Origin of the sequence: Paenibacillus sp. FSL F4-0097 (assembly GCF_038593125.1) — a bacterium.
Taxonomy (GTDB): domain Bacteria; phylum Bacillota; class Bacilli; order Paenibacillales; family Paenibacillaceae; genus Paenibacillus_AQ; species Paenibacillus_AQ odorifer.
Window position 1 is genome coordinate 6858021 of the sequence record NZ_CP151965.1, and the last position, 57671, is coordinate 6915691.

The 57671-nt window shown below is 44.6% G+C and carries 44 protein-coding genes and 1 pseudogene (2 of these 45 cut by a window edge); 13 read left to right on the top strand and 32 right to left on the bottom strand.

From position 1 onward, the window contains the following. Positions 1-644, top strand: partial view of a response regulator gene (locus MHH86_RS30770; RefSeq protein WP_038573904.1) — the final stretch only. It extends 928 nt beyond the left edge of the window; only the last 644 of its 1572 coding nucleotides appear in the window; its start codon lies beyond the left edge, outside the window; it ends in the stop codon at positions 642-644. A gap of 136 nt (positions 645-780) precedes the next feature. After that, entirely contained in the window at positions 781-3402 is a 2622-nt protein-coding gene (locus MHH86_RS30775) for a family 16 glycosylhydrolase (RefSeq protein WP_076099765.1), read from the top strand. Between the two features lie 187 nt (positions 3403-3589). Here MHH86_RS30775 and MHH86_RS30780 read toward each other — a convergent pair whose 3' ends face one another. The 4 genes from MHH86_RS30780 to MHH86_RS30795 all read right to left on the bottom strand — a co-directional run bounded on the left by MHH86_RS30780 (position 3590) and on the right by MHH86_RS30795 (position 6765). After that, on the bottom strand, positions 3590-3970 hold the full coding sequence (locus MHH86_RS30780; protein ID WP_038573907.1) for a FlxA-like family protein: 381 nt from the start codon (positions 3968-3970) through the stop codon (positions 3590-3592). 202 nt (positions 3971-4172) lie between these two features. Next, positions 4173-4883, bottom strand: a complete 711-nt coding sequence (locus tag MHH86_RS30785; protein ID WP_038573909.1) for an ABC transporter permease — start codon at positions 4881-4883, stop codon at positions 4173-4175. Continuing rightward, on the bottom strand, positions 4880-5725 hold the full coding sequence (locus MHH86_RS30790; protein WP_038573911.1) for an ABC transporter ATP-binding protein: 846 nt from the start codon (positions 5723-5725) through the stop codon (positions 4880-4882). The genes MHH86_RS30785 and MHH86_RS30790 overlap by 4 nt, the downstream gene beginning before the upstream one ends. 104 nt (positions 5726-5829) lie before the next feature. Beyond that, positions 5830-6765 carry a LytTR family transcriptional regulator DNA-binding domain-containing protein gene (locus MHH86_RS30795; RefSeq protein ID WP_076316121.1) on the bottom strand — a complete coding sequence of 312 codons (936 nt, stop codon included), beginning with the start codon at positions 6763-6765 and terminating at the stop codon, positions 5830-5832. A 673-nt stretch (positions 6766-7438) separates the two neighbouring features. Here MHH86_RS30795 and MHH86_RS30800 point away from each other — a divergent pair. Genes MHH86_RS30800 through MHH86_RS30820 form a run of 5 tightly spaced genes read left to right on the top strand, consistent with a single transcriptional unit; the run spans position 7439 to position 14780 of the window. Then, on the top strand, positions 7439-8836 hold the full coding sequence (locus MHH86_RS30800) for a radical SAM protein (RefSeq protein WP_036682396.1): 1398 nt from the start codon (positions 7439-7441) through the stop codon (positions 8834-8836). Continuing rightward, complete coding sequence (locus MHH86_RS30805; RefSeq protein ID WP_036682397.1) at positions 8833-10293, top strand: radical SAM protein; 1461 nt, start codon at positions 8833-8835, stop codon at positions 10291-10293. Before MHH86_RS30800 ends, MHH86_RS30805 begins: the two co-directional genes overlap by 4 nt. A gap of 18 nt (positions 10294-10311) precedes the next feature. Continuing rightward, the gene (locus tag MHH86_RS30810) at positions 10312-11544 is read left to right on the top strand and encodes a hypothetical protein (RefSeq protein ID WP_052097394.1); all 1233 of its coding nucleotides are present in this window, start codon (positions 10312-10314) and stop codon (positions 11542-11544) included. Beyond that, entirely contained in the window at positions 11504-12217 is a 714-nt protein-coding gene (locus MHH86_RS30815) for an ABC transporter ATP-binding protein (RefSeq protein ID WP_036682398.1), read from the top strand. The genes MHH86_RS30810 and MHH86_RS30815 overlap by 41 nt, the downstream gene beginning before the upstream one ends. A 7-nt stretch (positions 12218-12224) precedes the next feature. Further along, the gene (locus MHH86_RS30820; RefSeq protein ID WP_051491238.1) at positions 12225-14780 is read left to right on the top strand and encodes an FtsX-like permease family protein; all 2556 of its coding nucleotides are present in this window, start codon (positions 12225-12227) and stop codon (positions 14778-14780) included. 126 nt (positions 14781-14906) lie between these two features. On the opposite strand, the gene MHH86_RS30825 is transcribed toward MHH86_RS30820, so the two are convergent. The 4 genes from MHH86_RS30825 to MHH86_RS30840 all read right to left on the bottom strand — a co-directional run bounded on the left by MHH86_RS30825 (position 14907) and on the right by MHH86_RS30840 (position 20111). Then, a complete protein-coding gene (locus MHH86_RS30825; RefSeq protein WP_036682399.1) occupies positions 14907-15440 on the bottom strand; it encodes a YceI family protein in 534 nt (177 codons plus the stop codon). A 251-nt stretch (positions 15441-15691) separates the two neighbouring features. Next, positions 15692-16126 (bottom strand): MarR family winged helix-turn-helix transcriptional regulator, encoded by a 435-nt coding sequence (locus tag MHH86_RS30830; RefSeq protein WP_036682401.1) that lies wholly within the window; start codon positions 16124-16126, stop codon positions 15692-15694. A gap of 1 nt (position 16127) precedes the next feature. Then, positions 16128-17084 carry a zinc-binding alcohol dehydrogenase family protein gene (locus MHH86_RS30835; protein WP_036682403.1) on the bottom strand — a complete coding sequence of 319 codons (957 nt, stop codon included), beginning with the start codon at positions 17082-17084 and terminating at the stop codon, positions 16128-16130. Between the two features lie 135 nt (positions 17085-17219). Then, on the bottom strand, positions 17220-20111 hold the full coding sequence (locus tag MHH86_RS30840; protein ID WP_076140584.1) for an S-layer homology domain-containing protein: 2892 nt from the start codon (positions 20109-20111) through the stop codon (positions 17220-17222). Positions 20112-20427: 316 nt separating this feature from the next. Between MHH86_RS30840 and MHH86_RS30845 the strand changes: the two genes are divergently transcribed. After that, positions 20428-20898 (top strand): pyridoxamine 5'-phosphate oxidase family protein, encoded by a 471-nt coding sequence (locus tag MHH86_RS30845; RefSeq protein WP_036682406.1) that lies wholly within the window; start codon positions 20428-20430, stop codon positions 20896-20898. A gap of 147 nt (positions 20899-21045) precedes the next feature. Here MHH86_RS30845 and MHH86_RS30850 read toward each other — a convergent pair. The 3 genes and pseudogenes from MHH86_RS30850 to MHH86_RS30860 form a co-directional block, all read right to left on the bottom strand. Next, a pseudogene (locus MHH86_RS30850) lies at positions 21046-21378 on the bottom strand (ATP-binding cassette domain-containing protein); the annotation flags it as partial. Between the two features lie 230 nt (positions 21379-21608). After that, on the bottom strand, positions 21609-23852 hold the full coding sequence (locus MHH86_RS30855; protein ID WP_076140582.1) for a U32 family peptidase: 2244 nt from the start codon (positions 23850-23852) through the stop codon (positions 21609-21611). 292 nt (positions 23853-24144) lie between these two features. Beyond that, on the bottom strand, positions 24145-24468 hold the full coding sequence (locus MHH86_RS30860; protein WP_036682419.1) for a DUF2834 domain-containing protein: 324 nt from the start codon (positions 24466-24468) through the stop codon (positions 24145-24147). Positions 24469-24664: 196 nt separating this feature from the next. Here MHH86_RS30860 and MHH86_RS30865 point away from each other — a divergent pair, with 196 nt between their 5' ends. Next, positions 24665-24796, top strand: a complete 132-nt coding sequence (locus tag MHH86_RS30865; protein WP_256715920.1) for a hypothetical protein — start codon at positions 24665-24667, stop codon at positions 24794-24796. 97 nt (positions 24797-24893) lie between these two features. Beyond that, positions 24894-26288, top strand: coding sequence for an S-layer homology domain-containing protein (locus MHH86_RS30870; RefSeq protein ID WP_342479581.1), 1395 nt, complete (start codon positions 24894-24896; stop codon positions 26286-26288). Positions 26289-26611: 323 nt separating this feature from the next. On the opposite strand, the gene MHH86_RS30875 is transcribed toward MHH86_RS30870, so the two are convergent. Further along, positions 26612-27736: a serine hydrolase gene (locus tag MHH86_RS30875; protein WP_081383629.1), complete on the bottom strand. Its 1125-nt coding sequence runs from the start codon at positions 27734-27736 to the stop codon at positions 26612-26614. A gap of 145 nt (positions 27737-27881) precedes the next feature. Between MHH86_RS30875 and MHH86_RS30880 the strand changes: the two genes are divergently transcribed. Then, positions 27882-28799 carry an AraC family transcriptional regulator gene (locus tag MHH86_RS30880; protein ID WP_036681034.1) on the top strand — a complete coding sequence of 306 codons (918 nt, stop codon included), beginning with the start codon at positions 27882-27884 and terminating at the stop codon, positions 28797-28799. A 329-nt stretch (positions 28800-29128) separates the two neighbouring features. Here the strand turns inward: MHH86_RS30880 and MHH86_RS30885 are convergent, their stop codons facing one another. The 6 genes from MHH86_RS30885 to MHH86_RS30910 all read right to left on the bottom strand — a co-directional run bounded on the left by MHH86_RS30885 (position 29129) and on the right by MHH86_RS30910 (position 40157). Next, a complete protein-coding gene (locus MHH86_RS30885; protein WP_179088372.1) occupies positions 29129-33487 on the bottom strand; it encodes an AAA family ATPase in 4359 nt (1452 codons plus the stop codon). 304 nt (positions 33488-33791) lie between these two features. Then, complete coding sequence (locus MHH86_RS30890; protein WP_076140575.1) at positions 33792-34190, bottom strand: hypothetical protein; 399 nt, start codon at positions 34188-34190, stop codon at positions 33792-33794. A gap of 111 nt (positions 34191-34301) precedes the next feature. Then, positions 34302-37967: a stalk domain-containing protein gene (locus tag MHH86_RS30895; RefSeq protein WP_342479582.1), complete on the bottom strand. Its 3666-nt coding sequence runs from the start codon at positions 37965-37967 to the stop codon at positions 34302-34304. A 152-nt stretch (positions 37968-38119) separates the two neighbouring features. Next, positions 38120-38668 (bottom strand): cupin domain-containing protein, encoded by a 549-nt coding sequence (locus tag MHH86_RS30900; protein WP_036677840.1) that lies wholly within the window; start codon positions 38666-38668, stop codon positions 38120-38122. A 401-nt stretch (positions 38669-39069) separates the two neighbouring features. Continuing rightward, on the bottom strand, positions 39070-39549 hold the full coding sequence (rlmH, locus tag MHH86_RS30905) for a 23S rRNA (pseudouridine(1915)-N(3))-methyltransferase RlmH (RefSeq protein WP_036677839.1): 480 nt from the start codon (positions 39547-39549) through the stop codon (positions 39070-39072). 257 nt (positions 39550-39806) lie between these two features. Further along, positions 39807-40157 carry a helix-turn-helix transcriptional regulator gene (locus tag MHH86_RS30910; protein ID WP_038573939.1) on the bottom strand — a complete coding sequence of 117 codons (351 nt, stop codon included), beginning with the start codon at positions 40155-40157 and terminating at the stop codon, positions 39807-39809. 142 nt (positions 40158-40299) lie between these two features. Here MHH86_RS30910 and MHH86_RS30915 point away from each other — a divergent pair, with 142 nt between their 5' ends. Further along, complete coding sequence (locus MHH86_RS30915; RefSeq protein WP_076140574.1) at positions 40300-41712, top strand: MFS transporter; 1413 nt, start codon at positions 40300-40302, stop codon at positions 41710-41712. A gap of 98 nt (positions 41713-41810) precedes the next feature. Here the strand turns inward: MHH86_RS30915 and MHH86_RS30920 are convergent, their stop codons facing one another. The 8 genes from MHH86_RS30920 to MHH86_RS30955 form a co-directional block, all read right to left on the bottom strand. Further along, positions 41811-41978 (bottom strand): CxxH/CxxC protein, encoded by a 168-nt coding sequence (locus tag MHH86_RS30920; protein WP_063829780.1) that lies wholly within the window; start codon positions 41976-41978, stop codon positions 41811-41813. Positions 41979-42208: 230 nt separating this feature from the next. Beyond that, positions 42209-43960, bottom strand: coding sequence for a thiol reductant ABC exporter subunit CydC (cydC, locus tag MHH86_RS30925; RefSeq protein ID WP_076140572.1), 1752 nt, complete (start codon positions 43958-43960; stop codon positions 42209-42211). Beyond that, positions 43957-45723 carry a thiol reductant ABC exporter subunit CydD gene (gene cydD, locus MHH86_RS30930; RefSeq protein ID WP_076143950.1) on the bottom strand — a complete coding sequence of 589 codons (1767 nt, stop codon included), beginning with the start codon at positions 45721-45723 and terminating at the stop codon, positions 43957-43959. Before cydD ends, cydC begins: the two co-directional genes overlap by 4 nt. Then, positions 45723-46739 (bottom strand): cytochrome d ubiquinol oxidase subunit II, encoded by a 1017-nt coding sequence (cydB, locus tag MHH86_RS30935; protein ID WP_038573947.1) that lies wholly within the window; start codon positions 46737-46739, stop codon positions 45723-45725. The genes cydD and cydB overlap by 1 nt, the downstream gene beginning before the upstream one ends. Next, a complete protein-coding gene (locus MHH86_RS30940; protein ID WP_036677831.1) occupies positions 46726-48129 on the bottom strand; it encodes a cytochrome ubiquinol oxidase subunit I in 1404 nt (467 codons plus the stop codon). Before MHH86_RS30940 ends, cydB begins: the two co-directional genes overlap by 14 nt. A 222-nt stretch (positions 48130-48351) precedes the next feature. Further along, entirely contained in the window at positions 48352-48579 is a 228-nt protein-coding gene (locus MHH86_RS30945) for a cold-shock protein (RefSeq protein ID WP_036677829.1), read from the bottom strand. 92 nt (positions 48580-48671) lie between these two features. Continuing rightward, entirely contained in the window at positions 48672-48872 is a 201-nt protein-coding gene (locus tag MHH86_RS30950) for a cold-shock protein (protein ID WP_019914582.1), read from the bottom strand. Between the two features lie 419 nt (positions 48873-49291). After that, the gene (locus MHH86_RS30955; RefSeq protein WP_036677827.1) at positions 49292-50539 is read right to left on the bottom strand and encodes a trypsin-like peptidase domain-containing protein; all 1248 of its coding nucleotides are present in this window, start codon (positions 50537-50539) and stop codon (positions 49292-49294) included. 388 nt (positions 50540-50927) lie between these two features. Here MHH86_RS30955 and MHH86_RS30960 point away from each other — a divergent pair, with 388 nt between their 5' ends. Beyond that, the gene (locus MHH86_RS30960; protein ID WP_036677826.1) at positions 50928-51134 is read left to right on the top strand and encodes a hypothetical protein; all 207 of its coding nucleotides are present in this window, start codon (positions 50928-50930) and stop codon (positions 51132-51134) included. Here MHH86_RS30960 and MHH86_RS30965 read toward each other — a convergent pair. The 6 genes from MHH86_RS30965 to MHH86_RS30990 all read right to left on the bottom strand — a co-directional run. Next, the gene (locus tag MHH86_RS30965) at positions 51103-51909 is read right to left on the bottom strand and encodes an MBL fold metallo-hydrolase (protein WP_036677825.1); all 807 of its coding nucleotides are present in this window, start codon (positions 51907-51909) and stop codon (positions 51103-51105) included. The two genes, MHH86_RS30960 and MHH86_RS30965, sit on opposite strands and share 32 nt — an antisense overlap. A gap of 14 nt (positions 51910-51923) precedes the next feature. Beyond that, positions 51924-52664, bottom strand: coding sequence for a two-component system regulatory protein YycI (gene yycI / locus MHH86_RS30970; protein ID WP_036677823.1), 741 nt, complete (start codon positions 52662-52664; stop codon positions 51924-51926). Positions 52665-52702: 38 nt separating this feature from the next. After that, positions 52703-53995, bottom strand: coding sequence for a two-component system activity regulator YycH (gene yycH / locus MHH86_RS30975; RefSeq protein ID WP_036677820.1), 1293 nt, complete (start codon positions 53993-53995; stop codon positions 52703-52705). Continuing rightward, positions 53992-55821, bottom strand: a complete 1830-nt coding sequence (gene walK / locus MHH86_RS30980; protein ID WP_076222430.1) for a cell wall metabolism sensor histidine kinase WalK — start codon at positions 55819-55821, stop codon at positions 53992-53994. Before walK ends, yycH begins: the two co-directional genes overlap by 4 nt. Then, on the bottom strand, positions 55821-56552 hold the full coding sequence (gene yycF, locus MHH86_RS30985; protein ID WP_076124308.1) for a response regulator YycF: 732 nt from the start codon (positions 56550-56552) through the stop codon (positions 55821-55823). The genes walK and yycF overlap by 1 nt, the downstream gene beginning before the upstream one ends. A gap of 190 nt (positions 56553-56742) precedes the next feature. Beyond that, positions 56743-57671 carry the 3' portion of a M23 family metallopeptidase gene (locus MHH86_RS30990; protein ID WP_076222431.1) on the bottom strand. 619 nt of this gene lie beyond the right edge of the window, so 929 of the gene's 1548 nt are visible here — the last part of the coding sequence; its start codon lies off the right edge, out of view; the stop codon is at positions 56743-56745.

Genomic DNA, 57671 nt, shown 5'->3' on the forward strand with positions numbered 1-57671 from the left:
AAAACAGCGGTACAATCACCCAAGGCATTTCTATGATATTTCACAAAGATACATTGCAACGTTATCACATCCAATACACACAGCAGCTATGCCGTGCCATTGTACAGATGCTGGAGGAATCTGTGCGTGTAATCCGCCCGTACATGGGGGAAGAAGCGCTGGACAGCGAATGTTTACGTAATCTATTCGATTATCCGGGTATTCGCGATTATATTCAGGCGCTGCAACAACAGCTGCTTCGGCTGAACCAATTTTATTATGAATATAAGTGCAGCTATCGCAACTCGCAAGATTTGAATGAAGCCATACGCTTTATACACGAAAGCTATCATAAACCCCTGGATCTCGCGATGGTATCGAACCACGTGTCGCTTAATTATGCCTATTTTTCTAACCTGTTCAAAAAAAATATCGGCAAAGGCTTTGCAGAATACTTGCGCGATGTGCGCCTGGATAAAGCCCGGCGGCTGCTGGCCGAAACCGATCATAAAATTGTAGAGGTAGCCACCATGGTAGGGTATGAAAGCTACAAAAGTTTTACACGATCATTTCGGGATGTCATGGACATGCAGCCCACAGAATACCGGCAAATGATGCGCCGGAAGCACGACAGCGAGGAAAAGTTCCGTGACACAGCGCTATAAATAATCAAAAGCCAAAAAATTGGGTTATAACAAAAATAATTGTACCTTTTAGCTGATTATTATATTCGATAGAATAGAGATGACCCTAAATGTAAGCGGTTTCGTTTCTTCATTATTTTATTAAAGGAGGGCAAGTATGAAACGACTTTACAATACGGAAAGTGGTTTTAAGCAGAAGGTATTTAGTTTGTTCTTAGCAGTAGTACTGTTGGCTGGGGTTGGTCTATTGCCGACTTCTAAGGTGCAGGCAGCAGGAACCACAGTTACCTCTATGTCTTACTTTTCAGCGGCAGACGGTCCTGTCATCTCAAAATCAGGGGTTGGGCAAGCTAGCTATGGTTTCGTCATGCCCACATTCAATGGGGGCTCTGCCACCTGGAATGATGTTTCCGATGACGTCGGTGTAAAAGTAAAAGTTGCTGGAAACTGGGTGGATATTGACCATGCAGGCGGCTATACCTACAACCAAAACTGGGGACACTGGAGCGACGGTGGCTTGAATGGCTATTGGTTCACTCTCTCCGCAACAACGGAGATTCAGCTGTTCTCCAAGGCTAATGGAGTTACACTTGATTACACCCTGGTATTTCAAAACATAAACAAAACGACCATTACTGCTATGGCCCCTACACAAGGGCCGCAGATTTCAGCAGGATTTACAGGAAGTGCAGGCTTTACTTATCCTACCTTCAACAATGATCCGGCCGTTACCTATGAAGCCGTAGCTGAAGATCTGAAGGTATATGTAAAACCTGTAAGCAGCAGTACATGGATTGATATTGACAATAATGCAGCCAGCGGCTGGATCTATGATAACAACTTCGGACAATTCACCGAAGGCGGCGGTGGCTACTGGTTCACCGTAACAGAGTCTATCAACGTCAAGTTAGAATCGAAAACCTCAACGGCTAACGTCGTTTATACCCTCACCTTTAATAAACCTGTAAGAAATTCATATGTCTTAACTCCTTATGAGGGAACGACCTTTACCGCAGATGCAAAAGGTGTAATAGGTGTACCGCTACCTAAGATTGATGGGGGCGCTCCAATAGGCACTGAACTAGGAAATTACGTATACCAAATTAACATCAACGGACAATGGGTTGCTATGAGTGATTCCAGCCAGAGCGGATTTGTATACGCCGGCAATGGCTATAACAACATGTCCGATGCCAACCAGTGGGGATATTGGGCTGACTACATCTATGGGCTTTGGTTCCAGCCTGTCCAAGAGGATGTGCAAATCCGTATTGGCTATCCATTAAATGGACAGGCGGGCGGAAGTGTCGGCAACAATTACGTCAACTATACCTTTATTGGTAATCCAGATGCCCCACGTCCGGATGTATCCGATCATGATGACATTGCCATCGGAACACCAAACGACCCGGCGATAGAGGGCATGAATCTCATTTGGCAGGATGAATTTAACGGAACAGCACTCGATACGAGCAAATGGAGCTACGAACAAGGTTATTATATTACTGACGATCCGAATAGCTGGGGCTGGGGCAACGCGGAACTGCAGCACTATACAGACAGTACACAAAATGTATTTGTACAGGACGGAAAGCTGAATATCAGAGCTTTGAACGATTCAAAATCCTTTCCACAGGACCCAAGCCGGTATGCCCAGTACTCATCCGGCAAGATTAACACCAAAGATCAGCTGTCCTTCCAGTACGGCAGAGTAGATATTCGTGCTAAGCTGCCTACAGGTAACGGCGTTTGGCCAGCACTTTGGATGCTTCCGGAAGATGCCGCTTATGGAGCGTGGGCCGCATCCGGGGAAATTGATATTATGGAAGCCAAAGGACGCTTGCCCGGCACGACCAGCGGGGCCATACACTTTGGCGGACAATGGCCTGTAAACAGATATATTGCTGGTGAATATCACTTCCCTGAAGGTCAGACCTTCGCCAATGATTATCATGTGTACTCCATGATCTGGGAAGAAGATAATATGAAATGGTATGTGGACGGCAAGTTCTTCTTTAAAGTCAGTAGAGATCAATGGTATTCCGTAGCTGCACCTAACAATCCGAACGCCCCATTCGATCAACCCTTCTACATCATTATGAATCTGGCGATCGGCGGTCACTTCGACAGCGGTCATACCCCAGATCCGTCGGATATTCCTGCAACAATGCAAGTGGATTATGTTCGTGTCTATAAAGAAGGCAACAGCGAGAATCCGGTAAACGTGCCGGTTACCGGTATTTCTCTGAATCAAACCACTGCGCAGGTGGAGGTCGGACAGACTGTGCAGTTGAACGCCAATGTTGCCCCGTCTAATGCAACCAATAAGCAGGTCACTTGGACCGTATCAGGTACCAACGTCGCTTCCGTGAATCCGAACGGTCTCGTGACGGGACTCACTCCAGGCACAACAACCGTAACGGCTACAACAGCCGACGGTAATAAAACAGCCCTCTCCACCATCACTGTTGTACCGGCAGCATCATCCGGTGTTATCATTGTCGGCGATGAGGTGCGGGGCCTGAAGAAAATAGGTGACGACCTGCTGTTCTATGTGAACGGCGCAACCTTTGCCGACTTACACTATAAGTTGAATAACGGTGGGCAGCTAAACGTAGCCATGACCCCGGCAGGGAACGGTAGCTATACCTACCCTGTAAATCACCTGCAACACGGGGATACCATCGAGTACTCCTTCACCTATAATCCGGGACAAGGGGCCGTCGATTCCCCGACGCTCTCGTATATCCATGGGGTAACCCAAGGAACACCAGAATAAAATAGTTGAACCCTAAGCAACTGCATGAACACAAATAGGCGAGGAGGAAGTGTTGAAGCTTCCCTCTCGCCTATTTTGTTGTTTTTACCGTGCTGCGGGTCTTCTCGGGGGAAGCTCGGCTAGCTAGCCTCATGATTATGGAGTGTCAGTTTATCACCTGACGCTTTCCGCACCTTCGCTCGCTTGCCTAAATTAACGCGTCGAAATGACCCTCCGCGTCCACCGTCGCCGTCCGGGGATCAGTCAGGCCGATGCCCTTGAGGCCTCCCTTTCCTTCATTTCCCCAAAGGGGGAGGTGATCTTGAAGCGGAGAAGCAGGCACAAAATTTACGGAGGTACTGCTCCCGCTTTTCTGTACCAGTTGGGACTCCAGCAGCCGGATTTGCCGCTGCAGCTGCTCCCTGCGATAAGGAGTCTGCATCTCACTTCCTTGTGCCGCATTCACTTTATCCAGTTCCATCATCAGCCGGTTTCGCTGTTTCTCCAGAGAACTGACATCACTCTGTGTACCGCCGTAGGCCGCAATGGTCTGTACGGAGCTGATGCCTGATACTGTCTGTGCCGCCATGATCTTTCCCCCGTTTCCTTGGCTCCCAATCCAAAATCAGCCAAATTTGAAAGTTCTAATCATCTTTATTACCCGGCAGGCCCCGTCATGACAACATCACAGCCTCAATTGGAAAATAATCGTCGTATAGTCTCAGTCGGCCGCTTGTTTCAACCCTACCAAAGACCCACCGAAGGCTGGCTAAAGTCCCTTCAGAGCTCCCTTACTCGTCCTTCAACCGCCGCTGATATAAAATGACAGACACTACTGTTAGCACAACCGTCCATGCCAAATTAATGAGGAGTGGTTTCACTACATCGCCCGTCGTATAACCTGTATTGCTTAGACCCAGCAGATGCACAAGCTGACTGCTTGGCATGTAATCCAGCACTTTGAAGACCGGATAATCCTTCACTAGTACTTCTCCCCACGGTGCCCCCATAAATATGAACGCCACAGGGAGTATAGATAATGAGGATTCAAGCAACGTCTTGGAGAATAAACCGCAGATCGTCCCGGCTGCAGTGTACAGAATAATCGAAAGAATGATTACTGCCACAAACGCCCATATATTAGCTGGCTCATAGCCAAATAATAATGTAGAAATAGCGAGAACAACAGCAGACATGACAAAGACCAAACTGCTTTTACCGATTAGTACATCCATGGTTGTAGCCGGTGTCATCATTAATGACCGTAAAGTGTTACGCTCCTTCTCTTCCGCAATCAAGCAGGCTTGTGCGAAACATGTTAGCAATACAAACGAACTATTAAAAAGAAAACCGCTGGCTCCAGGTAAAGACGCACCTGCCCTCTTGAAAATCAGAGCGATAATAATAGGAAAAATCAGCATAATGGACAGTGCGTAGTTACGTGAAAACTCTTTGTAATCCTTCACAAATATCGCCCGGGCACGTTTGTATGAGATACTCATAGTAGCTCACTTCCTGTCATTTTAATAAAAATATCACCAAGACTTGGCTCTTTCGTCTCTAACCGGTCAATTAGCCCCCGCTTCATCCAATCCGCGATTTGGTCAGCCGCCCCCTCATCGATCGGGAGCTCGTAGGTTTCCCCATTGATTAAGTCCACACTAATTACGTTCTCCCGGTGCTGCCGTTTAAGTTCCTTCGGTGAACCGATGGTTTGGATTTGACCCTGATACAGAATCGCTACACGGTTGCATATCAATTCTGCTTCAGACATATCATGCGTAGTCAGAAAAATCGTAGTTCCTTTCTCATTTAAGTAGCGTAAGCCTTTATAGATATGTGCTGTGTTTACCGGATCTAGAGCCGAAGTTGGTTCATCCAGGAATAATAATTCCGGCTCATGGATAATCGCGCATGCCAGCATGACACGCTGACGCATCCCTTTGGATAAGAGGTTAGCTTTCTTTTTGCGCTCCCCGCTTAAGTTTACAAACTGCAGCACCTTGTCGACCGCAGATTTGGGAAGATCATATAACTTACGATACAGCTCCAGATTTTCCTCAATACTTAACCTCTCATATAGACCACTGTTATCCGTCAAAATGCCAAAACGCATCTTCTGAGCAGACTGCTGCATCATCTCCGCCGGCTGGTCAAATACACTTGCCTGTCCACTTGTCGGATTTAACTGTGCCGTTAGAATCTTAATTAATGTTGTTTTGCCTGAGCCACTCGGGCCAAGGAAACCAAAAATTTCACCCTTAGGAATTGAAAAAGAAACATCTGCTAACGCATCCTTTTCTCCAAATCTCTTATGGATACGTTCTACCCGGATAACATTCATTAACTCCACATCCTTAGTGTTGATGGCTTAAACATATACAGATTACATGCTTCCTGCCATCAAAACGCGCCGAAATGTAGCTGTAAGCGCCTGAATGGTACCATTTAAATGTTAAGAAGTGCTTTTAATTCAGGCAATTTTGAACGGGATAACGGAACCACGGCATCTTGACCTGTATTTAATCGCAAGCTGTAGCTATTTTTCGTCCATGTAATAATCTCTCTTACTTTTTGCAGATTAACAATGTAAGATCGGTGACACCTAAAAAAACCGAAATTTAATAATTGCTGCTCGAGCTCGGTCAGCGTCAACGCACAGTCATAATTTTCACCGCCCACATGAACAAGGATTGACCCCTCTACACTTTCTATAAAATCAATTTCAGGCGGATTAAATAAAATCACTTTATCATTTCTTTTGGTAGAGATCTTCTGCAAGGTTATATTGGCCTCGTCTTGTTTCTGTACTTCCTGCTTATCCTCGTCGAAGTCCCGAATATCCAATGGATGAAATCCCGATTCGTTCAACCGATAAATGGCATCACAGGAAATAAGGGCATCCTCTAAATTCGAAGTTAAAATTAAAATCTGCTTTTCTTGAGAAAGATCATCCAGAATCCGTTTGAGTTGACGACAATCTTGCTCTTCCAAGTAAAAATAGGGTTCCTCCAGTACAAGTGTAGGCTGATGCGCAAAAAAGACACGCAGCAATGTCACATACATCCTTTTCGATGAGCTTAGATCCTTGATCTTTACCTTCCGTTCTTCTTTTAAAGCAAAATAATCTATCAACGAAGCGGTACGCTCATTCCTCTCTGTTACTCTGATTAGAAAAGTGATTAGTTCCTCCACCGTTAAACGCATATACTCGTTTTGCCCAGCCCGAAATAAATAATATTGGGAATGATCCCCTAATTGATTCATTAAAAGCTGCTTTCGCTTCAAGTCCGTTATGATGCCAACCGATTGGTTCGGTGTCATATTTAATTCGATCTTCGGTAGAAATAATTCCCCATTATAATAAATTGGTTGAAATTGCATGCCATCCTCCCGGTCAGTGCTGCTATAGGGTATACTTTTTCAATTTTGTTCCTGTTATTTCCTCCTCGATAAATACGATTTAGGTAATATTTAATGCAAATATTAGTAGTCAAGGCATCTAGTTTACCGCATCTCTAGTGAGCAGGAATTCCCTCAACTTAAATTCCTCACTGAGATTTAATACATTTATTTCGAAAATTTTGGAAGAGTTTTGATTTTGTGACTAAATTCACATAATAAGTAGATTTAAAATTATAGAATAACATTGTAAATAAATGGGTTATTAGGGTATCTAAAGAATCAATGGATGTCATTAGGTTTGGGTTAACAATTTTATCTAAAAGCATCTTTCTTCTAGATAAAAATAATATAAAGGAGGTTTACATATGTCGAATGAAAATCAATTCAAAACTCGCTCCGTGAACGACGACAAGGATCTATGGACAGAATTATTTGATCAGGTAGAAACATTGGAAAATCGTGACGAAATGGCCTGCATTAATCTTTGTTGCTGGAATTGTTGTTTCCAAATTTGAGTCGATGAAAAAAGCCGTTCTCTGCGGCTTTTTTTTACGAATAATTCTTTAATACCCAATATAAGTGATTCACAATAAATTATACAATTAAACAATATTTTTTAATAATTCCAAAATTGTATAGAGGTGAAAATATCATGATAGTAAATAAATACCATTTAAGATATGAGTTTGATGAAAAAAACCTTGTTATCAATACTTTGACAGGTGCTGTAGATTTTTTCTCTGCAGAAATGCTTGATTTACTGGATTCAGCAGAGAGTTGGGAACTATCTAATTACCCGCCTGAGCTTAAAGAAGACGATATCGAGTTCTTATTGAGGAGAGGCTACATTTTTGAGAATAATGAAGATAAGGAGCGACGATTAAACCAAGCATCACAAATCATGAATTATGATCAATTCATGCATTATATTATTTGTCCGACTTATGCCTGCAATTTTCGTTGTACATATTGCTTTGAAGATCATTTGCTTCATGAGAGTACACGCTTCATTACCGAAGAACAAATAGAGCATGCGTTTTCCGCAATTGATATTCTGCATAAAGAAAGCGGAATGGACAAAGGATTAATTAACCTATTCGGAGGTGAGCCCCTCTTACCTCCCGCCAAGAACATGGTAGAAAAAATCTGCGAAGAAGCGGAAAAACGAAATTTTATAATCGGTTGTAATACAAATGGTTATCACTTGAAAGCTTACGCCGACATTTTAGAACGCTTTCGCGATTGTTTAAGTGTTATGGTTTCTGTCGATGGCCCTGAGGAAATACATGATAGTCGGCGCTTTTTATCTGGAGGACAGGGTACATTTCAACGGATACACCAAGGCGTTAATGAATTATTAAACCGTAACATCCCTGTTATGATCCGGATTAATATAGATCAAACTAATATTAAAACTGTACCTGAGTTAATAAAGTACTATCATCAATGCGGCTTCTTCGGGCATCCTTCCTTCTCAATAACCTTTGCTCCTGTAACAGATCATACTTGTCTAGGTCTGAGTTCTACTTTGATGAAAGGTTATGAGATTGCAAAGTCTTTAATCCGACACGTCCCTAACTTTACAGAACTTGAAAAACAAAAGAAGATCGGCCTTAGTCCTGAAATGTTCCGTTTCTTCCGGACAGGCATGTTACTTGATCCTGAATTACAAGATAGAGTTGGGATTATTTCGCCACAACTTGTCTACTGTGAGGCTACTGAAGGAAAAACCTATGCTTTTGGACCTGATAATAATATGTATGCATGTCCGGATTTAGTGGGAAAATCAGAATATCGCATCGGCCAGTTCTCCCCTGTTTTTACGAAGGAACCCGTTTTTGACCAATGGAGAAATTTTAATGTTCTACAAATACCCAAATGCAAAGACTGCTCTGCAGCAATGATTTGCGGCGGCGGCTGCGCTGCACAGGCTTTATCAACATACGGAGATCTGGACCTTCCTTGTTGTCCGGATGCAAAGAACATGCTTGGTCAATATCTACACGAATTGCAGGAGGAAGCTGCACAATACGAGGAGGTTAAATCATGATCAAAAGCACATATAATTCTATTCATCCTATTAACAATGGGAATTATATCTTGATTAATTCTCTTAGTGGAGCAGTAGATGTAGTGGATGGTCTAGTAAAGGAACGGCTAGATCGGATTGAACAGACTAATCTGCAACGAGATAATCAAGATGAGGTTGAACTACTTACTTTTTTCAAAAAAAGAGGGTATATCTTTCATAGCCTTGCAGAAGAACAACAAATACTTTTTAAAGTTAAAGATGCAATGGAAAAAATGACGGCAAAGAGTAAATGGGGTATGACCTTCAATGTTTGTACAACATATGCTTGTAATCTAAGGTGCCCCTATTGCTATCAAGGCCATCAAATTCATGACCATAATCATGCATTAGACTCAGATGAAATAACCAAAATGTTCGAAGCTATTACTCAAATTATTAAAATGGAAGAAAATCGTGGCCGCTTCATAGGAGCACAACATCGTATGGTTTTATATGGAGGAGAACCACTTCTTCCGCAGACTAAAAATACAGTTAAAGAAGTGGTAGAACGTGCTGTTAATGAATATGGTTTCCGTATGTGCGCTATTACTAACGGGACATTCTTGCATCAATTTTTAGATATTTTTCAACCTTACCGTGACCAATGGGATTTCTTTCAAATTTCACTTGACGGCCCCAAAGCTGTTCACGATAAACGGCGTATCATGGCTGGTGGACAAGGAACATTTGATCGTATAGTCCAAAATATTGATATGGCCCTGGAACGAGGCTTTGCCGTTGCTACTAGGACAAATGTTAACAAAGAAAATCTGGGTCATCTGGTCGAACTGGCTAATTTCATTGAACAAAAGGGCTGGAATAAGTTCCCCCACTTTGGTTGGCAAGTCACGCCTGTTACTAATCACTTCAGTGAACCAATGCCCGACCACTTACCTGAACATGAACTGTTGATAGCCCTATATGAAATGTTCGGCGACTTGGATTCTTTTATTGATAAATACAACGCAAGACTGGGATCAGTGATAAACATGCGCACCTCACGAATTAGAAACACGATCCGATCTTTTGATTGGAGCAGGATGGACGATATGGATGCTTGTACTTCCTCGGGGGTCACTAGTGTTCCACATTTTAAAGAATGCAGCGCGCGCGAACAACGTTTCTATTCATTTGGGACAGAAGGACTTATCTATGCCTGTCCCGACTCTGTAGGCCGTGCAGAGACCGCCGTTGGATCATTTTTTCCAAAATATGAGCTGAATTCTGAAGCTCATCAGCAATGGGACCGGGGAATTACAGATTCCAAGGAATGCACGGAATGCTCTATCTCTCTCTTTTGTGGTGGTGGTTGTGCTTATGCCAATTTAATGAGGAATGGAGATATTACAAAGCCCTATTGTAATTATGCCAATGAAACAATAGATGTTTATATCAAACATAATAAACACCTTTTCGAAGAATTGGGTACCGTCTAAAGAAAGAGGGGGATAATTATGAATGCGATAGCAGCAACAAAATATCCCCAATTGATACCCTATATTATCCATGAAATGGATGTTTGGGAAGAGGGGGCTCGCTATTTAGTTCACTTTGACAATGGTCTACAAATGAAAGTAACAGAAAAGATTTTAACCATTTTTAACTGTATGGACGGAAAAAAGTCGCTTTTAGAGATTTCTGAGCAATTATTAGAGAAATATGAAGTTGCCCCACGCTTAGAAGAGCTACAATATTTATTAGAACATCTTCTAACTGAGAAGGGTATCGTTGTAGGGAGCGAAAAAATAGCAGAACATTCCTCGGCCATCCGTTTTCGTACTCCACTATTAAATGCAAGCCGACTGGAAGGCTGTTCCCAACCCTTTCAGCATCTTTTTTCTTTAAAAGGTATTTGTATTTTTGGAGTTCTTATGAGTATTGCCCTCTACAACTACATAATAAATTTAAGTCTTTCTGCAAATAAAGCAGATTTAGGTTCTTATCTTTTTTGGATTATTACTTTTTTCATGATTTTGTTTTCGGCTATATTCCATGAATTTGGGCATACAGTGGCGGCTTTTAAATATAATGTTAAACCAAGAGATATGGGGATCGGATTGTTTTTTTTAGCCCCTGTTCTTTTCGTGGATTTGAGTGATGCTTGGAAAGCAAGTAGAAAAGAGCGAGTAGTGATCGACCTTGGAGGTATATATTTTCAATTATGGATATTTATTATATATGAATTATCATCTATAATAACAGGGAGCAATATACTATTTACTGCCAACCATTTTATTTTGCTTTCCATTATTAGCAATCTAAATCCATTATTACGTCTTGATGGTTTCTGGGTACTTACAGATATCCTCGGAATTCCCAACCTGCATACTAGAACTTTTACATTGGTAAAACAAGGATTATTGGGATATGTATGTAGGAAACGACTTTTCCGCGAGAAATTTAGATTAAATATTATCAATATGAGCAGTACTTACAAGAAAGTGTTTTTAGCGTATTCCTCTTTATACTTAATTGTTTTCAGCATTGCTTTAATGTATATGTTACGTTTTATTTTTTCATTTACTTCCCTCTTTCATTCTTGGAACTGGACAAACTTCAAAGGCCTTTTGATAGTGATTGTGATATTAATTCTTCATTTCACCATATTACTTATTAAAAAAATTAACAGAAAGAAGGAAAATTCAGTTGATTGTAGAACAACCGATTCTGGCCATCCAAAATCTTAACAAAGAGTACGAATCCGAAGCCGGCATAATATCTGTTCTTAAGGGAATAAATCTGAAGTTTTACAAAAGTGAGATTGTAAGCATTATGGGACCCAGCGGCAGCGGAAAATCAACCCTGCTTGGGATTATGGGATCCCTAGATAAGCCTAGTACAGGGAAAATCGCACTTGAGGGTAAGTCAATCGAATCTTTATCTGAAGAAAAACTTTCTGATTATCGCGCACAAAAAATTGGGTTTGTTTTTCAATCCTTCAATCTAATCTCTACAATGACCGCTCTTGAAAATGTAATGCTTCCCATGTTCTGCATCAAAGGCACCCGACATAGTGAAATACGTAAAAAAGCAGAAGAAATGTTGAAGCTTGTGGGGATGGGCGATCGGATGAAGCACCTGCCTAATCAACTATCCGGCGGACAACAGCAACGTGTCGCTATTGCAAGAGCTCTGATTAATAAGCCCTCTCTAGTCATTGCTGACGAGCCAACCGGCAATTTAGATCGTGATTCCGGACAGAAAGTTCTTGACCTTATCTTCCGCTTAAAACAGCAAATGAGAATGACCTTCATTATTGCTACCCATGATCCAGAGGTTGCTTCAAAATCCGACCGAGTGATTTACATTAGAGATGGAAGGGTTGAAACTGAGGATCCTTGTCTGAGTAAAGGAAGGTGAATATCTGATGATATGGCTGAGCTCTGCCGGGAGAAGTTTATTACGTAACAAATTAAGAACAATTTTCACTATATTGTCTCTCATTATTGGAAGTGCAAGTTTCTTTAGTATGTTCCTATTATCTGAATTGGCGCCACGTTCTATTGAGAATTCTGCCAAACTGCTATTAGGTGGGGATGTATTAGTCCAGTCCTACCTTAAGCCACTACAGAGCAATATAGTGAATGATATATTCCAAGACATGGGAGAAATCGACAGCCATTCATCTTCATATGTCGGACAGAGCATGGTGCAATCCAAAAATAAAACAACAAGCGTGATCTTGAAGGGAATTGATACGAAGACTTACCCTTATTATGGGGAAAATCAATATCCTGGCATCCGTTCACTTCAAGCAAATGAGGTCCTTCTTGCTGATAATGCAGCAGATCGCCTACAGGTAAAGGTTGGAGAAAAAATTTGGTTGCCGAGCGCGTCTGATGGAAGTCTGCATGAGTACAAGGTAAAAGGATTAGTACTTAATGTTCAAGAGTCTTACGGAGATGCGGATATTTTTGGAGCTGCTTATCTTCCGTTGAATGAAGCAGCTAATCTGCTAAACGCTCCAGCCGGAAGCACAAATGAAATTCTTATCCATTGGAAAGCGGGCACACCAAAGACTTCTTGGCAAGCAGAACTTGAGAAGCATCTGCCAAGTGCTACACTAACGGACACGAAAGAGCGGACAGACGAAAGCTTGGCTCAAGCCAAGACCCTTCTTTTACTTTTACAATTGTTCAGTCTGCTTGCACTGGGAATCAGCGCTTTGACAGTTTCAAATACAATGAAGCAGGCAATGAGCACTAGAATGCGCGATATTGCAGTTATGAAGGCAATAGGTGTACGCTCTCGCTCAGTTGCCGGTACCTTTTTAACAGAAGGTATTCTTATCGGGACGATAGGAACTATTACTGGAATAGTAACAGGTCTTCTAGTGAGTACTTGGTTAACTTCTTACGTAGGCAAAATGTTAGCTATACCGTTGTCTTGGGAGTTTTCATGGAAAGTCACAATTGTTACCTTCGCAGTAGGAATGCTAATGGCACTGATATCAACATGGATTCCTCTAAAAGGAATGCTCATCGTCTCTCCTATGCAGCTATTGCTTGAAGGAAACCATCAGATCCCTTCTTATCGGGTACGCTTTTGGAAAAGAGGACTCTTATTATTACTGATTTCGCTAGTTGTAGCATTCTACTTACAAAAAACACTTTTTCTGGGTTCAACCGAATCCATTAGTTCTAGAGTCGTTCTATCTTTTTTAGGGATTCTACTGATTATTATATTGGTAAGTATATTTGTGAAGGTATGTTCTTCTGCTTTCTCTTTCATTTTCAGAGTGGTTGGAAGCATGAGGAAACTCATCTCTCCTCGTTGGTTTATCCCTTTTCATAATTTATCATCTGGAAGAAAACGATACGGACTATTGGCTCTTATCTTGAGTGTTGGTGTTGCATCAGCAGTATCAAGCGAACTTTTCGCTGATAACTTAACTCAGTCTGTCAGTCAACAGTTAGAGACCGAGGCCAAAGGAAATCTACTCATCACAAGCTCCTTAGTAGAGTCTGAAGCAGTCAAGGAAGCTTTTCAATCTCTCGATATTAAAAAGTGGACAGAGGGTGTCCAGATGAACGGTCTTTTAAGTTCAATTAACGGAAGTGAAGCAACTTCTCTTTTTCAGCAAAAGTCAGACGGGAATAAGTTCTTCGCTTCCAATAAATTGAGCATTGAAGGTGTTGACCCTTCACTTGCATCAAGGTCCTATTCCATTATTGGTGGACGTGACCTTATAGAAGATGATTCATCGCACAAGACCGCATTATTATTGGAAGATTATCAACAGTTGGGAATTAAGACAGGCGATACAGTTGAAGTTACAATGGGAGAAAAGAAGATTCCTTTCAAAATTGTTGGCTTTTTTGAATCAGGGTTCGTAAAAACAGTAGGTATGAGAACAACTAAAGATATATTGTCTAAATATGGGGCGCCTAACCGGGTAATGTTTTCTATTGACGGAGGGACCCTGACTACGGGTTTACTCTCTGAATTAAACGGTGTACTTCCAGCATCCGCTATGGCGTATTCAGTATCAAGTACAGCCTCCGAAAGCTTAAATTCAATGATACGTATGATAAGTGTATTCTTCTCTATAGTGACTTTATTTGCCTTCATTACAGCGATACTTACCATCGGGAATCAAATTGTGATAAGCCTTTTAAGAAAACGCAGAGAAATTGCAATCATCAAAGCAGTGGGAGTATCCAATGGTAAGACATTACGGTCAATCTTGTTAGAGAACTTTGTTTTATCTTTAGTCTCAGGAACTGCTGGTACAGGGATAGCTTTGTTGTTAACGACTGTAGCTCTAAAACTTATGTTCAAGTTACCTGTCCTGGTTGATGTTAAATGGGTGATTTATGGGATTGGCCTATGTGTTATAACCACACTCTCAGTGGCTTGGATAGCGGCGAGGCCTGCTCTGCTTACTAAACCTACGCAGCTCTTACAGACCAACCAGTTATGATCTAATAAGGCTCTAATGAATTGGTACTTAAATAGTTACTGTCCCTCTCTATTACGCAGAGAGGGATTTTTTTATACCTTGTCATAACTACGTTTGGTGTAAAAATACATTAATTTGTGATACGGTTCACAGTATTTTAATTGCCTCAATATAAAGCTCGATCCTCACTTCATTTCCGACTATAATTCCACCGGTTTCCAGAGGCGAGTTGAATTTCAAACCAAATTCATTACGATCAATACTGGCTGTTGAATGAAATCCTACACGTTCCCGTCCGCGTGGGTCCTTGTTTAGTCCTTCAAATACAGTATGAAAAGTAACAGATTGGGTTACTCCATGCAGAGTTAGATTGCCTGTAAGTTCATATTGCCGCTCACCAGCAAAGACGCAGTTGGTGCTTTGAAACGCAATGGTTGGATACTTGGCAGCATGAAGGAAGTCGTCGCCCCTCAAATGTTCATCTCGTTGCGCTTGGCGAGTTGTGATACTATTTGCGTCTATGGAAGCCTGAATACCCATAGTTGTTAACTCGTTGGGATCAAAACTTAAGATAGCCTGGAAACGCTCAAATACTCCTTTGATTTTATTAATCATTAAATGCGTCACCGAAAACTCGACGGAGCTGTGGTCCGGATCCACTTCCCATTTGATATTACTCATGAATAAATTCCACCTCTATAATAAGATTATGAGCAAGGTCACCCTATCTCCAAAACACTGCGCTACTCGCTATACCCCTAATATACAAAAACGCTACTGACAACGTTGTGTCAGTAGCGTTTTAGCATTTTTGCGGCTTCCTCGTAAATCCGATTTCAGAATGGTTCCCCATTGAATCCGTAATTCCTTTTACCCGAATATCCACCATCGCAATAAACATTGAGCTGTGTGTGAACAGTCATAATCTGCAACTAGTCGAATCTTTGCAACGATTCAAATAAACGCCTTAAGTTATTCAATAAGCTGTTTTTTTCCTCTAGAGTCCAGTCATCCAAAGCTTCATGCAAAATGCGTTCACGGGTGAGGCTAATCATTGCATTGATTTCCTCCCCGCTTTTCGTCAATTCAGACACACGAATGCGGGAATCTGCACTTGATGGATACGTATGAACCAACCCCGCGTTTTCTAACTTATCAATTTGCCGGCTAACACTCGAATAGTTTTTTCCCATCATGGCGGCCAAATCACCAACACTAGTCGGTTGGAGATGCACGATGCCCACAAAGACACGAAAGGTTGCTGCTTCCAAATTTACGCCAGCATTAGCAATCATCTTCTTATCACGGTCTGGCCTATTGATAATGGAAACTAAATCGATCAGTGCTTTAAAAATATCGTTTTCCATTTTATTTCACCCTTACAACAGGACGAGGCATTAGCGGGGCATTCCAAGCCTCTTCAATATCTTCTAGAGCGAACTCTTTTGTGGTAATTTTTATCTTCCCCTCGGCAGCCATTTCAAAGACACCTCTAACAGCAGATAGCATATCAGCTTTAGAAACACTCTTATCTCCGCTACCTACGAGTTCGATTGTTGATGAGCGTAAAAGAGATGAAGGTAAATGAATGCTTTCTTGGCCAGATGAAGTTCCAATGCTTACAAAACGAGTTGAACGATCCGTTTTCGCCTTAACAAGAGCTGACATGATAGCGAGTGCGCTGTCGCCCCAAAGATAATCCAATATAACATCAACACCTTCAGCAATAACTGGCATTAGGGCGTTTTCAAACATTTTTTGACCGTTGTCGGCTGTCATATCAAATGCAATAGCCTCATCAGCTTCAAGTGCTTGCAACTTCGATTCGTTGCGTCCTGTTACAATGACCTTCTTGGCCCCCAGACCCTTAGCAATCTGAACTGCTAAACTACCGGATGCACCAGTAGCGCCATTAATCAATACAGTTTGACCGGATTTAAAACCAGCTCGAAATACCAATGCAGCCCATGACGACATAGCAGGGTTGGCGATAGCGGCAGCAGTGAGATCATCAATACCATCTGGTAAACGGACAGTCAGCTTTTCGTTGACGATTGTTTGCTCAGCCAAACTGCCATATGGTGCAGTAGGCAGCGCAAAGTAAACACGAGACCCATCTTTCAAAGTTCCTACACCGTCGATACCGGCTACAATTGGAAAGTTAACTTCAGAAGAGTAGTGCATACCCATTGAACGGAACTTGCTAACTCGACTCAAGGCTGTGGCCGTAACGTTAATTATAACTAGCCCCTCTGTCCCAACAGGGGAATCACAATGACCCATTACGGGAATCGTCCCCTTATCCTTTACGATTGCTGCCTTCATATTTACACCCTTCTTCCACCCCATATTATGTGCAATATGCACATTTTATTTGGAATCCATATCCGAACGCAAGTCCATTAGCTTATTTCCAAAAGAAACGGCTGGTCAGGTTCCCCTGATCCAGCCGTTTTTTGATTACTTTAATATTACATTATCGATTAGTACTGCCGTATCGTAGATACTATCTCCTTGATCCCAAACATGGAACCGAAGGACAATGGAGCCCTTGCCGGCAAATTGGCTTACATCAAATTGTACATGCTTCCAATTCGTCATGTATGTTGTATGATCCCCGCCGTAGAAATCAATCGCTACTTTGTTCTCTTCAATCCAATAGGCCGTGGATTCATTAATCGATTCAGCCCCGATAATAACAGAATCATTGCCATAGACACTGGACGTCACTGTATTGCCGCCATTCATGTGAGAAGTAATGAGGGAAGCCGTATTAATGTATACACTGGAAGTTACCGTTGCTCTGAAGGTGTCATTGAATTTGCTTCCAACGAATTCCTTAGGCTCCTCAGAAATGAAATTGTAATCAAACGATAGGGTTGTTGCACCCGCTGGAACAATGAAACTTTGCTCGATATAACTATCTGAATTGTAGTCATATCCTCCTTGATCATTGTTTTCATACCCAAGGCCAGTGCTGATAATAGCCATGTAGTTCCCCTCTGTCGGTTTAAGCGGTCCCAGCTTGGAGATCACCCGAACATCGCCGTTTCCATTCCAGCCGGTCCAAGTTCCGTTTTCAAAGGTTCCGTTGATGACCCCTTCGGTCTTAGTGCCAATGCTGCTTCCTTTCATGAAGAATGCCGCCAACCCATCGTTTGCTCCATGGGCAGCCACTGCTGCTTGAAAGGCTTTTTCGGTTGTCATGTTCTCATCGTTTAAAGCGGTAAATACGGATTTAGCAATAGCTTGATCATATGCAAGCTTTACATAATCGGTATATCCATAATAAGTGCCAGCACCATTGTTGATGAAGGCATCTGCCATGGAATCGTTGTACGCGCTGCGGCAGCTGCCATTATATACGATGGTATCAGGAAGCATATCGTTGTACCGTGTAATAAAAGACGGTGTAATAGCATAATAACCGGATATAATAGCCAATCTTCCCTTTTTCAAGTCCAACTCATAGGTCTTTTTGCTCTCTGTCGTTGCCTTTTCTCCTGTCAGGAACATGACTTGCGGTCCAGCGTATTTGAAATCAATGCCGTATTTATTATGGAGCTTCTGTAGCACTATTTCATCATAATAAGTATCTCCGTGGGTATCCAAGACCACGACGCCATACTGATTCAGTCCTTTAAAGAAATTCACGCCCGCTGCGGTGTCCTTTACTCTTTCCACAAGGAAAGGGTAACTCGACTGGTCAAAGCTGTGATATACAGCGTCATAAACAGTCGAAGATGGAAGTGTGCCGGAGAACGGAGAAATTACAGCAACCCGCTGGCTTCCTATGGTGGCTACAGTTTGTTCCACATTTTGCGTTAGCGCCTCAGCCGCCAATGCAGTACTGGACGCAGCCTCTTCTACGGTGCTGCTTAACCCTTTTGTATTCTCAGGAGCTGCGGATATCCCCCCTAGAATCCCGTTGTCCAGCAAATACCAGATGCTTCCTCCTTCACCCGAAATTCCAGCATGCTCTACTTCTGCTTGGGTTTGGAGCCAAGCCACAGTTTCTTCCTTTGCTTTTTGCAAATTACCATATGAAGTAGCCAGTTGATCAAGCTTACTCTGTGTATTATTTTCAATGATTTCCGTTTGTGCAAGCTGTTCATCCGTAAGATGCTTCATTACAGATAATTTAAAAACTGTGCTGCTTGGCACATCTCCCACAAACGCCTGCAGATTTATGTAACCCTCCGTACTTTCAGTCAATACTGCTTTGCCACTGTACAGCCCGTCTGCCTCAAGACTGTCTCCATGGGCTTCCAAACCGTCATCGTACAACGAAATGATTTGGGAAATCACTTTGCCGCTGTCATCTACTTGATAGACACTAGCGATTACCGTTCCTGCCGCATTAATCGATGAGCGGAATATAACTTCTGTTGGCTCTTCCACATAAATGGCATCTGAACTCTCCCCCTTCACCACAACCTGGAGAGCATTTGCCGGTGCCGGGGTTGCCGGTGTCGGTGTCGATGTCGGTGTTGGTGTCACTGGTGTTGGTGTCACTGGTGCTGGGGTTGCCGGTGCTGGGGTTGCCGATGCTGGCGTTCCCGGACCTGAAGCTCCCGGCGCTGGTGCTGTCACAGATGTCCCGTGGTCAGTTGTTGCCGGGGTGGCAGTCGGTGTTACCTCAGGACTCTTGCCCTTATTAACCTCTTCAGCCAGGAGCTGTTTGGATTTCTCGACATATACTGACTTATTGGTTTTGAACTCATAAGCCAGACGAGCCAGAGCTTGGCGCTCCGCATGCTCTTTGGGTTTGAATTTCAGGGTGCCGTCACTGCCTTGGACCCCGTTGATGAAACCATTTTTAAAGGCAAGGGATACTTGCGCTTTTGCCCATTCGGACACCTCTGAGATATCTGACAGCTTGCTATCAACCGGAAGCTTCTTCGCTGTTTCATCCAATTCGAAAGCTCGGATGAAAAATACGACCAGCTCTTCACGGGTGACATTTGCATTAGGACTGAAGGTGGTCGCCGATGTCCCCTCCGTAATGCCTGCCTTTACCAATGCACCTACATAACCGCGATACCAACTGTTCGCGGCAACGTCTTTAAACGGTGCGGCTTGATCAGCATTTGCTTCTAGACCCAACGACAGGACTATGATTTTCGCCAGTTCGGCACGTGACATAGCCTTTTTCGGTTTAAAAGAGTTATCTTCATACCCTGAGATTATTCCTGCTTCAGTTAATGAATGAATCTCCTTTTGCGCATAAGAGCCTGTGATGTCTTTGAACTGTGAGGCCTCACCAAACACCATATGTGGCGTAAGAGTGCTTACTAATAGGGCAAACACAATCATCAGACTGAGTTTACGGCGTGCTGCTTGGAATAACATTGTTTCTTCCCCCTTCTTACTCTAAAAATATCAATGAGTCTGTCGTCCTAGTGAGTTCCAAGGATGGCATTTTACACCATTATTCGACAACTTCTTGATTCTACAATAGGACCAGGGTAATTTACAATGTCTATTACATAAAAAAAATAGATATATTTGTAGACTGGAGATTAAATGGCATAAAAAAAAGACCATCGAGTATAAGCTTGGATTGATGGCGATTTAATCTTTTATCGTATTATTCTTCACATGCACTAAGATTTTACAATGATAAGCTTAACAATGTATACCTTATGACATTTTAGGAGGTAGTATAATGAGCAAGTACGACGAAGCCATGAAGCTGCTGGAAGAACAAGTGGGTAACAAGGACGGCCTGATTACTCTGTCTACCATCGCGCTGGAACCCGGGACCAATGGTATAAGCCGTCCCGCCGCCCGCATAGTGGACGCCTATTATGAGGACGGCGCGTTCTACACCGTCACTTATGCGACCTCAGGCAAAATGCGGCAGATCGCCCAGAACCCCGAAGTCGCCGTTTGTATCATCGTCGAAAACTTTACGGCCGATGGTATCGGTGAGAACCTGGGCTGGGTATGTGACGAGAATAACGCCGAGATGATGACTAAGTTGCGCACTATATTCGCCGATTGGTATAACGAAGCCAATAACGACGAAGATCCTAACACATGCCTGCTGCGCATTCGCCTGACAAAGGGCCTGTGGAATGACGCCCATAAAGGGATCAGAAATGAGATTGATTTTATCAATAAGACGGCAAATTAAGTGGTCTGAGTGGTTCGCCTTATTGGATTAATCTAAAGTAGACATTTGATAATATTCAATGTTAGCTCCAAAGGGAGTGTGCGCATACTCCCTTTTTTCGTCGTTACTTATGATAAGGTTACCGCAACATCTATGAACGAAACTTGGTTACACCCCTGATCTTAACGATTCAGCTAACGACAATTTCCCATCTTCCATCCGGTATACCTTGTCGCAATATTCAAGCATACGCTCATCGTGGGTAACCATAATCGCCGCTTTCTGGCGTGACTTCACCTCTTGCGCAATTAGACTGACTACTTCATGGGCGCGCTTGGTATCCAAACTTGCTGTCGGCTCATCCGCCAAGATGACATTGGGGTTATTAATTAAAGCACGAGCGATCGCTGTCCGCTGCTTCTCCCCACCTGACAGCTCCCCTGGAAGACTTTTTAACTTCGAGCCCAGACCCAACTCTGCCAGCAACTTAGTAGCGAATTGCGGGGAGTCCAATTCTACAACGTGCATTGAATAACCAATATTGGGAATCCAATGGATTAAAGAGTGTATTGGACAGATACAACTCCTTACGGAATATTTCATGAACCGCCGTATACCGAACGGTACGTACGGTGGTGTGAGAGGCCGGGGGCTCGCCGCCCCCTCCTACTCGATTCTTTTATGTTAAGCTGAACGATTAGCAAGGAAGACAGCGTCATCCCTTTGGCTACCTACACAATCTCTTTATTAAAATGTCCTCTTGTGTCTGTTTCCTGATTAAAGACAGCATTATTCATAGAGCCATTTAATTTGCCTGACGCCATATTAATGACTTCCACAACCTGCCCTTTTGATTCAACTGTGAAGTTTAATCTGAGCGCCTCGATTCCTTTGATGTTGTGTAGCTCATCTAAAAGATTAAGCGTCTTCCCATTAAGAATAGTCGTTGTACAATCATTATGGGAAATGATAGGGAACGTTCCGTGCTCATCTTTTAACTCATAGCTCTTCGTTTTGCAAATTCTGCATTGATTCATTTTTTTCATCGGACAATATTTCGTAAACATCAAAGGAGCCCTGCCATATACAATCATTTCCAGTGCAGGATAGCCGTCATTTTCTTTAACATAGGCATTCATTAAATCTTCAATTTGGCTCTTATTCAGTTCATAAGATAAAGTGACTCGTTTTGCACCTAATTTATATAATTCATAGCAACTAATAGTATTAACAACATTTAGAGAATAGTCCGTAACAAACGGATTAGTTTCTCTGTAGTGATAAATTCCGCCATATCCTCCGATTAGTAGCTGCCCTTCTTTTTCCTTGTAATCATCCTGATTTCTTCTAACAACGTTTTTATAATAGATTTCCTTAATTCCACAGCTCACGCAAGCATCATACTGCTCCTTAGTCGTTACAGAGGCCGTAAAGTATGGTTTTTCAGGGGCAAAGCTTATTTTTTCTTTTGCTTCCAAAGCCTTGGTTCTTTTCTTCTGGCTGTTAAGCCTTAAGTCATATAAGCCCAGTACAATATCTCTTCTTGCTGCATTTAACAGTTTAGCTGGAATAAAAGCATTGCATTCCTCAAAATCCACATGATTAAGTTCGAATATCGTATCATTTAATCTTGAAAATTGCTTGATTACCTGGTCTTTTGTTGTTGGATTATTAATGGCTTCGCCTAGTATTTCCTCGCTTTCATATGAATAATGACAGCCTAAGCCCTCCGCATCTATGACAAGCTTTGAATCTGGACGTGCATACACTCTAATATCGAGGTTAAACCGCTTAAATTCTTTTTCCAGTGATGCTTCTAATTCTTTGTTATAGAAATAATCCTTCGTTTTATATACTAAATCTCCCGTAGACATCTTTTCTTTGATTTTGATATAGCAGACATCCTCTGCTTTGTTGATTAATTCGCCCTCTTTATCGTACAGTTTTGCAACCGTTAAATTAACATCTTCATTGTTGTGACTTATTCGAATGGTATCGTTCTGATTTAAAGGACGTGTAAGTGTTATTTCATACCTATCTTTAACAATCTTGCTGATTGTTCCAATTTCATAACCAAAGTTATTAGGTTTTAAGATATTTGTAATATTTCTCCTGTCTTCGTGAAACAAATACCCTTTAGTAAATGTTCTATTGAATGTTTTTTTCAGATTTTCTTTGTCTTCTTCGGTTATTTTATGATCTAAGGCCTTACGATATTTGGATACAACATTAGCAACATACGTAGGCGCCTTCATTCGGCCTTCTATTTTTAAAGAATCGATTTCTTTTAAATCATGGATATAATCGATGGTGTTTAAGTCCTTAGTAGATAGAATATAGCTTTTACCTAAAGATGTATCTGTTGTCTTATCGATTAGTTCATACTCCTTACGGCATGAACCCACACATCTTCCGCGATTTGCGCATCGATTGCCGAGCAATCCTGACATTAGACAATTTCCCGAATAAGATACACATAAAGCACCGTGAACGAAAATTTCTAAAGGGATTTCAGCTATTCTTTTGATCTCTTTTACTTTTTCAATCTTGACCTCACGGGACAGAACAACTCTTTTCGCACCAAGTTCTTTAAATAATAAAGTTCCGTCTAGATCATCTATTCCCATTTGAGTTGAACAATGTGCTTCCATATCAACAAAGTTTTTAACGATATAATCAAAAGCAATCAGGTCCTGGACGATAATACCATCAACACCGATTTCATTTAATTCCTGTATCTGCACTTTCATCTCTTCAACTTCGTTTTCGAAAACGATGGTATTCATAGCAACATAGATTTTAACGTTCCTCAGGTGCGCATACGTAACCGCCTCTTTTAACGTTTCTAAATCAAAATTAGACGAGTATGCACGTGCACCAAATTTTTGCATTCCTAAGTATATTGCATCACAACCATTAGAAATTGCAGCTTTTAAAGCTTCCATATTTCCTGCTGGAGCTAGTAATTCAGTCATTTCTTCCTCCTTATGACCCATAAATTGTACGCTAGTTAAAGCGAAATTCTTTATTAAAGATATTTTTTGTTACGCCTCAAATTTCAGACTATTACCATTAATCATAAAATAAGAACTATACTTAAGCTGCAGCAAAACGCACAAGCCAATGGCTTGTGCGCTTGTTTTAAATGACCTCATTTGCTATGAGGGACGTATCACATAATAATTCTTTAAGTACATTTTTCGCCACGCGTATCTTCTCATCATTAGCGTCACGAACGGCAAGTCTTCATACTAAAACAGAATGATGTTATTTTAAAATGTTTTTCTCCATGTGTAATTGTCGAAGAAACAAAAACAAGGGAAGACCCAGTGAAGGACCTACCAGTAGCGTACCTGCAATCGGCAGCCATAAATATTTCATTCTCTTTCTGGTACCTTCTAACAGAATGAATCCGATAAGCACGATCGCGGTAACTAAAACATCCATCCATGCAAAAGCTCCGATACGCGTACTGATTATGGCTTCAAATAGGAGACCCAAATCGAGGCCGTTGCGCACGACCCAAGGGATGAATTGCGAATAGGGCAAGACGAGTCCCAAAAAAGATAATACTCCGTAAAAATACTTCATTTATACCCCTCCATTATTTTGTAATTCCAAAAAGCCCGCAGCGCGATTTTCCAAAAAATTTGCCGCTATTTATGATACGGCTATGGACGACCGTTTATGATTAAGGCACACGCATCCTTACTCCAATCACTCGTGAACGCACCGGATCGGCAGCTGGGAGGAAAACGGCGATATCGTAGGAGTAGCATGCCATGAGATGAATATCGGTGAAAGCTACTTCTTAATCAAGGACAATTATCATTTTTTGAAACCCGGCATGGTTGATTATGCTGAATCCGAGCTTTGCAAAAAATCTGCTGACCAAGCCAGCCTTGATATCCGGGTGTAGATTATTTTCCTCAAAATCTATTTAAAATTGAAATAAATGCCGATATAAACCTTACGTCAGATTTACATCTAAAAAAATAAATTAAGGAGCGTATTCTATGAAAAGGAAAGTTTCAAAATGGATTCTTCTATCGTTAGTAGCTTGCTTACTCATTCCAAGTGTGGTTTCTGCAGCAGAAGTTACTTCACCACCTACAAAGACTTCTAAAGATTTCCCAGATTTAGCAGGTCTGGATGCGGCTCTTCTTGCCAAAATTGATGCATTGCTAGCCAAGGGATACATGGAAGGTAATGGCACCGATAAATTTGATATTACTGGAAACATGACGCGTGCGGAATCTGCTAAACTTGTAGCTAAAATTTTCAACTTAACCGTCGGGACAGAAGCCACTTCGTCCTTTAAAGATGTAGATGGTTCGGATGCTTCTTCGAGTTGGTCAATTCCGTTTATTGAAGCGGCAAAAAAAGCTGGAATCATTGATGGCATGACGGACAACACATTTGCACCAAAGGATAACGTAACTACTGGGCAGCTTGCTACAATGCTAGTTAAGGGGTTTGGTAAAAAATCCGAGGTGCAAACGACGACTCCATGGTACCAGGGTTACTTAGATGTTGCCAAGGCGAGCGGGTTTGATGTAGGCAACAATGGAGCCAAGCTTGCTACTCGCGCCGATCTTGTAGTCGGATCTTATTCAGTAACAGAAGCTATAGACAAAGCTAAAGCTAAAGCTGAAGCATCAGGAACAACAGCAACGCCAACACCAGTACCAACAGCGACGCCAACACCAGTACCAGCAGCAACACCAGCACCAATACCAGTACCAACACCAGTACCAACACCAGTACCAACACCAACACCAACACCAACAGCAACACCAACACCAACACCAACACCAACACCAACACCAACACCAACACCAACACCAACACCAACACCAACACCAACACCAACACCAACACCAACACCAACACCAACACCAACACCAACACCAACACCAACACCAACACCAACACCAACACCAACACCAACACCAACACCAACACCAATGACTGCACAAGCCGCGTTGGAAGCGATTAATGCTTACTATGGCCAGCCAGAGCCAAATGTCGATGCGCCTGACGAATCCATATTTGACATTGCTGGAGTAACAGGTGTCACTCAGTCGAACTTAATCTATATTGATTATGCATTGAGCGCGGACGCGAAATCTCCATGGACCGTAACTGAAATCCAAGCGATAGTTAATGAAGTTCGTGCTGGACTAGCGTTGACAGAGATCAGTAATTACTTTTGGGATCCTGGATATGCCCCTAAGCCTGACGCAACGACATTTGCCGTTGCAGGGATAACGGGAGTAACCACTAACAACTTAGACCAAGTCATAGAAGCTATTGGGTATGCCCATGATCACAGATACGAATATAACCCGCCGTTTTCTTTAACTAACAGCAATCAGCTCCAAGCTGTCGTTAACGATTTGTTGGAATAAAATGAATTAAACTAGAATAGTAGCGGCGTAAGGGAGATGATCCCTACGCCGCTATTTTCTTCTTTAGGTTCGATTGGGATGACGATACCTGGGGACAACGCCTGCCACGGATTTATTTCGCCATACTTATGATAAGGTTCACCGCGATAGCTGAAGCGGCATTTTCTTTCTTACCGGGCAGAGGGAGGATTCTCCCCAGGCATCCTTGTCATAGGTTTCCCCCTTAAAGGGCATTCGTGTGGGTGCCCTTTAATTGTGTATACATTCGAATTTCAACGTTGGTTGGAGTTCAATAAAACAGCGGTAGGCTAGGACTATATCCTCTATTTGTTCTTCACCGCTTTAACCAAGCTCTCGATAAACTGGATAGGAAGGGTGGTATCCTGGGGATTCCCGGTGGCAGCCGAGTTCACGACGATCACTAGATTCAGGTCGGGAACAATGGTCAGATATTGGCCGGCATAACCCAAACCGAAAACTGCCTTGTGCCCGCCGTACTGATTCATCCACCAATGGTGGCCATATTCGCCGAAAAACACATTTCCCTCCGAATGCCGAGAGGTCGATTCCCGGATCCATGCTTCCGAGACGATGCGCTTGCCATCCCATACGCCACGGTTAAGCACCAATTGGCCAATCTTGGCCAGATCCCTTGGCTTCATCTTCAGGCCGAAGCCCCCTGAATTCGAATCGTCCGGTGAACGGGGCCACTTCATGCTATCAATTCCGAGAGGACCCAACAGATGCTCCTTGGCAAAATCGAGTTCGGATTGCCCAGTCGTTTTCCTAAGAATTGCCGCCATTAGTTGGGAACCGCCTGTATTGTAGTTCCATATTTCACCTGGCCTAGAATCCATCGGTTGGCTGAGTACAAATTGGTTCCAGTCCTTGGTCTCCGTCATAGGCTGGATCATATAATTCCAATCAGTCCATTCCGGGAAATGCAAGCCACTTGTCATGCTGAGCAAGTGCTCTAATGTAATGGATCTCTTATCGGTTGAATTGAACAACTCCTTATATTCGGGGAAAAATGGCTCTATCGGCTCATTTATTCCTTTCAGATAACCTTTGTCGATAGCTATCCCGATCAAGAGCGATGTCACGCTCTTGGTGACCGAGTTTATAGCCAGCTTGGAATCCGACATGCCGTCCTTGTAATACTCGGAGACAATTGTACCGTCCTTAACAACGAGCATGGAGAGAACCGGCGATTCCTTGGCATATTGCATCACTGCTTCGACTTCCTTGGGATCCATCTTAACCTGCTCTGGAGTGCCGATCGGCCACTCCCCGTTGGGCAAGTTGATCACCTTAGAGTTGCTGGGGGACACCACAGGGGCTAAGGACTTTTCGGAAGAGCAAGCGGACATGGTAAGGATCAGGCTAGCTGCCCCTGCCAACATGGCCAGCTTGGCATAACGGAATATTTCGGTCATACATGAACACATCCTTTAAGGTTATCTTCTTTCTTCCCTTATGGTAGTGTAATGGGCGCGTATCATCTTCCAATTTCTTGCTAACTGATTAACAATTCTTGCTATAATAGAGATAGGATTGAATCAATAATGAAAATAAGGGGGGACGGTGAAACGAATGGTGGCAGCAAAAGCGTTGGAATTGGAATACCGATACCGGGTCAACCATGTCGTCAACTATATGGAGGAGCATCTTACGAATCCATTAACCCTTAAAGAAGTCTCGGACATGGCCGCCTTCTCCCCCTTTCACTTCCATCGGGTGTTCAAAGTGGTGATGGGCGAGAACGTGCACGGGTTTACCCGGCGGATCCGCATCGAGAAGGCAATCAAGCTACTGTTGTTCCACCCAAACCGGAGCATAACTGATATCGCCTTGGATTGTGGTCTGCAAACCCCGGCCCACTTTTGCAGAGTGTTCCGTGAGCATACCGGGCTGAGCGCTTCCGAATGCCGGGACAGGTTTCCTCTCCAGACGATTGCGGAACGGTTCAGGGCCCGATTCACCTTTGAAAAGTCCACCGAACTGTCCCGCAAGCTGGCGGAACTCCCGATTGAGATTCGGAACCTTGCTCCAATGAATGCTATCTACGCGCGGTATAGGGGAACCATCAATGAAGGAACAATCAATTCGGACATTACAGGGCTCTTTGAGCGGGTAGCCTCGTGGTTGGACGCGAGAGAAGCACTGAAAAAAGGATGTCTGACGGTCGGACTCATCCTCGACGACCCTTTCATCACGCCGGATGGCAGACACAGGTATGATGCTTGCATTACAACGGAGCAACAGATGACGCCGACTGGCGATCTGGGCATCCGGACGATTCCTGGAGGCAAGTACGCCATTGTGCGGATAACAGACAGACTGGATATGGTGAAAGATCTGCTGCACCTGGTCTCCATCGAGTGGCTTCCCCTAAGCCCATATATATGGGATGTTTCACGTCCGGCCCTGGAGATTTACTTCCCCAACTCCCTTCACCATCCGGATGGACAGTGCGAAATGGAATTCGGTATCCCGATCAAACTAAATTAAGCAAGCTTCTGATGTATCAGACACATCTTTTTATATAGATTTTTATTTGAACTTTCTCGTTAGCTGAACGCCCTCTCGTTCCACTGCCAGCAAGGACTTCACGTCAAACTTTTCCCCCTACTTATGATAAGGTTCCCCGTAACACTCTAAAGGCGAAATTTTAAGGGCACGCGAAGTGGATACTCTTTCCCGACAGCTGACGGCCGGCTTCGCCAAAGGATTTAACAGGGATCACTTCCATCTATCCGACTCTACTTCAAGATATTCCAGACCGTACACCTCAAAAAAAACGAAAAGAAGAGCCCCTTAAAGGCTCGCTTCCTTGTTCGTCACTCTATCAATCGCAGCTCCCTGGCACGGACAACGGCTTGACCCCGGCGCTTCACACCAAGCTTGCCGATGATTCTCGATACATGCGTCTTGACCGTCGTTTCAGCAATACCGAGCCGCTCGCCAATCTCTCGGTTCGATAGCCCTTCTGTAATGTTTATTAAGATTTCGTACTCCCGGTCGGTCAGTGGATCACTCAGCTCCGTTTGATCGGGACTTGGGACAGGCAACGAGATATTTTCTACGGCACTTCCAACTTCGCCCTCCAGCAGCTCGACATAGATCATCCGCGTCGCGATAAGCTCTAACACCTGTACGTCCCGATCCGTAAACACACCTGGTAATTGCCGATTTTCCAAGTAGAGTAAATAGGAAGCTTGATCACCCGGAACCGCGATCGGCAGACACAATATCGATCTGGGCTGCTGTGCTTCAATATAATAATCCTTCACCCAAAAACTCCGAATCGCATCATAGAGAATTAGCGGCTTACCTGTCAACGCAGTATGACTCAAGACGCTCTCTGCATACAATCCGGATACCGTTTGCTTATCCGACCGATCTGATCCGCCTGCTTCAATAGCAAACCTCTCCCCTTGGCGGCTCAACAAGAGACCCCAATCGGCGCCAGACTGGCGAAGCGCTGCTTCCAGCAGACTTGTCATCCAGTTAGTCTGCTTCGGCTTGCTAACCCCCTCAATGAGTTGTCGCACAAGCTCATACTCACCTTCCCTCGCCTCCTTCCTGCCTTCCACTGAAGTATTCAGCTGTGGCATGTCCATGCGCTTACGGTCGCTTTCCACGTCCTGCCCCAAGATCTGCTCCTCATGCTGCCTGGCAGCTGGGTAAACCAACAGATCGGCATATTTACCTTTGATTTGGGCTACCTTGGAGGTGATACCCCATTCAGCGAAAGCGGCACAGGCATCCATCATGTTAATCATTGCACCGGACCCGCTACTTAAGTCATCTTTATAGCAGATTGCAAGCCGTTCGCAGGCGATCCCTTCTAATAAAGCGTATTTCTCAGCTCTTGCCTGCCCAATCGCAGCCATATATCCGTGTACCGCAGCCATCGGATTTCCAGCCATTCGTTCGTCCTCCGCTTTCATTAGCAGATATGCGGAGGACGTCTTGCCTAGAAATCCTCGCCAGCTTTTCATTTTACGTAATTGACGACGTATAACTTGCCGTATCTGCTTGCGTTCTTCCTCGTTTTTCTCCAAAAATATAGCGGTTAAGCTCAAACTCTCATAAAAGCGGTGCTTGCGAATTCTTGTCCAATCCAGTGACAGCTCGTTCTGCCTTGCCTGCTTCGCCCAGTACAACGCGTCCTCATAATTACCCGACAAGTAGGCCACTTCTAGCCTGCAGACACAATCATAGTTATCCACTTCCTGTTGCTTCGAAGTGCCGCTTGACGGAGGCTGCGGAGTGGAAATGGAGTCTTCCCTCTTGGATTCGTCCTGCAGTGCTAACACGTAGCTCTCTGCGATTCGTACTATTTCCTGTGTCTTGTCATTGGCGAACTGTCGCATATTCTCCTCATAATACTGGAGTAGTTCCTTTAAAGTATCCAGGTCACCGCTGTACGTCACGAGACAGGTAATCAGGGCCAGATTGGCGAAATCTCTTTCTCTGCTCTCTACCCCTTGGCGCATCGACTTATACATCATGATGAAAGCATCCGATGGCTTGTCCATTTGCTTAAACATTCCAATCGCAAAATTAATTGAATGTTGGTTCCTGAACTTGGAGACATTACCCATTTCCAAAATTACCCGTTCGGTGATTGAAGGCGCTTGAACACAGTTTGGAAGCACCCTCTGTATGATCAGCTCGTATCCTCCGATCATGACGGCAAGTGACTCATTTAACCCTTTCTGAAGCCCGTAACGGATAAACCGAGCATACAATTCCAGCAGCGCTCTGGCGTCATGCATAAAGAGAGGGAAAAATAGTTGCACTAATAACAGGCTTAACTCCGTATGCTCTTCATCAAGAGCGTCGGACAACAGATAAGACTTATTGCGTTTTCGATACAACATAAGCCCTGTCCGAGTCACTTCCTTGGCGATGGACAACAAGGAGCTATTCTCCTGAAGCTTCCATCCATAAGCCTCCAGCGCTTCTTTTCCGATTGCAATTACCGCCTCATTGTCCACAAACGCGTAAAATTGAATCAAGGGCACCCATATGCGAGAACGCTTCGATCGGCTCATCCCCTTGGTGTTCTTATTTAAATCCGATAATAGTACTCTCGCCCGGTCGGGTTGTCCGCCCATATACTCCGTCCATGCTAACACCAACTGCAGTTGAACATTGAGCTCGCCCGATTCGAGCTCTTTGTATTCCGTTAATAGGCGAATCCCATTCTCCGCATATTCTTTCCCTTTTACATAGCGCCCATCAGCTAATGCCTTTTTTCCCGCTTGAAGATTATGCTCAATCAGCTGCCGAGCCTCTTGCCCTGACAGAACCGATGCGGCTAGGTTCAAGTGATCAATTGCCGTCAGCGTCGTATTATCACTCCAATTGGGAAAGCTGCGCTGTAGCAGTTGCCCGATCCTACGGTGCCTGTCCGCGTTGCGGCCTGAATCGAAATCATATGCCATTCGGTGAATGAACTCATGGACGAACAAATAGATTCGATCCTGTCTGTCTTCCTGCTCATCCTCACGATAGATGATTCCTTCTGCCTCTACCTCTTGTAGCCCATGGAAAGCGGCATCCGGCACCATGTCGCATGCTTTGGCAAGAATCGACAATCGGAAAGCAGAGCCAATCGCGGCAGCCATGGCTAGAAGCTGCTTTGTATCGTTCGATAGCTTAGTGAAGCTCACCTCCATCAGACGGAGGTGAGCTTCTGGATCGCCCATTTGCCGGATGACTTCCGGATCCCATGACCACTGATGCCTATTATCGTCAAAGCTGAGTTTTTTCTCTTGCAGCCAGCCTTCTAGTATCAGACGTATCGCCCGAGGGTTACCACCGCTTTGATTATAGACAGATCTGGCCAGAAGACGAATACGAGCAGAATTTTCATGCAAGGCATCGGAGACATATTGGCTCACCTCTTCGTATGTCAGTGGCAGGAGGGCCACTATTTCCTCCGAATTGGTACGCCATCTCTCAACTAACCAGGTAATCTCTGGGAAGTGATTCGAATTAGGTTCTCCCAAAGTGGGAGCTTGCTCAACTGTCATCCGGCTCGTTCCAATCAGGAACAAACCGGGTACCGTATGCTTCACAAGGGAGTCAAGTACCGCATGCGTTCCATGGTCGGCCCATTCCAGGTTATCAATAAACAGGACAAGCGGGGGCTTGCATTCGGCCATGCATTGCATGAGATGTGGCAGATGATCTCTGGCACGATCCCAGCCATTTTCTTCGTCCACGGCAGCCGATACCTCCGTCTCGGTTCCAAACAGCGAATGAATCTCGGGCAAAATAGTGACGATTTCCCTCACATCTCGTCCAAACTCCGCCTGCAGCTTTATTTTAAGCTGTGAAATGACATCTGCCGGCTCGCTCCACAGCTGATCCACCCATTGTCGCAAAGCTTGAAGAATCGGTTCATACGGTGCAGTTTGCTGAAGAGGTTCTGCTCTCCCTTCAACAAACATGCCTCCACGCCGAGCGACCTTTAACTGTAATCTGCGAACGAGCGTCGTTTTGCCAATGCCCTCCTGGCCGCTCACCCATGAAAATACGCTCATCCCTTGAGCCGCCTGCTCAAGTTTGGCCTCCACTTGCTCTACTACAGCGCTGCGCCCGTACCAATTATCGGTTCGACCTAGCGAACGAATTTGGTCTAGGCGGCCTACTTCGAAGGGCGTCAGCGATCCTTGTTTATTCAGCATGTCCCGACACCACTTCAGATCCTCAAGTAACCCGTAAGCGCTCTGGTACCGATCCTCCGGAGATTTGGCAAGTAACTTCATCAAAATATTTTGCAGCGGCCCTTCTCCCTCCAACCGATTATGAAGCTGAGGCTTCCTGCTAATATGTACAGTACTCCAATCTTCACCGTCTTCAGGAAGAAAAGGCAGTTGTCCGGTGAACAGCTCATAAAAAATAACGCCTACTGCGTATAGATCGCTGCGTTCATCCGGCACACGATTAATCCGTCCTGATTGCTCAGGAGACCGATAAGCAGCATTACCTACCCCGATCTTTATCATGCGCGCCGTCTTTTCATCCCATTGAATACTGATGTTAACGGGGCTCAAGCATCCGATCATCCCATTCTCTTGATGCTCACGGAGCACCAATTCCGTCAATGGGATGGAGAGCTCAATGAAGCCTTCAATCTCTATAGGAGGCTCCTTTATGTAATCTTTTAGTTTCTTAATCATAGCCGACAATCGTACGCACCTACCTAAAATATAAGTTAAGTTTTGAGTTATAGATGGTTCGAAAGGTCCTGATCTCTTTGGTTAGGAAGATAAGTTTATTATAAATATTAATCTATGATGCTTTTGGAGTCCATTAGTTTTAATTCCCCCCCTGTAAGTTAACTCAAATATACTATGGGCGCACGAAAAAAAGACACCCGGTCCGGGTGCCTTATAGGGTTCAGCTCAGCGAAACTATTGGCAAAAACACATGCATTCGCCTGACTATTTCTGTTGAAGCAACCGTAATATAAGTACCGCCTCCTCAGCCCGTGTGGCCTCCGACTCCGGTTCGAACCGATTCCCGCTTCGACCTTGTGTTAGTTCCGTCATAGACACCGCCGGCAAAGGCAGAAGATCCTTTTATAAATCCGCTTGGCCATGCCTGATATCCAGTAAATGTTCTTCCTAACACTTCATCCCCAAGAATGGAGCCACTATACCCAATTCCATCTTGACCGGAGATGTTTGTAGCGGCTGCAACAGTCGATATGCCGCCAAATTCTACGCTTCCCGAAATACCTCCTATTATAAAAAGGATAATCAATAACATTATTGCTAATTTCCTACTTTTCCTTGTCATCATTCTTTTGTCCTTACGCATAAAGAATTCTTCATCGCTAGAAGCCACCAATATTAATAGAAGCCTCTTGGTCGTCTCCATATAAAAAGTCTCCTATCATTTCGCTTTATCTAAACAACATAGACAAATGATAGGAGCGTAAAGTCCTCCAAAAAAGCTGCTTATTTATTTGTTCCACATACGGTAATTGAATCAGCCGTCACTTGGTATAGGCTCAAAGTAGATAGGAAGTGTCGTTACCGAATAATCGGATAACGCTATGATCTTTTCATCGCGAGTAACCGCAATTACACGCAGATTATACACCGTCTCCGGATTAAGATTCCTAAGTGAAACATGGGTGGTTGGGGTGGTTTCGATCAGCTCCTCATTCATATAAACGTGATAGTTGATCCCCTCTTCCCCATACTCATTCCAATAGAGCTCAATGAAATGAGGCTGAACTTCAGACCTCATATTCTGTATCTCCCCATAGTACGCGAAACGGAAGGAGGCTGTAGTTAGTCCGCCTTTACCGTCATTGGCCGTTATATGAATTTCTGTTGAACCGAAACCAGTTGGGCTAATGCGCATGCTAGCTCCTTCCACATCTACCTCTACAACTGCCGTATCACTCGAACGGGCTGTGAATGTTAACGAATCACCATCCGCATCATGGAAAACCTCGCTCATATCGATTTCAAATGGCGCATTAGAATTTACCATTTGATTAGATATTGGTTTAACCGCCTCAGGAGCAGTATTCGTTGGTGTTGGTGTTGGCGTCGGTGTTGGTGTTGGCGTCGGTGTTGGCGTCGGTGTCGGTGTTGGCGTCGGCGTCGGTGTTGGCGTCGGTGTCGGTGTTGGCGTCGGTGTCGGTGTTGGCGTCGGTGTCGGTGTTGGCGTCGGCGTCGGTGTTGGCGTCGGTGTCGGTGTTGGCGTCGGTGTCGGTGTTGGCGTCGGCGTCGGTGTTGGCGTCGGTGTCGGTGTTGGCGTCGGTGTCGGTGTTGGCGTCGGCGTCGGTGTTGGCGTCGGTGTCGGCGTCGGTGTCAATCCCGATAGTCCTGATGGTGTCGTCGGTGTTGGCGGCCGCTGAGCTTGTTCTTGCAGCTTCTTCATCTGCTCCAAAAATTTTTTCAGCTCCTCAAATCTTTTCTTCTCAGCATCCAAAAGTCGTTGCATCAACTTTTCCTCCGATTGTTTACCGGCTTCTTCAAGTTTCTTCTTATTCTCCTGCTCTTGCAGTACTTTTGCAGCTAGAAGCTTATCTATTAGGGCCTGCTTCTGTGCGTCTAGTAGACGCTGCTTATTTTGCTCCTCCAGCAGTCTTTTTTGTTCTTCCTCCAATTGCTTCTGCCTTGCCTGCTGCTGCTTTTCCTCATCCGATAATTGAAGCGGCAGGACATTATTCAAATCGATCTTTTTACCGGATTGCTTATTGGCCTCATCGATAAGTGCCTGCAATTGTTCTGGTCCTATTAAATTCTGATCACGAGCCTGCTTTAAAATATTAGGAAGAAGATTATCTAAATTATTTTGGTATCGATCCAGATCGTCTGGAGACAAGCCACCCGGATTTCCGCTAGGGATAGACCCTGGGGCTTGATTTCTAAACCTCTCCAGCATCTCCTCATTTTCCTGCTCTATTTTTTGCTTAGCCTTTAATATGGCTTCGATAACAGCAGGTGAAGCTTGATTAACGAGACCGGAAAGATCAACCACATAAGGCACATTGGGCGTTTGCGAATCTAATCCTGGATTTAAGCTCAGTTGCTGCCCAGGATATACGAGGAGGGCTGGATCCTGACTAGTTCCGTTGCCGCTTCCCTGAACTAGACCGCTGTTTACAGTAATCATCGGAAACAACGTAACCGGATTGATACCCACCATAAAATTCGTGCCTCGAACATCAGTCACAGCCGTCGGCGTAAGGATGTTGAAGGTATCCTTGGCACTTACCAGTGAGGACACATTGGCCGCAGCTAGCCCGCTCCATAACATAAAGCTCGTGTGCTTTACACGGGACGCATCACTTAAGTTTGAAATGTACAGCTCCGAGTTTTCGCTTATCGTAATTTCATCCCCACGATCGGCCGTCCTTAATATCGCGCTCGTATTTTTTTCCGTAAGAATATGATCACCTTGATGAAGATTCATGCCATTATAGGCCCGGTAAGTCAATGAACCGCCCGCCTGATTGATCCAGACCGTTCCTTTAATCTGTTCGATTACCGTCACACGCGACTTGCGATCTGCTGCAGGCAGCTTCTCGACCGCTTCCGCGATTTCCCGTAAAATTACCGTCCTCGTGTTCGAATCCCATTGTACATCTGCTCCAAATGCCTCACTGAAAAATCGGATCGGAACATAGGAACGGCCATCTTTGTTATATGGCGCTGTCTCAATCTCTCGCTGCTCTTCTGCACCCGTCTCGGCATTGTTAATGGAAATCACTTTACTCTCCATTTGCAGCCTGATACTTACGTCTCCCTTTGTCAATTCAATGGTACGCTGGTTATCCAACAATCCAACCTTATAGCCCAGCATTTCGCTTAAAGCTCTCACGGGCACCATTGTGCGCCCCTTCACAATTTCGGGCTGCACGTCAAGTCTGATCACGGTATCATTGATCACAACCTTCACCTGATCATTGTGGGGCAAATTGGTTGGAAGCTGGTAATACTCAAGCTCACGGATTTTATTGTTATAGCTGTCCGCAATGAGCAAGCCGCCATTTGGCAGAACCGCTACATCTGTCGGATTATGGAGCAGATTATGACCGTTAATGCCATCTACTTGACCAAACTGAGCAGGTACACCAGCAATTGTACTCACATACCCGTCAACAAGATAACGAATCGTGTGGTTCAAGCTATCGGCAATGACTAGTCCCCCATCCTTTGTTACGACGATTCCTCTAGGAGACTGAAAGCGTGCCTGTGTAGCGGCACCATCCGCATAACCACCTTCGGCATACAGGCTACCATTCGCATACACAGGCTCCTCCCCCGCAGGCAAACCCGCCGCGGTTGTCACTGTACGCTTGGCCAGATCAATATAGCGAATTACTCGATTGCCCGTATCACTTACATATAAGTTGCCTTTATGGTCGATCGCAATGCTGGTAGGATCATTAAACTTGGCGGTTGAAAGCTCTCCATCTGCATAATCACCTGCAGGAACAGCATAGCCGCCAATCACCTCGACGACTCGATCAGATGCAGCGTTAAGTGTAGTCACTTGACCATCCGCTGTTATTTGCCGGATTAAATGATTTAACGTATCCGCAACATACAAGGTTCCATCTGCAGCGACAGCCACATCCTGGGGATGATAGAATCCCGCTTCATTACCTATACCGTCTTCATTGCCGATTATGCCATCACCGGCAACCGTTGTTACCATCCCATCCTTAGATATTTTTCGTATCCGATGATTTTCGGTATCTGCTATGTATATATTACCTTCCAAATCCGTATCCATGCCCGAAGGACCGTTGAACACAGCATCTTCTTTAGCACCATCGTGCCAAGCTCCCTCAGGAGTTCCGTAGTCTTCCCCGTCAAGCATTAAGCCCGCATAGGTAGAAACCTCTCCATTCTTCACTTGACGGATGAGATGATTCCGGGTGTCTGCCACAAGCACAGAACCATCCTTCAAGACAGCGATTCCCTGAGGCATACGAAAAGAAGCCTCTGATGCCGCTCCATCCCAATCGTCAAATTCACCACTTCCTGCAAATACTGTTACTTTTGAAAGAGCCTCATGGCTGTCACCCAGGTACAGCTCACTTTGAATGCCGGCAGCCCCTGCGGCTGTACCTCCAATTAATGTGAAACTCATAACAGCAACTATTAAACGACGATATACTTTCCTCACATTGATCCCCCTTCACCCGATAAAATCAAAGCAACAAAAAAACAACTATAATTCGACTTCCTCTGGACATTATAGTGAGAAATATAATAGTTTGTAGTCCTACGAAAGTAGTATTCTATAAGATTGTGTGAGAAATGAACGATTAATTCTCCTTACAGCACCTCTCCTGTATACTTTTTCAGAACTTCATAAACTCCTTTTTTACGGGCTCGTTTAATAATGAATTTAAAGAGAGAACGTTGTAACCAGAAGGGAATACCCACGATTAGGGTGTTTTGTAGTGTTAAAACGAAAGCGGTATGGGCAAGTGACTTGGGTTTGCCCTTTTCATCTGTTAATCTATCGTCCATGAGCCCGTAATGAATGCGAACCGATTGCTCGAACTTGCTTGGCGGCGTTAGCCGGACGCGGAATACAACTGGCTCTTCATGCTCGTTCGCAAAGGTATGTGACGTTTTAAGTGGGGCAATACGGCGGTCTCCCGCTTCTAACACATGCTCTGTTTTACCTAAAGTTACGGTGAGCTTACCTGTAATTACTTCGAATTGCTCTTCAAGCTGATCATGAATATGCAAAGGTGGACCTTTGCCAAATGGAGGCAGTGCAACTTCGATTAATAAATACTCTCCCTCCGTGTCCTTTGCCGTTTCTAGAAAAGTAATTTGTTCTCCTGTGACTTTATTCTTAACCGTTTGTTCCATTCATGTTCGCTCCTTGTTGATTATTTACCAAAACTAGATGCTTAGATGCTTCAATATTGATTGTCTTCATGCAAAAAAACCTTCTATCATTCGACTCTGTTTAAACATCATAGTCGAATAATAAAAGGTTTAAGTCCTACGAAAGGAGTACACAGTAAAAAGGAGGGGGTGAACGATAAGCACCGCGCACAGTTCAAATCAAAAAATGGCAGCACTCACAAAGTTCTTCCCGCAGGTCTTCATCATCTGCATTTGATTCGAATTAAATATCACACCTTAATGTCTGTTCTAACACAGCTGAAATTCATCCGCCATCTCTTGAGACCACTCTGAAATAGTTTAAATCCTAAATCGCATAACGCTGGATTTCGGAGTTATTTTTGCAAGTATACAAGTTCGCCTTACTTGTGATACGGTTCCCCCCGATTGATCTTCACCGCGCGATACACCTGCTCCACCAGCACCAGGCGCATGAGCTGATGTGGCAGCGTCATGCGCCCGAAGCTCATGCGCTGCTGCGCGCGGCGCATGACCTCGTCGGAGAGCCCGTGGCTCCCTCCGATGACGAACACGACATGGCTCGTCCCGTAGGTGCCGAGCCGGTCAATTTCTGCGGCAAGCTCTTCCGAGCTCCACAGCTTGCCGTCGATCGCGAGCGCAATGACATGCGCCTCGCTCTTAATCTGCGCGAGGATGCGTTCGCCCTCGCGTCCCTTTACCTGCACGACCTCTGCTTCGCTTAGAGAATCGGGTGCTTTTTCATCTGCCACCTCAATGACCTGAAACTTCAGGTATGGTGTCAGCCGTTTTGCATACTCCGCGATGCCATCGATCAAGTACTTTTCCTTCAATTTTCCTACGCCAATAATTTGAATAAGCATAAGTGCCTCCTGTCATAATCCTCTATAGAAATAGCAAAAGGACGCGCACTGGGCGTCCCTTGTAGTTTTAGTAAGTACCTTCTGTTCTATCACATATTTGGTGGAAAAGAAACGACAATTAAAACGGCCTACTCTTGCGCAGTCCCTAAATGTCCTATTTTTCATGCAATCTATGGATCTCCTGATCCCACGTATTCCTAGATTGCCTGAATCTAGAATTTCATGTATTCCTCGTCCTCAGCAGGTTCAATCCATCCCTACTTACTTTCTTCCTGCTCCTCCATCACTAAATCCGGTTTCCCCCCAGCTTCATAAGCGCTCAATATAGAGTCCAGCAAGCCTGGGAAACGTGCATTAAGATCCTCAGTCCGCAGGGACAACATGCGCTGTGTTCCTTGAACTCGTGTAAAAACAACTCCTGACTCGCGCAAAGTACGGGCATGGTGAGACATAGTGGATTTTGCGATCGGGACGTTGAAGCCGTTGCAAGCCTGTTCTCCATTTAAGTGAATATCCGATACGATATGTAAGCGAATCGGATCGCTGAGTGCATACAATACGGAGGCAAGCTGAATGTCCTTGCGGTCCGGATGAAATAGTATTTTCACGGATGATTATCCCCTTTTGTCGTACGATGAATGCGAAAAAAATATTGGTGTTCCTAATTGCATTTTATATCAACGCATGCTATATTTCAATTGTTCGTAAGTAATCGAACTATTAAACAATAATAAAAGGAGTGCTTCGCACATGACTTCTGTAAATAACCTCTCCGCGAATGCGGATCATGAAGCCTCCGTTCCGGAAGCGCCTCTTCCACGAGAAGGCCTGCTGACCCTGCTGTTCAGTGTCGCTGTGGTTCTCGTAATCATGAATACGGCTATGTTCAATCTGGCGCTGCCTGATGTGACCGAAGCCTTCGGGATTACGGCTGCGTCCGCTTCTTGGATTGTCACCGGGTATTCCATTATGTTCTCGATTGCCTCAATCACGTACAGCCGGCTTTCTGATTTTCTGCCGATTCGCCGTCTGTTGGTTATAGGCTTGTTGACGCTGGGCCTCGCGGCTGTTGCCGGCTTTTTCAGCACTAACTTTATCTTCCTGCTTATCGTACGCATTCTCCAGGCCTCAGGCGCGGGCGCAGTAATGTCCTTGTCGCTTGTCCTGTTTACCCGCTATATCCCGCAAGCCCGCCGCGGCAAAGCAATGGCGACAATTATGTCAGCCGTCTCGCTGGGTCTAGGGCTTGGGCCGGTCGCGGGCGGAGCCATCGTCGAATATCTCGGCTGGATTTGGCTATTCTCTGTAACGGCAGCTATTCTGCTTCTAGTGCCGCTGTTCCTTATCCTGCTGCCCAAAGAAGTACCCACCCGTGGCTCCTTTGATGTGCTTGGCGGGCTGTTCTTGGGCGTCGGCACGACCGGGCTGCTGCTGTTCCTGACCAGCGGGTTGTGGATTGCCTTGATCGCCGGAATTGTCGCCATTGCTTTATTTGTTGGCCGTATCCGCAGCACACCTGATCCATTCGTGATGCCGGATCTTTTCCGTAACCGCTCATATCTCGTGTTGGCTCTGATCGGAGTTGCCTCCTACCTATGCAGCTTTGCCACGTTATTCCTGCTGCCGCAGATTCTGACTCACCGTTTCGGCTTCAGCGCAAGCCATGCCGGGCTTGTGATCTTTCCGGGTTCGCTGCTCGCCATCTTTGTCTCCCGCTCCGTCGGGCGAATCATTGACCGTTATGGCAATGCGGGGATTTTGCGTTTTGCACCATTGCTCGTATTGACCGCTACCATCCTATTCGCTTTCTTTGCTGGGCGGTCATGGATTGCCGTCATGTTCATCTATATGATTATGAGTCTGGCCTTCACGACACTGTCCAGTAGTGTATCCAATGAAATCTCTCGGATTCTGCCTTCTTCACAAATTGGCTCCGGGATGGGCCTGTTCCAGCTGCTGCAATTCTTCAGCGGCGCCTTCAGCGTGGCTATGGCCGCAAGCGCACTAGAATGGCAGCGCGGACTGCCGCTTTCTGCAGCCTACTCCAATATCTACTGGGGACTCTCTATTGCAGCATTGATCGCCATCATCTCAGCTATTCTCTACCGCCGAGGCAACCGAAGTAGCTCGCTGACCGACATAGTAGATGCAGCAGATGCATAAGACCTAATCGGCTAACACATATATTATTTCATGCAAAAAAACACCCTGCGGCCCATTTCCGGGACTGCAAGGTGTTTTTAATAAATTTTAACAGTCCTTTAGACCACTAAATATTCCGCATTCTTCTCACATTCCGCACATTTGGCCGGCGGGTCCCAGTCCGAGAACTCGGTCTCCTTCAAGTCCACAATATCAGGTGCATCCTCATACTCGTCCACAAATTTGTCGATGGCTAACTCTACATGTTCTTTACATACTACATACATTCAACCAAGCATCCCTTTCTGTGCCGCTGCGGCCTATACTCCTTCTATTGTTCTACCATACTTCCCACGAAAATGGAACTCCTATCTATCCATTCCAGCAATCTGTTCATCCATTGTCTATATTCTTGCCCTACCGAAAAAAAAGATTCCTCTCACCCCAAACGGGCAAAAGGAATCTCTTCACTAATATCTCTCTAATTTCTATAAATGTTATCTACCAACTCTCCATCTTACCCTAGAAACTCCACTGGACGATCCAGCTCATACAATCTGCGGTAACGTGGTTCTTTTTCCATCAGCTCCGCATGGGTTCCACGCATTTCTACCGAGCCATTTTCCATAAAAATCACTTCATCCATCTGCTCTGCACCAACCAAATGATGCGTTACCCAGATCAGAGATTTACCGTCCATAGCTTCAAACATCGTCTGCAAAAGATCACGTTCCGTGCTTGGGTCCAGCCCTACGGTCGGTTCGTCAAGAATGACGACAGGTGTATTTTGCAGCAAAATACGAGCTAACGCTATCCGCTGACGCTCTCCACCGGAGAAACGTTGCCCCGCTTCACGGACAAAGGTATTGTATCCCTCTGGTAACGAGGAGATCAGCGTATCCATTTTGGCTAATGCGCCAGCTTCTTTAATCGCTTGTTCGGAAGCCTTCGGATCACCCATGCGAATATTGTTCGCTACCGTAGTATCAAATAAGTGTGGGCTTTGATTTAGCACCGCAATAATAGAAGGAATATTATCGCCATAGGCAGCCGCCGCGATTCCATTAATCATAGCCGAACCTGCAGAAGGTTGGATAACCCCTTGAATAGCCTTTAACAACGTCGATTTCCCTGCCCCACTACGGCCGATGATGGCAATTTTTTTGCCTTGTGGGATGTCGAGGCTGAGATCACGAACCGACCAGTTATCCTCTGATCCATAGCGGTAACCCACATTTTCGAGCTGGATATGAGCACTTTTTATGGCCTGAGGTAGAACATCAACTACAGATGCCTGTTCGGAAACTATATTATGCTCTTCTCCAACCACTCCAGACAACCGCTCCAGCGAGTTACGGTACTGCGGGATTTTCTCCACAGCTTCGGATACTGGCAAAAAAGCATCTGCCACAGGAAAAACAACCAATACAAACGCCGCAATCAACGTACCTGCAATAGCACCATCCGCATACTCCCCGGCGGCCCAATATAACATCGAAAGCACGCCAACTCCAACAACTGCTTGCCCGATGAACGCACGTAGACGCGCCCAGCTGCGCAGCGCTGCATCCGTTTTGGCCACTTTTTTCTCATCTGCTTCATAGGTCTCCACGAACTGGCTTTGCCGTCCACTAATGACCCAATCGCCCATACCGAGAACGGCGTCAGTCAGCTTTTGATAGAGGCGATTACGCTCTACCTTCACTTCACGTTGACGTTTCTGGGTGAACAACAAAGATATAAGCGGCAATACCACGACCAACACCAAAATATACAAAGCCATTAATAACGCAAAACCGATATCAAAGGTGCCCAACGCAATCACCGCAACCCCGTAGATCAATAAAGCAATAACACTTGGAAATACAGTTCTCAGATATACATTTTGCAAATATTCGATGTCATCAGCTAACATCCCGAGAATATCCCCAGTACGGAAACGCGACGACAGGAACAAGGCCTGTGGCTCCAAAATATTGTACAGGCGCACACGCATTTTAGAAAGAATCCGTAAAATGGTGTCATGCCCAATCAGCCGTTCCACGTAGTGAATGACTGCTCGGCTTGTTCCGAACGTACGTACACCAACAATCGGCACGTAGATCATCAGGATATTTTCGACCGGTGTAGACGCTTTTGAGATCAGAAATCCTGAAGTATACATCAATGAAGAGGCTGTAAATATCGTCAACGCCCCAAGCACAATAATTAGCACAAAACGCCAAAAATACGACGATACATAGGGAGCAAACCATCCTTCACGTTTCAATGGATTCCCTCCAATTGCGACCCAATCAACTCATAATACGCACCCTTGCGGGCAAGTAACTCCTGATGGGTACCGATTTCTGCCACTTGGCCTTGCTTCATTACTACAATAATGTCCATATCTAGCATCCAGTGTAGGCGATGGGTAGCCAGAAAGACCAGCTTTCCTTCAAAAAGAGGCACCATCGTCTCCTTCAGCTCATATTCCGTTTCAATATCCAGATGCGCCGTTGGCTCATCTAGAAGCATAATTGGACGGCTGCTAAGCAGTGCCCGGGCTAATGCCACCCGTTGCTCCTGGCCACCGCTGAACGAACGGCCGCCGCCACCAATCATCTCATCTAAACCATGCGGAAGAGTATCCACCAGCCCCGATAAACCAGTAGCTTTCACTGCCGCGGCAACAGCTTCCATAGAAGCCTCAGGGTAATAAAAACGTATATTATCCGCTAACGTGCCGCTAAAAATATACGGACGCTGCGGGATATATGAGGTCTGTTTTCGCCAAGCCTCATCCGTTAATGCACTAACCGTTGTACTGTTAACCGTGATACTTCCTGAGGTAGGGTGTAAGAAGCCCCCTAATATATCCACTAAAGTAGATTTACCGGCCCCGCTCTCTCCGATAATCCCAATTTTGCTAGCTCCTTTAAATTGCAGGTTCAGCGCTTCCAGCGAAGAAAGCCCTGCTTCCTCATACTTCACGCTAACGTCATTTAATGTGAGCACGCTATTCTCATGCCAAGTGAATATTTGTTCCGATGTTTTTGCTGCAGAACCGACAGATAGACTACCGTTAGGGCCGATTACTTCAGCCTTCACCTCATCTTGATCTATAATGCTCTTCATTGCTTCAGCGGCTTCTTTCCCATCCAAAGTAGCATGGAAATCTGAACCCACCAATCTGACAGGCAGGAAATATTCCGGAGCCAAGATTAGAATCGTTAAGCCCGTAACCAATGTCATCTGTTCATTTACAAGCCGTAAACCAAGACTTACCGCTACAGATGCTACAGACAGCATAGTGAAGAAATCCAGGGCGAACGATGACAAAAAGGCCACTCGCAGCGTACGCATGGTCGCCGAGCGATAACGATCGCTGACCGTAGCAATGCTGTCGCTATGACTACGACTTCGTCCTAGAAATTTTAATGTTTCTAGCCCACGTAGTGAGTCTACAAAATGATTAGATAATGTGCGATATGATTTCAACTGCCGATCCATTTGCTTACGGGCCGTCATCCCAATCAAAATCATAAAAACAATAATAATCGGCATAGTTACCGTAAGAATAATCCCGCTCGTAGTGTCCATCGTAAAGACGTAAATAAGCACCAAGACCGGTGTAACAGACATCCCTACCATTCTAGGAATGATTGCTTCCAGATACGTGCGGAATTTAGTTACGCCTTCCAGCACTAGTGTAACAAGATCCCCGGTTCCACGCCCGCCCACCATTCTAGGGCCAAGCTGGAAGAGCTTGTCCATCATTTCCCTCCGCATAGTGCTGCCCGTTGCTTCCGCGAAGCGGTAAGAGACACGGCTCATCAGCATAGCACAAGCATGGCGCACAAGAAATGCAAGAAGGAACAATAGCGCAGTGCCCCATTGTTCCTTCAGAGGTTCTCCCGCAAATAGCGCAGAGATGACTTCTGCCAGCGATTTAGCCAGCAGAAGTATGGACAAGCTTTGCACCAGGGTAAGGAAGCCTACAATCAGAAAGACTGGCTTAACTCCTTTATACCCAAGCAAGTTTTTATCCATTAGTATTCAAGATGCTCCTTCTCGTGAACCCGTTTATGAAAGACAAAGTAACTCCAAATTTGATATCCCAATACGAACGGAAGGATGGTCAGTGCCACAATCGTCATTACCTTCAAAGAGTAATGGCCCGAAGCCGCATTAGTGATCGTCAAATTAAAAGCTTGATCAATTGAACTAATCATAACACGCGGGAACAATCCTACAAAGATAGAAGTTACCGAAAGCGCCATTACCGCTCCTGTCATTCCAAAAGCGTAGCCGTCCTTCTTCTTCGTCATGAAGTAACCGGACAGTACAAAGGCGATAACTCCCAGGGCTACAATAATCATAAGAACCGTTCCACGTTGCTCGAAAATATCCGTCATATTATAAGTCATAATCACAAAAGCAGTAAATAAAGCTGCGAGTGGTATCAGCAATTTTTGTGCCAACTTGCGAGCGCGAGCCTGTAGATCACCCACTGTACGCAGCGTTGTGAACATGAGACCATGCACCAGGCACAGAAGGACAACAGTAAGCCCTGCTACTACAGTGTACACATTCACGATATCTGTGAACCCTGCATACATTTGCATATCCCCATCAATAGGCAACCCTTTGATAAAGCTTGCAAACACTACAGCCAAGAGGAATGGTGGAAGGAAGCTGCCGATAAAGATACAGGCATCCCAAGTTCTTTTCCAAGCTAATGAATCACGTTTACCTCTGAATTCAAAAGCGACACCACGCGCTATCAGAGCTAATAAGGCAAATACAAAAGGAATATAGAATCCACTAAACAGCGTTGCATACCACTCCGGGAAAGCCGCAAACATTGCACCCGCAGCTGTGATAAGCCATACCTCATTCCCATCCCAGAAAGGTCCGATCGAGTTAATCAGAACACGGCGCTCTGTATCATTTTTAGCGAGAATTTGTGTTTCCATCCCTACGCCGAAATCGAAACCCTCCAGGAAGAAGAACCCTATAAACAGAACTGCAATCAGCACAAACCACAATTCATTAAGAGATATCATGGGAACCCTCCTCGTTATATGGATCATTCGAATCGCCGTGATCGTTATCCATCGCATAAGGACCTTTTTTAATCACTTTAATAAACAATCCGACCAACACTAATCCTAGAATTAAATAAATCGTTGTAAAAGAAATCACGGAGAACAGAACTTGACCACTTGTAATATTAGGCGACACACTGTCTTCCGTTGTCATCAGTCCGAATACCGTCCATGGCTGACGCCCGAATTCGGTCATGACCCAACCGGCTGTATTCGCAATCGGAGGAAGCAGCAAGCCCCATAACATGAACCGCATAAACCAAGTGTTCGGACGGTCCATTTTTTTGCGCCACATTAAGTACATAGCGTACATTCCCAATACAATCATTAACGTTCCTGCTAGAACCATGATCCGGAAACTCCAGAATGTCGTACGTACAGGTGGAATATAGTCACCGGGGCCATAGGTTTGCTCATACTCCGCTTGCAGCTCAAGCATACCTTTAACTTCACCGGAAAATTTACTGTATGAAAGGAAACTCAGCATATAAGGAATTTGAAATTCTCCAGTACTGATTTGATTCTCTGGATCAATGTTTGCCCATACGGTCCAAGGTGCCGGGTCACCACTCTTACCCCACAGTCCTTCGGAAGCTGCCATTTTCATTGGTTGAGTTTCAACCAAATATTGCGCTTGGGCGTGACCAGCAACAGCTACACCAATAGAAGAAATAATCCCTACGATAGCTGCAATCTGAAAAGACTTCTTAAAGAAAGAAACCTCTTGTTTCTTCAATATTTTATAAGCACTAATACCTGTTACAAGAAAAGCACCTGTTGCATAAGCAGCCAGTACTGTATGTGGGAATTCAACCAGCAATTGTCCGTTCGTAATAAGCGCGAAGAAATCATTCATTTCTGCACGTCCATTATTTATCTCAAAACCCACAGGATGCTGCATAAAAGAGTTAGCCGCTAGAATCCAGAATGCAGATAACATCGTACCGAATGCTACCAGCCAGATGGACAGTAAATGTACTCGCTTGGATACCTTATCCCAGCCGAATATCCATATCCCAATAAAAGTAGACTCCAGGAAAAAGGCTGCCAATGCCTCAACTGCAAGTGGAGCCCCGAATACATCACCCACAAAACGTGAATAATCGGACCAGTTCATCCCGAACTGAAATTCCTGCAATATCCCTGTAACTACCCCTACTGCAAAATTGATGAGGAATAGCTTTCCCCAGAACTGCGCCATTTTTTTGTACTCTTCATTACCTTTTCTAACGTACATTGTCTCCATGATTGCAATCAAGAGCGCTAGTCCGATTGATACCGGTACAAAGAAATAGTGGAATATTGTCGTCGACGCAAATTGTATACGCGACAGCATTACTGTATCCATATTTGTCCCTTCCTTCTCCCCTTTTCGTTAATTATATTCTGTCAAAAATTTAAGCTTCTTTTTGTGATAAATGTCACATAAAGATAGTCATTTAACGGTGAAATTCAAATGATTTGTGACAAAGATCACAATTTAGCATAAAGAAAGCAAAAAAAATAAGACGGTTTACCCGTCTTGAGTGGTTCGTCGTTCTATTAAATGCTTGACTCATTTAGGTATTGGTTAGATGGAAATACCCTTCTTCAGCGATTTGAGATCGCCATTCGAATTAAGCAATTGGGGTAGCATCTTCGTGCTGCGAACCATTGGAGAGTCACATAGACGGCAAGAAGGCGCATGTTCAAATGCGAAATTATCCCTCATCCATCCGTTGCATCCCTCATTGGTACATGCCCAAATTGCGGTATTTTCTTCCGGTATTTCTTCCAAAGGTTTCTTCCGGTAGTTCATTGCCGTTCCTCCCATCCTGTAAGTCAATAGTGAGTAACTAGATATAAAAAGACCGTCCCAACTTTCACAAGCTGGGACGGTTTCTTCTATTATTACAGTTTTACAACGTTTTCGGCTTGTGGTCCACGGTTGCCTTGAACAACGTTGAATTCAACGCGTTGGCCTTCGTCCAAAGTTTTGAAGCCGTCGCCAGTGATTGCGCTGAAGTGAACGAATACGTCGCTTCCGCCTTCAACTTCGATAAATCCGAATCCTTTTTCTGCGTTGAACCATTTAACTGTACCTGTTTGCATGTGTGTTACCTCCACAAATTTAAATTAATATGTTCTTTTTATCTTCAAACAAAGAAAAAATTCACACATTGAAAAAGGTTGTATTACCAAATATGACAGCCCTTTTCAATGCGAGAATTAGGGACTAAATGTATGATTGATATCATATTACCACACCTGATTAGCAAAGGCAAGCAAGCATCCGAATATATCCGGTTTTGCCCTAATAAGTATTACCTTCCAATGTAAGGGCTGCCACTTAGTGTTTATTCCCTAAATAGATCCTTTTTCTGGCATAATTATCATGGTTTTAGAAAAATAGCTTTCCCAAAAACGTTACTTTTATCCGCTTTTTCAAGAAGGTACCCCCTCGGAATCGAAGGGGTAGTCCGCTCTACTTGTCGTAACTGCTATATCATTATATACCGACTTCCAGCATATTATTCCTGTGGTTTTTCAAGAAGTTTAACTGTTGCCTGTTTGGCCTCGCCGTTTCGATAGTAAGTAATTTTCAGATCATCACCGATCTTCGTATGATTATATAAGTACTTGCGAAGAGAAAGGGTAGATATGATGGATTGATCATTAAATTTGGTAATGACATCATTGAATTGCAGTCCAGCTTCCTTCGCAGGGCCAACGGCTTCTAGAACAACTACTCCATCCTTAACACTGTTCGGCAGGTTCAATTCATTGCGTTGATCTTCTGCTAGTGGAACGTACGGATTGTTCAAATCAACTGAATATACACCCAAGTACGAACGGGCAATATGCCCTTTTTCAGCCAGCTCATTAGCGATATCTATCACATGATTCGCAGGAATTGCAAAACCCAGACCCTCTACACCCGTATCTGAAATCTTCATCGTGTTAATTCCAATGACCTTGCCATCGAGATCCACTAACGCGCCGCCACTATTTCCTTCATTAATCGCCGCATCAGTCTGTATCACTTCTTGTTCCCAGTCATATACTCCATCCTGATTAAGGGATACGGGAACCATCCGTTCAGTATAGCTAACAATCCCCGAGGTCAATGTATCACCAAGTCCTAGCGGATTACCGATAGCAATGACCGTTTCACCTAGACGAAGCTTAGAGGAATCACCGAGCTGCGCGATGGTATCGATTCCTTTGGCATCAATAGAGAGTACCGCAATGTCGCTTACTTTATCCGTTCCAACGAGTGTTGCCTTACGGGTCTCTCCGTTCACTGTAACTACCTCGAGATTACCGGAGTCTTCGATGACATGATTATTGGTAATGATAAATGCTTTATTTCCTGTCTTTTTATAGATCACTCCTGAGCCTAGTGCGGACTCATCCAGAATGTTTAATTCTTCATTATCTTCTTTATGATTGATAATACTTACTACTGCAGGGCGAACCGTGGCAGCAGCTTGAATAATCCGGTCAAATGGATCACTACTGCTTGGGGCAACATTTCCAGTTGTTACAACCGGCTTTTGAGCAGTCTCATGACTCATCTGGCCTGTAAACATACTGAATAACAGAACTGCCACCACAGCGCTGACTAAGGAGCAAACGGCGGATATTTGCCAGGTAGATAGCCCTTTACGCGATCTGCGTACAGAATGTCTACGGTTAGCAAACGATCCCTTTGATGCTTCATCCCCTCTGGACCGCGAAACTTTAGTTGAATAGAAATCATCATCAAACAATCCCACCGAAAATCTCCCCCTTCTATTGCCAAGCGTTCACTGTTGTTAAGACCTGAACCTATAGCAACCACGTCCGAACCAAACCTCTGTAACCATTAGACTCCAAATATCACTAAAAAGTTTCACTTTATCCATTAACCCCACAAGAGTTTCGATCAATCGTTAGATTATGATAATCTTTTAATATATCTTCTCTATTAGGAATATTTTGCAACTTAAAAGACTACAATAAAATAGAAGTGTCCCTAAAATTTTAGCTTTGCTCATCACGCTTTTAATTGTATCACAGGCAACCTGCAATTCGGGATTTTCCTCAGCTAAAACACCTGCGAATTTTTTACAGTTTTCAGTTCTAATTACACTATAAATTCACACTATTAAAGGAGGATTAATTATGAGTTCTTTTTCAACAAGTATGGATTTAGTCGAGTTTATCGGTAAGCTTGGTGACTTAAAGGATGAACACTACCACATGACCCTTGCCTTTAGCGCAATGATCGAATTGATGATTGAAAAAGGCCTGATCTCCCGCCAAGAATTAGATCGCAAGACCGCTGAACTTGATCAGCTTATGACTGGCTCAGCTTATCCCATGGCGTAGGTTGATCATAATACGTATCACACAGTCTGAACTCACTATCTTTGAAAAAACAGCCCCGATCCTCCATTGCGCCGCGTACCGACATTTTTGCCAAATCCATCATATTGTGATCCCGGCTTAAATGCGCCAAATAGGTCCGTTTGGTCCGCCCTGTAAGAATTTCACTAAGCGCAGCTCCAGCTGCCTCATTGGAAAGGTGACCCATGTCGCCTAGGATGCGCCGTTTCGTATTCCACGGATAACGTCCCATTCTCAGCAATTCGATATCATGATTCGCCTCCAGCACCAATACATCTGCATCTGAAATTGCATCTCTTACCTTATCACTAACATAGCCCAGGTCTGTAGCTACACATAACTTCTCTTTTCCATCATAAAAATTGTAACCCACTGGCTCCGCTGCATCATGAGAAATCGCGAAGGATTCTACTCGCATACTGCCGAAATCCTTGTGCTGGCCAGACTCCATGATCATACGGTTATACTCCGGTATTTTACCAATTCCCTTCTCGATAGCTCCCCAGGTATTGGTGTTCGCATAAATCGGAAGATCGTATTTACGGGCCATGGCCCCGAGTCCCTTGATATGATCGGAATGTTCGTGTGTAACTAGAATCCCGTCTATATCATTACCCGTTAGTTCACGCATGGCCAACAGCTCATCGATCCGCTTGGCACTAAAACCTGCGTCAATCATAAGTGTTGTCTCCCCGTTTCGTACCACCGTTACATTGCCGGTAGAACCACTGGACAGTACTGTAAATGAAATCCCCATTTTCCTTACTCCTTCTACTCTGTTGTCTTAGGACTGATGATGTCCGCACTAATAGCATCCACATAATAGGCATTGCCGTTCTCCAGCATAAACCGCCACATCGGCGAAGCTACCTGACTTTCCGAGTTGAACAGCTCACCGTAATACCCCAGCTCAATCTCCTTCACTACGGAATCTGCCGGGAAATACTTCTCTATCAAACTACTAAGTGCTTGCGATGCTGGAAGCACCTTCTGTTCTTTATCGCTGCTGCTTGTCCCTATTTCAATCTTCGGCCAGCGGTAAGCTACGATTTTTTGATCACTGTTAATCAACTCTAGCCTAACACGGAACAACGACCACTGATTTTGAACCAGCGGATGAAGAACGAACTTTCCTACCTCACTTTCCTGTGAATCAAAGCGATAATTGGAAATGTCAGGAATCTTATCCTCAAGCGCCTTGCTAAGCTCTGAGAAGGAAGAATAGATCAGCTTGCTGTCTATAGGTACATCTAATTTAATTGGTGGTTCAGTCTGCTCTTCAGCAGAATAACGATAAGTAATGTTAGGAAGCTGCGGGGTAGACGCCGGAATGGGACACAATACACGAATCCCTTTCTGCTCCATTACGGCTTGGGTCTCAGCAGACAGGGAAGTAAAATCAAGATTAGCACTAACCTGATCGCGCAAATCGACCCACAGCTGGTAACATAGCAGCAGATTCAGACCTAAAAAGGCGCAAATCAGTACATTTTTAGCTCTTCCCCAATCCATACCCGAACCTCCTAATTGTTATATGAGCCATTTGTCCATTAATTTAAAGTAAGAACGCTGCCATCACTAAGTGTAACTTTCCAGACAGGTATCAGCTCCAGATGATCTTCCTTCACCTCAGGTACATAAGCAGGCGTTAAATCCTTCACTGCCGAAGTTTTACTGACCAGAGACAACCTATACTCCAGATCCGCACCTCCAGATAGCTCCACTACCTTTTTTACGGCCTTACTTTCATCTATATAGATTAGAGAACGTTCATAAGAGGATACTGTTCCCTGCTGCAGTTCCAGATTTATTACACCATACTGTAATGATGAATTGCTCATTATCGGATAGGAGCCGTACGGATAGGAGCCATAATATTGTTGAAAAGAGACCTTTCTCTCCTGTCTGCCTTCCTCTGTAGCCTCCAAACGGTAAGTCCCATTCCATCCGCCATGCTGGTTCACAAATTCTACAGCTTCCAAAGCATCCTTGGCAGGGGTACTTTCTCCAGCTGGAAGCGCCGCAGGGTCACTATAGCTCATCCAGTTCTTACCCTGGTCCACCTGAAGGCTCCGTTTGCTATCCGTATAAATCTCCGAGCCGTTTTTCTCCCGAATATATCTAGTGCTTCCAACATCGAAGAAAAGATTACTCTGCATTTGCTCTATGGTGTACATCCCGGAAGGCATGTCTACCTGAACCAGAGAAATCTTACTGTCTGGCACATAATAATCCCCGCTTACGGTCTTGTAAGGCGTCCAATTCTTACCGAAATCAACATGCTGCTGCACATCCTGAACCGTTAAATCCGCTTTTGCCGCTTCGTATATGATGTCGCCTCTCGTACTGAAGAAAATAGCATGGGCCTTGGAATCATTCTTAATGTTATAGATCCAAATGCGATCAATGCTTTCTCCTTCAAAAAGGGAATCTGGCGATAACTGCATCACCCGCTGCAATAACGTTACCGGAATGCCCGCTCCGAATGAAAGCTCAATCCCAGGATTCTCATTGCGGATCTTATCCCAATCATAATCCTGTACCGAGTGCCGTTGGAAGCTTTCGAAGCCACGACCTTTTAAGCGATTCATGATCAAGCTATAGAACGTAGAGTCCGGATAAAAAAGCGTATGTTTGCCTTCTCCCATATGGATGATCATTTTGTCAGGGTATAACAGGTTCTCTACCTTCTCTTCCGGACCCATATTATCTGTCTTCACATACAGGTTCTCAGAAAGCACTGCTGAATCAGCACCAGGCAAACGGTAGATCAAATAATAGCTTTCAACCAGGCTTCCGAGCACGAGCAAGGCTAGAATGCATGATTTGATTCGTTCCTTCATGCCTCACTCCCCCTTTGCTCGTTCAAAGGCAGGGTAAAGGTTACCTTTGAACCTTCATTTAGCTCGGATTGCAGGGAAATGGAGCCTCCATGTGCCTTCACAATTTCCCGGGCAATGGAAAGGCCAAGTCCGGTGCCTCCCATGTTCCGCGAACGTGCCTTATCCACGCGATAAAATCGTTCGAAGATCCGCTCGATATCCTTTTTCGGAATCCCTATCCCCGAATCACGTACAGATATGGAGAGCATTCCATCCTCATTCTTCAACGCTTCCAGTTCAATCTTACCGCCTTCTGGCGTATATTTTAGCGCATTGGAGACCAAATTCCCCAAGACCTGATCGATTTGATCGCGATCAAGCCACGCCGTGGTAACATCTTTGCGGACCCTTGTACTTATATCGATACGCTTCTGCCGAATTTGAAAAGAAAAACGATCCGCCACATCCTCCAGCATCTCGGTAATATCCGTCTGCTGAATTCGAAGAAGAGCTTCCTTGGAATCCAGACGGGAAAGATGCAGCAAATCCGTAACCAGACGGATCATCCGTTCGGTTTCGTTGCGAATAACCCCAACAAATCGAACCGCCAGCTGCGGATCTTCAAGTGCTCCATCATCCAGTGCTTCAACATAGCTTTTAATAGTGGTAAGTGGTGTTCTTAGCTCATGCGAAACGTTCGCCACGAACTCCCGGCGTGATTCCTCCAGATTCTCCTGTTCGGTGACATCCTGCAGCACAGCAATTGTGCCGGCAATGCCACCCTCACGACGATGAATGGGAGTAAACGTCACTCTTACGATATTAGAATCTTCTCCACCCATATGGGTCAGATGAAGCATTGCAGATTGGGCATTACCTTTAGCCAGAGATCCGCTTTGTTCGTAATCTAAGCCCAACAGTTTATCTAGAGGAGCGCCTTCCGGCAACGGGCCTTCATTTCCGAGCATCAGTGCTGCCCGCCGATTCATCAGAATCACTACTCCGTTCTCATCTGTAGCCACAACACCATCACTCATGTTCGTCAGAATAGAGGTAAGCTTCTCCTTCTCCTCTTCATTCTGCGAGAGTGCCTCACGCAATCTACCGGTCATATAATTGAACGCCTGACTGAGTTGTCCAATTTCATCATTGCCCAATACGGGCATTTTACGATTGAATCGGCCTTCAGCGACAGCCGTAGCATGCCTCGTCATTTCCTTAATAGGCTGCGTGATGGTGTGCGCCAGAATGACGCATAAAACAACCGTTAACGCTAGAGCTAACAGCAATCCTGAGATAAATACACTATTGATCCGGCCCATCGTGGCGTACAGATCCTTCATGTCAGCAGCAATATAGATTGCTCCCACTACCTTGTCACCCGAGAGCACAGGCTTAGCCACAACCTTTTTACGCACATTATCATCAGCAATAATATATTCCTCGTTATCACTGATGCCCTGCAAGGCCCGATTCACAACTGTCTGGGTGTTACGCTGCCCGACATAGTCATTCTGCGAGGGAACGGAAGTGGTGATGATTTTGCCGCTGGCATCCAGTACTTGAATCTCAGCCCCGTTAATGTACAGATTATTGACCATCCCGCGCAGACTTTCCACAGCGGTTTCCTCATCTGCGGTTCCAGCCTCACTACCAAATTTATCAGCAGTCAGGATAGACAACATCTCAGCACGTGCTTTAAGGTCCTTGGTGAAATTATCTGTTAACGAGTTCTTCATCGAGCTGACAAAATAAACCCCGATCAACTGCATAGCTATCAGAATCAGCAACACGTAAATAATAATAAGTTTTGCCTGAATTGTCCGGATAAAGGACCGCCACTTCATCACAGTCCTCCATTTTTAGGGCTATGCATCAAATAGCCGAGTCCACGCCGAGTATAAATATATTCGGGCTTGCTGGGGTTCTCCTCAATTTTCTCTCTTAGACGACGGATCGTCACGTCAACGGTCCGCACATCACCGAAATACTCAAATCCCCACACTGCCTGCAGCAAATGCTCCCGAGTCATCACCTTACCGGCATGTTTGATCATATAGTAGAGCAGCTCATATTCACGATGGGTCAAGTCAAGCGGCTCCCCGCCCTTATAGACCATATACATATCTGTATCTATAAACAGATCAAAATGATAAATGCCCTGCTTATTCTCTGCTGGTTCACTCGCCATCCCCTGTGGTGACGGTTTATGCTGTCTCCGCATCTGGGCTTTAACTCTGGCCAGCAATTCACGTGTACTAAAAGGTTTGGTCACATAGTCATCAGCACCAAGCTCCAGGCCAAGTACCTTATCAATCTCTCCGTCCTTGGCTGTAAGCATAATGATAGGAATGTCCAAGTGCGCAGAACGCACCTCGCGGCAGACGTCCATGCCATCTTTGCCGGGCAGCATAAGATCAAGCAGCATAAGATCGGGCCTTTTGGACAATGCCAGCTCCACTGCACTGTTGCCATCAAAAGCACAAATAACCTCGTAGCCTTCTTTTTCTAAATTAAATTTCAATATATCAGCAATAGGCTGTTCATCATCTACTACCAGAATCGTTCCCATCTGCATGTCCCAGCTTCACCTTCCTATCCTTACTTAATGATCATTCCTTTATTTTAACATACCTGTCTAACCGTCACATCCTACGAAATAAGCAATCCCCCTGCCCAGCAAAAAGAAACGGCTTTGCCGTCACTCGTAGATTAAAAAAATAAAAACCGCCCGATTGAAATCGAGCAGTTAAAGGATAAAGTATGAATTATTGCAAATACTTCATTGGATTTACAGCAGTGCCATTCTTCCGAATCTCAAAATGCAGATGTGTACCCGTCGAACGTCCAGTGCTGCCCATTACGCCAATCTTGCCACCCTGCTCCAAGCGTTGGCCTGTAGAAACCGAGATGCTTTTTAAATGACCATAATAGGTCTGGTATCCGTTGCGATGATCCACAATAACTACATTCCCGTATCCATTCTGCACCCCTGCAAAGATTACGGTCCCGGCATCAGAAGCTTTTATATTCCGATTGCTAGATACCATATCAATACCCTTATGGGCACGGCTCCAACGCTCACCGAAGCTACTTGTCAGGGTTGCCCCGCTTACCGGCCAACTGAACATGCCTGTTCCTTCACCAACAACCTTCGTTCCCCGATAAACAACTTCTGGCAGCGAGGCTTTTATAACGGTCTGGCCTAACCATTCTTCTTGAACAACCGTGCCATTTTCCTTTGTTACCCGATACTCCATTTCTTTAAGTCCAGTTTGTCCTGGACGAACCACTTTGCTTTTGCCTGCCGCTAGCTGATCGCTCGAACGCACAACCACTTCCGGCTCAGTCACTATCTGCTCAGTCACTTTTTCCACAGTTACTACTGTAACATCTGGTTGGGGTACCTTCAGCTTCAGTGTATCTCCAATCTTCAACGTCAGCTCTTTCACGTTAGGGTTGTTACTATAAATCTCTTTTTGGGTGATTTCAAACCGTTTGGCAATCCCCGAAATCGTATCACCCTCTTGAACGGTATAAAGAAGAGGCGCCTCTTTGCCTTCGGTAAGTGTCTGGACCGCTGCCTCCACATCCAACACTTTATTAGGATCTGCTTTGATAGGAACGATAGAAATATCTTCACTAATCTCTACCGACTCTACTTGCTCTGGAGCCTTCGCTTTTGCAGCAGATGAGC

Excerpts from the sequence above, each read along its gene's own strand:
- MHH86_RS30945 (WP_036677829.1), bottom strand. The coding sequence starts at position 48,579 with ATGAACTACCGGAAGAAACCTTTGGAAGAAATACCGGAAGAAAATACC.
- MHH86_RS30920 (WP_063829780.1), bottom strand. The coding sequence starts at position 41,978 with ATGTATGTAGTATGTAAAGAACATGTAGAGTTAGCCATCGACAAATTT.
- MHH86_RS30785 (WP_038573909.1), bottom strand. The coding sequence starts at position 4,883 with ATGAGTATCTCATACAAACGTGCCCGGGCGATATTTGTGAAGGATTAC.
- MHH86_RS30890 (WP_076140575.1), bottom strand. The coding sequence starts at position 34,190 with ATGGAGACGACCAAGAGGCTTCTATTAATATTGGTGGCTTCTAGCGAT.
- MHH86_RS30860 (WP_036682419.1), bottom strand. The coding sequence starts at position 24,468 with ATGAAGTATTTTTACGGAGTATTATCTTTTTTGGGACTCGTCTTGCCC.
- MHH86_RS30965 (WP_036677825.1), bottom strand. The coding sequence starts at position 51,909 with ATGGGGATTTCATTTACAGTACTGTCCAGTGGTTCTACCGGCAATGTA.
- cydB (WP_038573947.1), bottom strand. The coding sequence starts at position 46,739 with ATGATATCTCTTAATGAATTGTGGTTTGTGCTGATTGCAGTTCTGTTT.
- rlmH (WP_036677839.1), bottom strand. The coding sequence starts at position 39,549 with ATGCTTATTCAAATTATTGGCGTAGGAAAATTGAAGGAAAAGTACTTG.
- MHH86_RS30870 (WP_342479581.1), top strand. The coding sequence starts at position 24,894 with ATGAAAAGGAAAGTTTCAAAATGGATTCTTCTATCGTTAGTAGCTTGC.
- MHH86_RS30950 (WP_019914582.1), bottom strand. The coding sequence starts at position 48,872 with ATGCAAACAGGTACAGTTAAATGGTTCAACGCAGAAAAAGGATTCGGA.
- MHH86_RS30795 (WP_076316121.1), bottom strand. The coding sequence starts at position 6,765 with ATGCAATTTCAACCAATTTATTATAATGGGGAATTATTTCTACCGAAG.
- MHH86_RS30940 (WP_036677831.1), bottom strand. The coding sequence starts at position 48,129 with ATGGATACAGTAATGCTGTCGCGTATACAATTTGCGTCGACGACAATA.
- walK (WP_076222430.1), bottom strand. The coding sequence starts at position 55,821 with ATGAAGTGGCGGTCCTTTATCCGGACAATTCAGGCAAAACTTATTATT.
- MHH86_RS30810 (WP_052097394.1), top strand. The coding sequence starts at position 10,312 with ATGAATGCGATAGCAGCAACAAAATATCCCCAATTGATACCCTATATT.
- MHH86_RS30780 (WP_038573907.1), bottom strand. The coding sequence starts at position 3,970 with ATGGCGGCACAGACAGTATCAGGCATCAGCTCCGTACAGACCATTGCG.
- MHH86_RS30775 (WP_076099765.1), top strand. The coding sequence starts at position 781 with ATGAAACGACTTTACAATACGGAAAGTGGTTTTAAGCAGAAGGTATTT.
- MHH86_RS30900 (WP_036677840.1), bottom strand. The coding sequence starts at position 38,668 with ATGGAACAAACGGTTAAGAATAAAGTCACAGGAGAACAAATTACTTTT.
- MHH86_RS30800 (WP_036682396.1), top strand. The coding sequence starts at position 7,439 with ATGATAGTAAATAAATACCATTTAAGATATGAGTTTGATGAAAAAAAC.
- MHH86_RS30805 (WP_036682397.1), top strand. The coding sequence starts at position 8,833 with ATGATCAAAAGCACATATAATTCTATTCATCCTATTAACAATGGGAAT.
- MHH86_RS30825 (WP_036682399.1), bottom strand. The coding sequence starts at position 15,440 with ATGAGTAATATCAAATGGGAAGTGGATCCGGACCACAGCTCCGTCGAG.
- MHH86_RS30875 (WP_081383629.1), bottom strand. The coding sequence starts at position 27,736 with ATGTGTTCATGTATGACCGAAATATTCCGTTATGCCAAGCTGGCCATG.
- MHH86_RS30880 (WP_036681034.1), top strand. The coding sequence starts at position 27,882 with ATGGTGGCAGCAAAAGCGTTGGAATTGGAATACCGATACCGGGTCAAC.
- yycH (WP_036677820.1), bottom strand. The coding sequence starts at position 53,995 with ATGAAGGAACGAATCAAATCATGCATTCTAGCCTTGCTCGTGCTCGGA.
- cydD (WP_076143950.1), bottom strand. The coding sequence starts at position 45,723 with ATGGATAAAAACTTGCTTGGGTATAAAGGAGTTAAGCCAGTCTTTCTG.
- MHH86_RS30960 (WP_036677826.1), top strand. The coding sequence starts at position 50,928 with ATGAGTTCTTTTTCAACAAGTATGGATTTAGTCGAGTTTATCGGTAAG.
- yycI (WP_036677823.1), bottom strand. The coding sequence starts at position 52,664 with ATGGATTGGGGAAGAGCTAAAAATGTACTGATTTGCGCCTTTTTAGGT.
- MHH86_RS30835 (WP_036682403.1), bottom strand. The coding sequence starts at position 17,084 with ATGAAGGCAGCAATCGTAAAGGATAAGGGGACGATTCCCGTAATGGGT.
- MHH86_RS30790 (WP_038573911.1), bottom strand. The coding sequence starts at position 5,725 with ATGAATGTTATCCGGGTAGAACGTATCCATAAGAGATTTGGAGAAAAG.
- MHH86_RS30885 (WP_179088372.1), bottom strand. The coding sequence starts at position 33,487 with ATGATTAAGAAACTAAAAGATTACATAAAGGAGCCTCCTATAGAGATT.
- MHH86_RS30855 (WP_076140582.1), bottom strand. The coding sequence starts at position 23,852 with ATGACTGAATTACTAGCTCCAGCAGGAAATATGGAAGCTTTAAAAGCT.
- yycF (WP_076124308.1), bottom strand. The coding sequence starts at position 56,552 with ATGCAGATGGGAACGATTCTGGTAGTAGATGATGAACAGCCTATTGCT.
- MHH86_RS30840 (WP_076140584.1), bottom strand. The coding sequence starts at position 20,111 with ATGTTATTCCAAGCAGCACGCCGTAAACTCAGTCTGATGATTGTGTTT.
- MHH86_RS30845 (WP_036682406.1), top strand. The coding sequence starts at position 20,428 with ATGAGCAAGTACGACGAAGCCATGAAGCTGCTGGAAGAACAAGTGGGT.
- MHH86_RS30865 (WP_256715920.1), top strand. The coding sequence starts at position 24,665 with ATGAATATCGGTGAAAGCTACTTCTTAATCAAGGACAATTATCATTTT.
- MHH86_RS30830 (WP_036682401.1), bottom strand. The coding sequence starts at position 16,126 with ATGGAAAACGATATTTTTAAAGCACTGATCGATTTAGTTTCCATTATC.
- MHH86_RS30820 (WP_051491238.1), top strand. The coding sequence starts at position 12,225 with ATGATATGGCTGAGCTCTGCCGGGAGAAGTTTATTACGTAACAAATTA.
- MHH86_RS30915 (WP_076140574.1), top strand. The coding sequence starts at position 40,300 with ATGACTTCTGTAAATAACCTCTCCGCGAATGCGGATCATGAAGCCTCC.